This is a genomic window from Nocardioides panzhihuensis, from assembly GCF_013408335.1.
Classification (GTDB): Bacteria; Actinomycetota; Actinomycetes; order Propionibacteriales; family Nocardioidaceae; genus Nocardioides; species Nocardioides panzhihuensis.
Genome location: NZ_JACBZR010000001.1, coordinates 2,657,480 through 2,712,502, shown reverse-complemented (window position 1 = coordinate 2,712,502; position 55,023 = coordinate 2,657,480). Strand labels below are relative to the sequence as shown.

Below are 55,023 nucleotides of genomic sequence, written 5' to 3'. Positions count from 1 at the left end.
GCAAGGACCTGGTGATCGAGGCGCCCGAGAACAGCACCGAGAACATCTACGTCCAGGGCGTCACCATCGACGGCAAGAAGTGGGACAAGACGTACGTCTCCCACCAGGAGCTCGCCGACGGCGGCACCATCGAGTTCGACATGGGGTCGACCCCGTCGCGATGGGGCACCTCGCCGAGCTCGGCGCCGCCGTCGCTGACCACCGGCTCGGCGCCGGCCACACCGATCGCCGACAAGTCGGGCGCGGGCAAGGGCGCGGTCTCGGCCAGCGGGAACGGCGGCGAGACGCTGGTCGACAACGACTCCGGGACACAGACGACCGTCGCCGGTGACGGCTGGGTGGAGTACCGGTTCTCCGGGACCAAGGTGCCGGTCTCCTTCTACACCCTCACCAACGGCGCCGACGGCCGCTCGCCCAGCGGCTGGGTCGTCAAGGGATCCAACGACGGCATCGACTGGAAGGTCCTCGACCGGCGCTCGGGTGAGAAGTTCGCGTGGCAGCAGGCCACCCGTCCGTTCAAGCTCGAGTCGGAGTCGAGGTTCAACCGGATCCGGATCGAGTTCACCGGCCCGGCCGCGGAGCAGATCACGCTCTCGGAGGTGGAGCTGCTCGGCTGAGCCTGATGGAGACGACGATGCCCGGCCGGCCTCGGCCGGGCACCGTCCGTTCCCGGGAGCGCCGAGACTGTCCGTGGTCGCCACTAGGGTTGGAGCGTGCCCGATCCGCAGAGCTATCGCCCCAAAGCTGGAGACATCCCCACCCAGCCAGGGGTCTACCGGTTCCGCGACCCCAAGGGGCGGGTGATCTACGTCGGCAAGGCGATCAACCTGCGCCAGCGGCTCGCGAACTACTTCCAGCCGATCCCCAGCCTCCACCCACGCACGGCGACGATGGTCACCACCGCGGCCAGCGTCGAGTGGACGACGGTCAACAACGACATCGAGGCGCTCCAGCTCGAATACACCTGGATCAAGGAGTTCGACCCGCGGTTCAACGTCAAGTACCGCGACGACAAGTCCTACCCGTGGCTCGCGGTGACCGTCTCCGAGGACTTCCCAAGGGTCATGGTCGGCCGCGGTGCCAAGCGCAAGGGCACCCGATACTTCGGCCCGTACGGTCATGCCTGGGCGATCCGGGAGACCGTCGACATCCTGCTGCGGGTCTTCCCGATGCGCTCGTGCAGCAACGGCGTCTTCAAGCGCTCCCAGCAGATCGGCCGGCCGTGCCTGCTCGGCTACATCGACAAGTGCACCGCCCCCTGCGTCGGCAACGTCTCCGCCGAGGAGCACCGCGAGATCGTCGATGACTTCTGCGACTTCATGGCGGGCCACACCACGAGCTTCACGAAGCGGATCGAGAAGGAGATGTACGCCGCGTCCGAAGCCCTCGACTTCGAGAAGGCCGCGCGGTTGCGCGACGACCTGGCGGCGATGCAGCGCGCCCTGGAGAAGCAGGCCGTGGTGCTCGGCGACGGTGCCGACGCCGACGTCATCGCCCTGGCGGAGGACCCGCTCGAGGTCGGCGTGCAGATCTTCTACGTACGCGGTGGCCGCATCAAGGGTCAGCGCGGCTGGGTCGCGGACCGGATGGACGACGCCGACACGGCCGGTCTGGTCGAGCACTTCCTGCTCCAGCTCTACGTCGGCGAAGATGCGGAGGCGATCCCGCGCGAGATCCTCGTCCCGGCGCTGCCGCCCGACCACGACACGCTCGAGGAGCTGCTCTCGGACGTGCGCAAGGCGAAGGTCAGGATCCGGGTCCCCCAGCGTGGGGACAAGAAGACGCTCCAGGAGACGGTCGCCAAGAACGCCAAGCAGGCCCTCGCGCTCCACAAGACCAGGCGCGCGAGCGACCTGACCACCCGCAACCGGGCGCTGGAGGAGATCCAGGAGGCGCTCGAGCTCGACGAGGTGCCGCTGCGGATCGAGTGCTACGACATCTCCCACCTGCAGGGCACCGAGATCGTCGCCAGCATGGTGGTCTTCGAGGACGGGCTGGCCCGCAAGTCCGAATACCGCCGGTTCATCATCAAGGGCCAGGACGGCTCCGACGACGTCAAGGCGATGCACGAGGTCATCACCCGGCGGTTCAAGCGGCTCCTCGACGAGCAGTCGACCTCGGTCGTGTCTACTGAGGTCGAGGGGCCCAGCGGCCCGATGCTGGTCGACCCGGAGACCGGCCGGCCGAGGAAGTTCGCGTACGCCCCCGGCCTGGTGGTCGTCGACGGCGGCGCGCCCCAGGTGGCCGCTGCGCAGCGCGCCCTCGCGGAGCTCGGCGTCAACGACATCCCGGTGGTCGGCCTGGCCAAGCGCCTGGAGGAGGTCTGGGTTCCCCAGGAGGAGGACCCGGTCATCCTTCCGCGCAGCTCCGAAGGGCTCTACCTGCTGCAGCGGATCCGCGACGAGGCGCACCGGTTCGCGATCGGCCACCACCGTGGCCGGCGCTCGAAGTCCATGGTGGAGAGCCTGCTCGACGACGTTCCCGGCCTCGGCGAGGTGCGCCGAAAGACGCTGATGAAGCACTTCGGCTCGTTGAAGAAGCTCCGGACGGCGACCGTCGAGGAGATCGCCCAGGTGCCCGGCATCGGTCCCGGCACCGCGACCGCGATCAAGACCGCTGTGGATCAGTCGTCGAAGAATGGCAAGGTTGGCGCCATCAACGTCACCACCGGCGAGATCATCGAGGAGTAGGTCATGCACAAGGGGGAGGTCGTCGTCATCACCGGCATGACCGGTGCCGGGCGAAGCACTGCGGCCAAGGAGCTGGAGGATCTCGGCTACTACGTCGTCGACAACCTGCCGCCGAGCCTGCTCTCGCAGGTCGTCGAGCGGGTCGACGCGGCCCGGGGCCCGGAGCAGCCGGTGGCGGTCGTGACCGACGTACGTTCAGGGTCCTTCTTCGCCGAGCTCGAGGAGATCCTGGCGAAGAAGGCCACCGGGCGGCGTACGACCCTGGTGTTCCTCGACGCCGCCGACGACACGCTCGTCCGCCGTCAGGAGGCCGCGCGGCGGCCCCACCCGATGCAGCGGGGCAACGAGCGGCTGCTGGACGCGCTCGAGCGTGAGCGGGTGGTGCTGGCCAGTCTGCGCGGCGCCGCCGATCTGGTCATCGACACGACCCAGCTCAACGTGCACCAGCTCACCGCCAGGATCGCCGAGGCCTTCGGCACCCCGGAGCGGACGACCCTGAAGGTCTCCGTGGTGAGCTTCGGGTTCAAGTACGGGATCCCGGTCGACGCCGACTTCATGGCCGACATGCGCTTCCTGCCCAACCCCCACTGGGTTCCCGAGCTGAAGGGTGGCAACGGACGCGACAATCCCGACGTCGCCGACTACGTCTACACCCGTCCTGGCGCGGAGGAGTTCTTGAGCGGGTATGTTCCGGTGCTCGTCGGAGTGACCAAGGGCTATCTTCACGAAGGGAAGAGGTTCATGCGCGTGGCAATCGGGTGCACGGGTGGCAAGCACCGCAGCGTGGCGATGGCGGAGGAGATCTCCAGACGGCTGCGAGATGCCGGGCTGGACGCGAAGGCGATCCACCGAGACCTCGGGCGGGAGTGAGAGTGGCCAGGGCCGACCGACCCGGGGCAGATGCCCAGGCAGTCGTCGCCCTGGGGGGCGGGCACGGACTGCATGCGTCGCTGAGCGCGCTGCGGCTGCTGGTCGACGACCTGACCGTCGACCAGCTGACGGCGATCGTCACGGTCGCCGACAACGGCGGCTCGAGCGGGCGGCTCAGGCGGGAGTTCGGCGTGCTTCCGCCGGGCGACCTGCGGATGGCGCTGGCCGCGCTGTGCGGCGCGGACCGCTGGGACGACACCTGGGCGCAGGTTCTGCAGCACCGCTTCGCGGGCGAGGGCGAGATGCGCGGCCACAGTCTCGGCAACCTGCTCATCGTCGGGTTGTGGGAGCAGCTCGGCAACCACGTCGAGGCCCTCGACTGGGTCGGCCGCCTGCTGGGCGCCAAGGGCCGGGTCCTGCCGATGGCGCTGGTGCCGATGGACATCGTGGCCGAGGTGAGTGGGCTCGACGCCGACGACCCCGAGGCCCGGGTCGCGATCAGCGGCCAGGTCGAGGTCGCCACCACCGACGGCCGGATCGAGTCGATCCAGCTCGTCCCCGACAACCCACCGGCCGCGCCCGACGCCGTCAAGGCGATCCGTGAGGCCGAGTGGGTGTTCCTGGGGCCCGGCTCCTGGTTCACCTCGGTCCTGCCGCACCTGATGGTCCGTGCGCTGCGCGAGGCTCTGGTCGCCACCTCCGCGAAGATCGTCGTGGTGCTCAACCTCGGGGAGCAGCCGGGGGAGACGACCGGCTTCGGCCCGGCCGAGCACCTCGAGGTCCTCCTCGACCACGCCCCCGACCTGCGGATCGACACGGTTCTGGTCGACTCCTCCCTCGACGGCCTCGACGAGCTGTGGCGGGTGGCCGAGAAGTGCGGTGCGAGGGTCGAGGTCGCCGACGTCGCCGTCGCTGACGGTACCCCTCGCCACGACCCGGAGCGGTTGGCCGCTGCGTACGCGAGGGTGATCGGGGCGGGCTGAGGACGGCCGATCCTCCTCTGCCGGGCCTGCGCGGAGTGGCTCTGACGTGGAACCGATTCGAGGGTCGTTGACAACAATGAAAGACTCTCCGGCATGGCGATGACGGGACAGGTGAAGGCCGAGCTGGCCTCCACTCAGATCACCAAGACATGCTGCCGAAAGGCAGAGGTTGCCTCGACGTTGAGGTTCGCTGGGGGGATCCACATCGTGGCCGGCAGGATCGTGGTCGAGGCTGAGCTCGACACCGGTCTGGCTGCCAGAAGGCTGAAGCGAGATATCGCCGACGTCTTCGGTCACGAGGCAGAGGTGGCTCTCATCCAGGCGAGCGGGCTTCGTAAGGGCAGCCGCTACATCGTGCGCGTGGTCAAGGACGGTGAGGCGCTGGCGCGCCAGACCGGCCTTCTCGACCAGCGTGGCCGACCGGTGCGCGGCCTTCCGCCCGCCGTCGTCTCGGGTGGGGCCTGCGACGCCGTCGCCGCCTGGCGCGGAGCCTTCCTGGCCCACGGCTCGCTCACCGAGCCGGGCCGGTCCTCCTCGATGGAGGTGACCTGCCCGGGGTCGGAGTCGGCCCTGGCCCTCGTCGGCGTCGCTCGCCGTATCGGCATCTCGGCGAAGCCGAGGGAGGTACGCGGCGTGGACCGTGTCGTCATCCGTGACGGCGATGCGATCGGTCAGCTGCTGACCCGCCTGGGCGCTCACGAGTCGCTGATGGCCTGGGAGGAGCGCCGGATGCGTCGCGAGGTCCGCGCCACCGCCAACCGGCTGGCCAACTTCGACGACGCCAACCTGCGCCGCTCGGCCCGCGCGGCCGTCGCCGCCGGAGCCCGCGTCGAGCGGGCCCTGGAGATCCTCGGCGACGACATCCCCGACCATCTGCGCCAGGCCGGCAAGCTCCGTCTGGAGCACAAGCAGGCCTCCCTCGAGGAGCTCGGACAGCTCCACGACCCGGTGCTCACCAAGGACGCCATCGCCGGCCGCATCCGCCGTCTCCTGGCGATGGCCGACAAGCGCGCCGAGGACCTCGGCATCCCCGACACCGAGGCTTCGCTGACCGCGGAGATGCTCGCCGAAGACGCGTAGAACATTCGAAGACCGGCCCGAGGCCCTCGAGTGATCGAGGGCCTCGGGCCGTTTGCTACTCGTCCGTCTATTGGAACGATCCAACCCACCCTCCCGCAGTTCAGAGTGGCTGGGTAGTGTCGGCGTCAGCGGGTGATCCCGCGCACAATCTTTCGACGCGAACCAGGAGTCCACGTGACAGTTCGAGTAGGTATCAACGGGTTCGGCCGGATCGGCCGCAACTTCTTCCGGTCGGTGCGCGCCTCCGACCTCGACATCGAGATCGTCGGGGTCAACGACCTCAGCGACAACGCCACCCTCGCGACGCTGCTGAAGTACGACACGATCCTCGGCCCCCTCGACGCCGAGGTCTCCGCGACCGAGGACGCGATCGTCGTCGACGGCAAGGAGATCAAGGCGTACGCAGAGCGTGACCCGGCCAACCTCCGCTGGTCCGACCTCGGTGTCGACGTCGTGATCGAGTCCACCGGCTTCTTCACCGACGCGACCAAGGCCCGCGCCCACGTCGACTCCGGCGGCGCGAAGAAGGTGATCATCTCCGCTCCGGCGAAGAACGACGACGCCACCATCGTGATGGGTGTCAACGAGAAGGACTACGACCCCAACAACCACACGGTCGTCTCCAACGCCTCGTGCACGACCAACTGCCTGGCGCCGCTGGCCAAGGCGCTCAACGACGGCATCGGCATCAACAAGGGCCTGATGACGACCGTCCACGCCTACACCGCCGACCAGAACCTCCAGGACAACATCCACAAGGATCTGCGTCGCGCCCGCGCCGCCGCGCTCAACGTGGTGCCCACCTCGACCGGCGCCGCCAAGGCGATCGGTCTGGTGCTGCCGGAGCTGAAGGGCAAGCTCGACGGCTACGCGCTGCGCGTGCCGGTGCCGACCGGCTCGATCGTCGACCTCTCCTTCGAGGCCTCGCGCGAGACCTCGGTCGAGGAGATCAACGAGATCATGGAGAAGGCCGCCGACGGGAAGTACCTGGTCTACTCGACCGACCCGATCGTCTCCTCCGACATCGTCACCAACCCGGCGTCCTCGATCTTCGACGCTCCGCTGACCAAGGTGATCGGCAACCAGGTCAAGGTCGCGGCGTGGTATGACAACGAGTGGGGCTACTCCAACAGGCTCGGGGACCTGGTTGCGTACGTTGGCGCGAGCCTGTGACCCAGCGACGCTGGTCACAGGTTAGTCTCTAGCCCGTTATGTCTCTGAATCTCACGCAGCTCATCGAGCAGGGTGTCGAGGGCAAGCGAGTTCTCGTGCGCTCCGACCTCAACGTCCCGTTGGAAGGCACCACGATCACCGACGACGGTCGGATCCGTGCCTCGGTGCCTACGATCAAGGCCCTGGCCGACGCCGGTGCCAAGGTCGTGGTGGTCGCCCACCTCGGTCGCCCGAAGGGGGAGCCGGACCCGGCGTACTCGCTGGCGCCGGTGGCGACCCGCCTCGGTGAGCTGCTCGGTGCCGAGGTCGCCTTCGCGACCGACACCGTCGGCGACTCCGCCGGCTCGGTCGTCGGGGGCCTCGGCGACGGTCAGGTCGCTCTCCTGGAGAACGTACGTTTCAACGCCGGTGAGACCAGCGAGGACGACATCGAGCGGGCGACCTTCGCCACCCAGCTCGCGGCCCTGGCTGACGCGTTCGTCTCCGACGGCTTCGGCGTGGTCCACCGCAAGCAGGCCTCGGTCTACGACGTCGCCAAGCTGCTCCCGAGTGCGCAGGGCGACCTGGTCTCGACCGAGATCGACGTGCTCAAGCGGCTCACCGAGACCCCCGAGCGTCCCTACGTGGTCGTCCTCGGCGGCTCGAAGGTCTCCGACAAGCTCGGCGTGATCGACAACCTGCTCGGCAAGGCCGACAAGCTGCTGATCGGTGGCGGCATGGTCTTCACCTTCCTCAAGGCCCAGGGTCTCGAGGTCGGCGAGTCGCTGCTCGAGGAGGACCAGATCCTGACCGTCCTCGGCTATCTCGAGCGAGCCGAGGAGATCGGCGTCGAGATCCTGCTGCCGACCGACGTCGTGGTCGCCGACTCCTTCGGTGACGAGGCCTCCGCCCGTGTGGTCGCGGCCAACTCGATCCCAGCCGAGTCGCTCGGTCTCGACATCGGCCCCGAGGCGGCGCAGACCTACGCCGCGGCCCTTGAGGGCGCCAAGACCGTCTTCTGGAACGGGCCGATGGGGGTCTTCGAGCAGCCTGCGTTCGCCGAGGGCACTCGCGCGGTCGCCCAGGCGCTCACCACGATCGACGGCCTCTCGGTCGTCGGCGGTGGTGACTCCGCCGCGGCGATCCGTCAGCTCGGTTTCACCGATGACCAGTTCGGCCACATCTCCACCGGTGGCGGCGCCTCGCTCGAATACCTGGAGGGCAAGACCCTCCCGGGTGTGGCCGTGCTCGAGGAGTCGAACATCGTGGGAGGCCTGGGCTGATGGCAGCGAAGAAGCAGACCGGTGGGCGCACCCCGCTCATCGCCGGCAACTGGAAGATGAACCTCAACCACCAAGAAGCGGTGGTCCTGGTCCAGAAGCTCGCCTGGACGCTCTCCGACAAGCGCCACGACTTCGCCGCCGTCGAGGTGGCGATCTTCCCTCCGTTCACCGACATCCGTTCGGTGCAGACGCTGGTCGACGGCGACAAGATGCGGATCACCTACGGTGCTCAGAACGTCTCGACCGAGGAGTCCGGCGCCTACACCGGCGAGGTCTCGGCCTCCATGCTGGCCAAGCTCGGCTGCTCCTACGTGATCGTGGGCCACTCCGAGCGTCGCGAGCACTACGGCGAGACCGACCAGATCGTCGCGCAGAAGGCCAAGATCGCTCTCAAGCACGACATCACCCCGATCGTCTGCGTCGGCGAGGGCCTCGAGATCCGCCAGGCCGGCAACCACGTCGACCACTGCACCGGTCAGGCCGAGGCGTCGCTCGCCGGGCTCACCGATGCCGAGGTCGGCAAGGTCGTGATCGCCTACGAGCCCGTCTGGGCGATCGGCACGGGGGAGACCGCCACGGCGCAGGACGCTCAGGAGGTCTGCGCCGGCATCCGGGAGCGGCTGGAGAAGGTCTACGGGGCCGAGGTGGCCGGCGGCGTACGCATCCTCTACGGCGGCTCTGTGAAGCCCAACAACGTGGCCGCGCTGATGCAGGAGGCCGACGTCGACGGTGCGCTGGTGGGTGGTGCGAGCCTCTCGGCCGACGACTTCGCGGCGATCTCGCGCTACTACGACCTACCAGTGCTGTAGGGCAGTGCTCTACTCTTGGCGCTCTCCAGATAGGATTCAAACGTGGAACTTCTCTTCACCATCATCCTGGTCATCGCGAGCGCGCTGATGATCGTGCTCGTGCTGCTTCACAAGGGCCGCGGTGGCGGACTCTCCGACATGTTCGGCGGCGGCGTATCGAGCTCCCTGGGTGGATCCTCGGTCGTCGAGCGCAACCTCGACCGGCTCACCGTCGGCATCGGCGTGATCTGGTTCGCCTGTGTGATCGCGCTCGGCCTGCTGATGGCCTACTGATCCATTTCCCTTCGGAGCATGCGCGATAGCGTCTAAACTCATTCGACGCTGGACGGAGATTTTGCCGTCCAATTCCCCCAAAGTGGCCTCTCGGGGCTGCGAACTTAAGTTGAGAGAGGACACCGCAGCACCATGGCAGGTGGAGGGAACGCGATTCGGGGCTCCCGAGTCGGTGCTGGGCCGATGGGTGAGGCGGAGCGCGGCGAAGCTGCGCCGCGAAAGGCCGTCACCTACTTCTGCGCCAACGCACATCATTCGGTCATCACCTTCGCCGTCGAGGCGACGCCACCAGACTCGTGGGACTGCCCCAAGTGTGGGCTCCCAGCTGGACTGGACGAGGAGAACGCGCCCCCGGCGCCGAAGACCGAGCCTTACAAGACCCACCTCGCCTACGTGAAGGAGCGCCGCTCCGACGCCGAGGCCGAGGACATCCTGGAGGAGGCAATCGCTCTGCTCCGATCCCGCCGGAAGTCCGGCGAGATCATCTTCTGAGCTCATCAGCCGAGTCGGCGCATCTGTCCTGGACAGAGGCGCCGACTCGGTGCATTTGCGTTCGTCCGCAGCGGTCAGCAGGCCGCGCCGAAGACGGCGTCGGCGTACTCCGGGTGGTCGACGAACGGGTTGCGGTTGCGCTGGTAGGTCGAGTAGATCCGGTCGTTTCGCGAGCGTTCGGCTGCGGTGACGGGGTCGGCGCTGTGCCAGCCGAGCAGGACGCAGACCTTGCCGAGGTAGTTGGTCGAGCCGTTGATGGCGTTGTTGACCTCCAGGTCGGCGAACCCGTCGTCGCCGTTGTAGCGAACGGCCATGTAGAGGATGCCGCGGGCGAGGTCGCCCTTCACGCTGTCACGGGGCTCGAACGAGTCGGAGTCGGTCCAGCAGTCGCCGCACTCGGAGACGGCCGACCCGCCGAGGTCGAAGTCCTTGCTGCCGCGGGTGGAGTTGACGGTGACGTCCTCGGGCCGCAGGTGGTGCACGTCGGTTCCCGGTCCGTTGCTCGTGCCGAAGTCGCCGTGGCTCTGCGGCCAGGTGTGCTCACGGTTCCAGTTGTCGGCGCCGCCACCGTTGTTGGTCTTCGGTGTGGAGACGCCGGAGTAGAACTCGATCACGTTCGCGGAGTTGTTCGGGTCCTGGTCGAGCACTTTCAGCGTCTCCCACACCGCGCTGTAGGACAGCGTGGTGTGGCCGTCGATGATGTTGTGCAGCGCCGACTTCAGCTGCGCGCCCGAGAGCCCGGACGCCGAGTCGTAGTAGCCCGACGGAACGCCGGGCGCAGTCGTGGGCGGATCGGTCGGGTCGGTGGGCGGGGGAGTGGAGCCGGCGAACGCGAAGGCGGTCGCGTTCTTGTGGCCAGGATGAGAGAAGTACGCCGCCAGGGTGCCGGTGGCGTCGATCTGGCGGCCCTTGAGGCTCGGGTTGGACCGCAAGCCCCAGGCGGACCGGAACGCGGGCGGAATCTGCACGTAGAGCATCCGCGAGGTGTTGGTCTCCGTCGCCGAGTCCGCGATCGCGAGGGCGTAGTCGTTGGGGTAGCTGCTGGTGACGACGGTGTTGGTCGCCGTGGGTTGGCCGACGACGTAGCCACGTACGGTGGCCGTCGAGCCGTTCTGGGAGGCGATCGCCGTGGTGACGTTGATCGTGGCCGCCTGGGCCGGGGCGGTCGTGATCACGACCGCCATGAAGCTCGCCAGGGCGAGGGCAACGAGGCTGGCCAGGGTGAGGCGCAGCCGCCGAGAGGCGCTGATGGGCATGCTCGGATGGTGGCATGTCGAACAGGGTGCGGGACACCCGATGTGGGAAAGATTTACCTGGCGTTATCCCCCTGGGTAACTGAGTTCCCTGGGCGTTTGCGCCGAGTCGGCGTGGGTCAGAGTCCCGAGGCGGCGGCCCGGTCGAGGAACCAGGTGGTCTCGTGGGTGCCGATGACGCCGGCGGCCGGGATCTCGGAGATCGGGGCCCCGGCGTGGGCCTTCGCCACGGCGTCGGCCTTGCCTTCGCCGCTGACCAGGAACCAGACGGTCGTGGACCGGCGCAGGGCCTCGAAGGTGAAGGTGATGCGCTCGGGCGGTGGCTTGGGGGAGCCGGTGACGCCGACGGCGATCGCGTCCTTCGCCTCGAGCTGCGGGAAGCCGGGGAAGAGGGAGGCGATGTGGCCGTCGGGGCCGACGCCGAGCATGAGGATGTCGAAGCCGCCGCCGCCATGACTGCGTACGTCATCGGAGAACTGTGCCGCGGCCTCGTCGACGCTCAGGCCGGAGTCGGTGGCGGGCATCTCGTGGATGCGGTGGTCCGGCACGCCGACGGAGCTGAGGAACGCCGCGCGGGCCTGGCCGGCGTTGCGGTCGGGGGAGTCGGCGGCGACGTAGCGTTCGTCGCCGAAGTAGAAGTCGACCGCACCCCAGTCGACGCCCGACTCGGGCGAGAGCCGCGCGATCTCGCGGTGGATGGCCTCGGCGATGGTGCCGCCGGTGAGGCCGATGGTGGGTACGTCGCCGGCGGCCTGCAGGTCGGCGACGCGGCTGAGGAACTCTCCGGCGACCGCGGAGGCGAGCGCTTCCGCGGTGTCGTGGACCTCGATGAGTGACTCGGGGTGACCGTCGCTGGTCGTCACTGACGCTTCTCTCTGTAGTAGGCGATGAGGGACTGGGTGGAGGTGTCCTGCTGGCGGGCGGTGCTCGCGTCGCCGGAGACGGCGGGGCTGATCTGCTGAGCTAGCTGCTTGCCGAGCTCGACGCCCCACTGGTCGAAGGAGTCGATGCCCCACACCACGCCCTGGGTGAAGGTGATGTGCTCGTAGAGCGCGACGAGCTGGCCCAGGACGCCGGGTGTCAGGGCCGGCGCCATGATGGAGGTGGTCGGCCGGTTTCCGGAGAAGACCCGCGCGTTGACGATGTGCTCCGGGGTGTCCTCGGCACGCACCTGCTCGTCGGTCTTGCCGAAGGCCAGCGCCTGGGTCTGGGCGAAGAAGTTGGCCAGGAACAGCTCGTGGACGTCGACGTCCTGCCCGTCGTGGTTGTCCGCGAGCGGGTAGGCGGGGTTGGCAAAGGCGATGAAGTCGGCCGGGATCACCCGGGTGCCTTGGTGGATCAGCTGGTAGAACGCGTGCTGCCCGTTGGTGCCGGGCTCGCCCCAGAACACCTCGCCGGTGTCGGTTGTGACCGCGGTGCCGTCCCAGCGCACCGACTTGCCGTTGGACTCCATCGTCAGCTGCTGAAGGTACGCCGGGAACCGGTGCAGCAGCTGGGAGTAGGGCAGCACGGCGTGGGTCTGAGCGTCGAGGAAGTTGACGTACCAGACGTTCAGGAGACCCATCAGGGCCGGCACGTTCTGGGCCAGCGGAGTCTCGGCGAAGTGCTTGTCGATGGCGTGGAACCCGCCGAGGAACTCACCGAACCGCTCCGGCCCGATGGCGATCGCCAGGCTGGTGCCGATCGCGGAGTCGACCGAGTAGCGACCACCGACCCAGTCCCAGAACCCGAACGCGTTCTCCGGGTCGATCCCGAAGTCCGCGACCTTGTCCAGCGCGGTGGAGACCGCGACGAAGTGCTTTCGCACCGCGTCGGCCCGGTCCACGTCGCCGTTCTCGGCGAGCGCGTCGAGCAGCCAGGCCCGCGCGAGGCGGGCGTTGGTCAGCGTCTCCAGCGTCGAGAAGGTCTTCGAGGAGACGACGAACAGGGTCGTAGCAGGGTCGAGGCCCTTCAGCTTCTGGCCGGCGTCGGTCGGGTCGATGTTGGAGATGAACCGGCACTCGATCTCCGGGTGGCGGAACGGCTCCAGCGCTTCGTAGGCCATCACCGGACCGAGGTCGGAGCCGCCGATGCCGATGTTGACGACCGTCCGGATCCGCTCGCCGGTGACGCCCGTCCACTCACCTGAGCGGACCCGGTCGGCGAAGGCGTACATCTTCGCCAGGGTCTCGTGGACGGCGGGCACGACGTCGGTGCCGTCGACGACGAGGGACGCGTCGGCCGGCAGACGCAGCGCGGTGTGGAGCACCGCGCGGTCCTCGGTCACGTTGATGCGCTCACCGGCGAGCATCGCGTCGCGTCGAGCCTCCAGGCCGACCTGCTCGGCGAGCGCCAGCAGTCCGGCCAGGAGGTCGTCGGTGATGAGGTCCTTGGAGAGGTCGACGTGGAGGTCGGCCGCCTCGAAGGTGAAGCGTGAGGCCCGGCCGGGATCGTCGGCGAACCACGAGCGCAGGTCGGGCTCGAAGCCGGCCCGCAGCTCGGTGAGTGCCTTCCATGCGTCCGTCGTCGTCGCGTCGACCGGGCCTCGAGTCACTTCTTGACCGCCTCGATCTGGGCGACCACGGTGTCGACGAGCTCGGTCCAGGAGCCCTTGAACTTGTCCACGCCCTCGGTCTCCAGCGTCAGGAAGACGTCGTCGACGTCGATCCCGACCGAGCGCAGCGACTCGAAGACCGTCGCGGCCTCGGCGCCCTTGCCGCTGACGACGTCGCCCTTGACCTCACCGTGGTCGGCGAAGGCGTCCATCGTCTTCTCCGGCATCGTGTTGACCGTGTCGGCGACGACCAGGTCGGTGACGTAGAGGGTGTCGGGGTAGGCGGTGTTCTTGACCCCGGTCGAGGCCCACAGCGGCCGCTGGGCGTTGGCGCCCTCGCTGGCCAGCGCGGTCCAGCGCTCGCTCTTGTGGACCTCCTCGAACGCGGCGTAGGCAGCGATGGCGTTGGCGACCGCGGCCTTCCCGAGCAGCGCGTTGGCCTCGGGGCTGCCGATCACCTCGAGCCGCTTGTCGATCTCGGAGTCGACCCGGGAGACGAAGAACGAGGCGACGCTGCGGATGGTGGAGAGGTCCTTGCCGGCCGCCTTGGCCTGCTCCAGGCCGGTCAGGTAGGCGTCCATCACCTCGCGGTAGCGCTCGACCGAGAAGATCAGCGTCACGTTGACCGAGATGCCCTCCGCGATCGCGGCGGTGATCGCGGGCAGACCCTCCAGGGTCGCCGGGATCTTGATCAGCACGTTGGGACGGTCGACCGTGGCCCAGAGGGCCTTCGCCGAGGCGATGGTCGCGTCGGTGTCGTTGGCCAGGGTGGGCTCGACCTCGATCGAGACGCGGCCGTCGTCCTTGGTGGCCTCGGCGACGGGAGCGAGGATGTCGCAGGCGTTGCGTACGTCCTCGGTGGTGAGGGCGAAGATGATCTCGTCGACGGACTTGTCCTCGGCGACCAGCGAGCGCAGCTGCGCGTCGTAGCGTTCGCCGTCGGCGATCGCAGCGGCGAAGATGGTCGGGTTGGTGGTCACCCCGACGACGGACTTCTCCTTGACGAGATCGGAGAGGTTGCCGGTCTCGATCCGCTCCCGGGAGAGGTCGTCGAGCCAGATGGACACGCCGGCGTCGGCCAGCGCCTTGAGACGATCAGACATGTTCATGCTCCCTTGTTGATGGCGGCAAGGCTCTCCTTGGCGGCGGTGACGACCGCCTCAGGAGTGAAGCCGTACTCCTTGAACAGCAGCGCTCCGGACGCCGAGGCGCCGAAGTGCTCGAGCGATACGATCCGGCCGGCGTCGCCGACGTACTCCCGCCAGCCCTGCTTCACGCCGGCCTCGACGCTGACTCGGGCCTTGACGCTGGGCGGGATCACCGAGTCGCGGTAGTTCTGGTCCTGGGCCTCGAACCACTCCAGGCAGGGCAGCGAGACGACGCGGGCGCCGATGCCCTCCTTCGCGAGCTCCTCGCGGGCAGCGACCGCGTACTGCACCTCGGAGCCGGTGCCGAGCAGCACGACGTCGACGTTGTCGGTGGGGGAGTCGAGGAGCACGTAGCCACCGTTCGCCACGCCCTCGGTGGTCGCGTAGCCCTCCTTCCCTCGCGGGAAGGTCGGCAGCGCCTGGCGAGTCAGAACGAGCGCCGAAGGGCGGTCGTTGTGCTTGAGCACCTCGAGCCATGCGGCAGCGGTCTCGTTGGCGTCGGCGGGACGGATGACGTCGAGGCCCGGCATGGCCCGGACCGCGGCGAGGTGCTCGACCGGTTGGTGGGTCGGGCCGTCCTCGCCCAGGCCGATGGAGTCATGGGTCCAGACGTGGATCACGGGCAGCTCGGACAGTGCCCCGACGCGCACGGCGCCGCGCATGTAGTCGGAGAACTGGAAGAACGTGCCGCCGAAGACCCTGGTCGGGGAGTGGGCCACGATGCCGTTGAGGATCGCGCCCATGCCGTGCTCGCGGATGCCGAAGTGGAGCACGCGGCCGGCGTACGGGTCGGCCTTCCACTCACCGGTGGAGCGGTCCTCCGGGACGAAGCTGGGCGCGTCCGAGATGGTGGTGTTGTTGGAGCCGGCGAGGTCGGCCGAGCCGCCCCACAGCTCGGGCAGCACCGGCGCGAGGGCGTTGATCACCTTGCCGGAGGCGGCCCGGGTGGCGATGCCCTTGGCGTCGGCCTCGAAGACCGGGAGAGCGTCCTCGATGCCCTCGGGGAGCTCGCCTGCCTGGAGACGCGCCAGCAGCTTCGCGCCCTCCGGGTTGGCCTTGGCCCAGGCAGCCTCCTCGGCGCGCCAGGCCTCCTCGGCCTCTTCTCCGCGCTCGATGAGCTTGCGGGTGTGGGCGAGCACGTCGGGGTCGACGTCGAAGGTCTTGGCCGGGTCGAAGCCCATGAGCTTCTTGGTCGCGGCGACCTCTTCCTCGCCGAGAGCCGAGCCGTGGGAGGCTCCGGTGTTCTGGGCGTTGGGCGCGGGCCAGGCGATGACGGTGCGCAGCACGATCAGCGACGGCTTGTCGGTGACCTCGGAGGCCGCGTTGATCGCGGAGAACAGCTCCGGCACGTCCTCCTTGTAGTCGGTTCCGTCGTTGGTCCAGTCGACGACCTGCACGTGCCAGCCGTACGCCTCGTAGCGAGCGGCGACGTCCTCGGTGAACGCGACGTTGGTGTCGCCCTCGATCGAGATCCGGTTGGCGTCGTAGATCATCGTGAGGTTGCCGAGCTTCTGGGTGCCGGCGATCGAGCTCGCCTCGCTGCTGACGCCCTCCTGCAGGTCGCCGTCGCTGGCCAGGACGTAGGTCTTGTGGTCGAACGGGCTCGGCTGGTCGGCCGGGGTGTCCGGGTCGAGCAGGCCGCGCAGCCGGCGCTGGGCCATCGCGATGCCGACGGCGTTGGCGACGCCCTGGCCCAACGGGCCGGTGGTCACCTCGACGCCGCGGGTGTGGCCGCGCTCGGGGTGGCCCGGGGTGAGCGAGCCGAACGTGCGCAGGCTCTCCAGGTCGCCGAGCTCGAGACCGAAGCCACCGAGGTAGAGCTGGATGTAGAGGGTGATGCTGGAGTGGCCGACGGAGAGGACGAACCGGTCACGGCCGAGCCAGTCGGTGTCGGCGGGGTTGTGCTTCATCACCTTCTGGAAGAGCAGGTACGCCGCCGGGGCCAGGCTCATCGCGGTGCCAGGGTGGCCGTTGCCGACCTTCTGCACGGAGTCCATGGCCAGAACACGGACGGTGTCCACGGCCTTGCTGTCCAGATCGGTCCACTCGAGTACAGGTTTGGTGCTCACGAGGTGCCTTTTCAAAATCGTAGAGTCCACTGTGGGATGTTCTTGGGCTGGCCGTGGGGGCTGCCGAATCCGAGCCTACTCACGACCCGGGTTAGACTGCGAGCCGCATGCTGTGAACTGCCGCTGTGAGCCGCATGTGACGCCTCAACCCGATCGAGAAGGATCTTCTCAGTGACGCACGTCGAACAGCCGGTCCCCGACCTCGACCAGCGTAGCGACCGCGCGTCAATGCGCGATGTCATCTCGGCGTACGTCTCCTTGACGAAGCCGCGCGTGATCGAGCTGCTGCTGCTGACCACGGTGCCGGTGATGTTCTTCGCCGCCCAGGGTGTCCCGGGCGTCGGTCTGGTCGCTGCCACGGTCGTCGGTGGGATCTTCTCGGCCGGTTCGGCCTCGGTCTTCAACTGCGTCTACGACCGCGACATCGACGAGCAGATGAGGCGTACGCGGCGCCGGGCTCTGCCGCGGCACGTGGTCACTCCGCGCGCGGCCCTGATCTTCGGGTCGGTGCTCGCCGTCCTGTCGGTCGTCGTGCTCGGGTTCTTCGTCAACTGGCTCTCCGCGGGCCTGTCGCTGGCCGCGAACGCGTTCTACGTCTTCGTCTACACGATGCTCCTCAAGCGGCGCACCACCCAGAACATCGTCTGGGGCGGCATCGCGGGCTGCTTCCCGACCCTGATCGGCTGGACCGCGGTCACCAACCAGGTCTCCTGGGAACCGCTGATCCTGTTCATGGTCGTCTTCTTCTGGACCCCGCCGCACACCTGGGCGCTGGCGCTGCGCTACCGCGAGGACTACGCGCAGGTCGACGTGCCGATGCTGCCGGTGGTCAAGTCCGCCCGCCACGTGGGCGGTCAGATCGTGGCGTACTCCTGGGTCATGGTTGCGACCTCGCTGCTGATGTGGCCGCTGGCCTCCACGGGCTGGCTCTACCCGGTCGCGGCCATCGCACTCGGCGCCGTCTTCCTCGTCCAGGCCCACCAGCTGCACGCGCGTGCCAAGGGCACCGAGGACCTCACCAAGATCCGCCCGATGCAGCTCTTCCACTCGAGCAACCTCTACCTGAGCCTGCTCTTCGTCGCACTCGCGGTCGACCCGCTCATCCGCTGACCTCGAAAGAGCGCTGGTCCGTGTGGTCGCGGGCCGTCCGCCTCGCGGTGGCGGCGCTGGCGTGGTTCGCCGTCGCGGTGGGCCTGATCTGGTTGCTGCTGGCGTTGTCGCTGGGAAGCGAGGCAGCCGGCGGAGCGGGGTATCGCCCGTTTCCCGACGAGCTGCGCTACTGGGCGCCGGTGCTGGCAGCGACTTGTCTGCCGGGAGGGGTGCTCACACTGGTGCTGCTGGACACTCCGTCGGTGGCACGGGTCTGTGCCGGCCTCACCGGAGTGATGGTGGTGTCGGCGGGGTTCAGGATCGCTCTGGTTCCCGATGCAGCGGATCACGCTGTGCCCTATTACCAGTGGCTTCCGGTCACAGCGGGTGTCCTGCTCGTCCTGCTTGCGCTGGTCGGCTGGCGCTCCGCCGGTGAGCGACCTGCTGTGGAGCGCGGGCTGGAGTCGGTGCTGCTGGCGGTCCTCTTGTTCGGCTGCGCGTTGATGGTCGGCGCCTGGGTGTTGCTGCTGTCGGGCGACTGGATCGGGGCGTACGAGGATCAGGAGTCGACATGGGACGACGGTGGTCCCGAGGCGGTGCTCGTCTTCGTCGCGCTGGTTGCTGCCGGCCGACAAGCGCTTCGCCGCTGACCTGATCGTCAGGTGTGGGCGCGGGTGGAGACCACGACCCGGGCGATGCCGGCGGAGATGAGGGCCGCGCCGAGCATGTGGAAGCCGACCAGGACGACGGGGAGGTCGGTGAGGTACTGCACCCAGCCGATCAGGCCCTGGGCGAGCTCGATGACCAGCAGCACGATCGTGACCCGCCGGACGTACGCGTGCTTGCGGCCGAGCCAGAGGGTGACCAGGGTCGCGGCGACGAGCCCGTAGACGACGTAGGCGTGGATGTGGGACATCAGCGCCGGGTCGAGGCCGGTGCGGCGGGACTCGAGGTCGCCGGAGTGCGGGCCGGAGCCGGTCACTACTGTGCCGAGCCAGAGTGTGACCCAACCGAGGGCGAAGGTGACCAACGAGGCCACGCGCACGGCGCGCGGCGCCGCGTCACGCACGGGGGAGCGGAGCTCGTCGAGCAGCCAGACGCACAGTCCGACCATCGCCATCGACAGCAGCAGGTGGAGGGCGACGACGTACGGGTTGAGATCGGTGAGCACCGTGATCCCGCCGATGACCCCCTGGAACGGTACGCCGCAGGCGATGATGATCGCCAGGTTGCGGATCACCCCACGGCGGTTCCAGACGGCGAGGACGACCGTGATGGCGATCGCGGCCAGGACGTAGGTCAGCATCCGGTTGCCGAACTCGATCACGCCGTTGATTCCGAGCGCCTCGTGAGCCACGTAGGACTCCTCGGTGCACTTGGGCCAGGTGGGGCAGCCGAGGCCGGACCCGGTCAGCCGGACCACCGCACCGGTCACCACGATCCCGATGTTGGCCACCAGGTTGGCGATCGCGAGCCCGAACGCATGGGCACGGAGCCAGGCGACGACCTTGTCCTTGGCCGAGCGAGCCGGGCCTGTGGAGGGTTCGGTGGTGGTCATTCCCACTTGAAGGTCCTAGCTGTGAGGGTGGAACCGAGGAGGGCCCAGATCAGGAGCACGCCGAGGTCTCGCCAGGCGGGGACGCCGTCGAGGAAGGCGGTGCGTACCGCCTCACCCAGCGCGCCCGAGGGCAGCCAGCGGGCGACGTCGCCGAAGGCGCCGTAGGCGGTCAGCGGCAGCACCACGGCACCGCCGGCGAGGAGAAGCAGGTAGATGAGGTTGGCCGCCGCCAGGGTCGCCTCGGCACGCAGCACGCCGGCGACGAAGAGCCCGAGCGAGGCGAAGGCCAGCGTGCCCGTCGCGATGGCGAGGAAGAAGGCGAGGACCGTGCCGAACCCGGCGGCCGGAGTCCAGCCGAGGAGCTGGCCGACGGCGCCGATCACGAAGAGCTGCACGAGCTGTACGCAGCCGAGCGCGAGCACCTTGCCGGCGAGCAGGCCGATCCGGGGGAGCGGTGAGGCACCGAGCCGCTTGATCACGCCGTAGCGCCGCTCGAAGCCGGTCGCGATCGCGAGGCTGGTGAAGGAGGTCGACATGATCGCCAGGGCGAGGACGCCAGGGGTGAGGAGATCGACCAGCGACTGGTCGGTGCCGAGATCGAGGTCGATCGCGTTGCCGGCGGTGACGCCACCGATCAGCACCATCACCGGGATCACGACAGCGAGCAGGAGCTGCTCGCCGTTGCGGAGCATCAGCTTGGCCTCCATCAGCGCCTGGGCGACCACCTGACGGGTGATCGGGGCGGTGCCGGGCTTTGGGGTGAAGGTCCCCGTGGTCACCTCAGACATGCTCGACCCCGTCCGTGAGAGCGATCCCGCCGGTGAGGTCGAGGAAGACGTCCTCGAGGCTCCTGCGTCCCAGGGTCAGCGACTCCGGGAGGACGTCGTTCTCCTCGCACCAGCGGCTCACCTTGGCGAGCGTGGTCGGGTCGGCCCTACCGGTGACCCGCATCGAACGCTCGTCGAGCAGGGTGACCTCGGTGTCCTCGCCGAGCGCCTTGCGCAGGGACTCACGGGCACCGGGCGGGAACGGCTTGGTCACCACCAGCCGCACGGTCGCCGTCGCACTCATCCCATTTCCTGGGCCTCGGGTGAGCTCGAGAGGAGTCCCCGAGGCGATCATCCGCCCGCGGTCGATGATGTGCACCTGGTCGGCCAGCTCCTCGGCCTCCTCCAGGTAATGGGTGGTGAGCACGACGGTGACGCCGTCGGCGCGGAGCTCGCGGAGCAGCTCCCAGGTCGTACGCCGCCCCTGCGGGTCCATCCCCGCCGTCGGCTCGTCCACGAAGACCAGCTCCGGGCGGCCCACCAGGGCCATCGCGAGCCCGAGCCGCTGCTGCTGGCCACCGGAGAGCCGTCGGTAGGGGGTGCGGCCGCACTCGCCCAGCCCGAGGCGCTCGGCAAGGTAGTCGACGTCGAGCGGGTGCGCGTGGAGCCGTGCGATGTGCTTGAGCATCTCCATGGCGCGTACGCCGCTCCAGGCGCCCTGCCCCTGCAGCATCACCCCGATCCGGGGGAGCAGCCGCTTGCGGTCGGCGATCGGGTCGAGCCCGAGCACCCGCACCGTCCCCTGCTGGGGGCGCCGATAGCCCTCGCAGGTCTCCAGCGTCGTCGTCTTCCCGGCGCCGTTGGGCCCGAGGACTGCCGTGATCGAGCCGGACGCGACGCTCAACGAGAGCCCGTCGACGGCTGCCTTGTCGCCGTAGGTCATGCGCAGGTCGCGTACCTCGACAGCGGGCCTGGCGACGGAAGATTCCACGGCGGCAGTCTAAGAAGGCCCACGCCACCAGCCCAATCGCGTGCCTGTGCACTCGCGGATTCTTAGGTGTCTATAAGGACGTTGGCCGCCCAACTCCCACCGAAGGACGGCCAACGCGGGGATGAGACGCGATGCCCCTAGTCCTATGACGCGGTGTCTCAGAAACAATTTCTGCTCAGAAGGTCAACAAGCAAGGCGGTCAGGAATCGAGAAGCCCCCAAGCCCCGGGATTCCTAAGGTCGAGACATGTTCACACTTCGGACCATCACCCTCGACGCAGCAGACCCCACGGACGCCCGGGCGTTCTATGACAAGGCCTTCGGCCTCACCGACCAGATCTCCGTACGCCAGGGTCCGGGAACCGGCACCGGCCGGCCGTTCACGCTCTCCCTCGTCGTCGGCCAGCCCTCGACGGTCGACAGCCTCGTCGACTCGGCGCTCGCGGCCGGCGCCGTCTCCCTGAAGCCGGTCGAGAAGTCCTTCTGGGGCTACGGCGGCATCGTCCAGGCCCCCGACGGCTCGATCTGGAAGATCGCGACCTCGGCGAAGAAGGACCGCGGGGCCGCCACCCGGGAGATCGACGACATCGTCCTGCTCCTCGGTGTCGCCGACGTCAAGGCGAGCAAGAGGTTCTACGCCGAGCGGGGGCTCGGGGTGAAGCGGAGCTTCGGCGGCAAGTACGCCGAGTTCGAGGCCGCTCCTGGTGCGGTCCAGCTCGCGATCTATCCCCGGCACGCGCTGGAGAAGGAGACCGGCGTCGCGCTCGACCCGTCTGCGGCGTACGGCATCGCTCTCGGAGGTGGCGGCGAGGCCTTCATCGACCCGGACGGGTTCGCCTGGCAGGCTGTGGACCATGGCACGCACGATCGCGACGAACACGACCGTTGATCTCGAGGGGCTGCTGGAGTTCGTGCGCCCCCGGCACCAGATGGTCCTGGTGACCAGCCGGTCCGACGGATCCCCGCAGCTCTCCCCGGTTACCGGCGGCGTCGACGACGACGGCCGGATCGTGATCGCGACCTACCCGGAGCGGGCCAAGACCCGCAACGCCCGCAGTCGTCCGCAGGTCAGCGTCCTGGTCCTCTCCGAGGAGTGGAACGGCGCCTGGGTCCAGGTCGACGGCGAGGCCGAGGTGCTCGACGCAACGGCGGGGGAGGCGGTGCTCGACGCGTTCGTCACCTACTTCCGCAACATCTCCGGCGAGCACTCCGACTGGGACGAGTACCGCCAGGCGATGGTCGATCAGGATAAGTCGCTCCTCCGGATCACCCCGCAGCGCTGGGGCCCGGTCGCCACCGGCGGCTTCCCCGCACGCCTCACATAAACCAGTGGCACCAGACGTACGCCGCTGACTACCGTTTCTGCTTCAGCAACACGCGACGAGGAGATGAGCATGCGCAGGTCGGTCGAGATCCGCTCCGCCGCCGGGAACCCCCGCCTGGCGAGCGCTGCCTGCCTGCCGTCCGACCTCCGCTCGGACCGCATCGGCCAGGAGCCGCCGACGCGCTGAGCCACAGCGCACCCCGTCGAAGGGCCGCTCCCGCCGAACAGAACCCGGCCGGAGCGGCCCTTCCGCATCTCCGGCCACTACTCGAGGAGAGAAGATGACCAACGATTTCCCGATCGCCCTGGCCGGCGCCAAGGCCGAGACCCTGATGTGGGCCCGGCCGAATGAGGTCGAGCACGCTGCTCAGGACCAGCTGCGCAACATCTCCAAGCTGCCGTGGGTGCACGGCGTCCGGGTGATGCCCGACGTACATCTCGGCAAGGGCGCCACGGTCGGGTCCGTCGTCGCGATGAAGGACGCAGTCTCGCCGAGCGCGGTCGGCGTCGACATCGGCTGCGGGATGATGGCGGTCAAGACCTCCGTCATGACGAGCGACCTGCCCGACGACCTCGGCGCGCTGCGCTCGGCGATCGAGGAGGCGGTCCCGGTCGGGTTCCAGGCCAACGATGGCCAGGCCCGGGTGGTGCGCAGGGACCTGAAGCTGAAGGTCGCCTTCGACAAGCTCTTCGGCGGCTTCGAGGAGCTGCGGGCGCCGCGGCTCGAGGACCGGCACAAGCGTGCGATCGCGCAGTGCGGCTCGCTCGGCGGCGGCAACCATTTCATCGAGGTGACGTCGGACGACGACGGCATCGTGTGGCTGATGCTGCACAGCGGATCCCGCAACATCGGCAAGGAGATCGCCGAGCGGCACATCTACGCGGCCAAGGGGCTCGACCACAACCTCGGCCTGCCCGACCGCGACCTGGCGGTCTTCCTGGCCGGCACCGCGGAGATGGACGCCTACCTGCACGACCTCTACTGGGCTCAGGACTACGCCAAGCTCAACCGGCGGATCATGATGGCCACCGTCAAGGGCGTCTTCGCGCGTTTCTTCCCGTCGGTGGTGTGGGGCCGTGAGGTCAATGCCCACCACAACTACGTCGCCCGGGAGACGTACGACGGCGTCGACCTGGTGGTCACCCGCAAGGGCGCGATCTCGGCCAAGTCCGACGAGTTCGGCCTGATCCCGGGGTCGATGGGCACCGGTTCGTATGTGGTCCGCGGCCTCGGCAACGAGGCGTCCTACTGCTCCGCGTCCCACGGAGCAGGCCGGAAGATGTCGCGTACGAAGGCGAAGAAGACCTTCAGCGTCGACGACCTGGCTCGCCAGACCGAGGGCGTCGAGTGCCGCAAGGACGCCGGCGTCGTCGACGAGATCCCCGGGGCGTACAAGTCGCTGGAGAGCGTCATCGAGGCGCAGACCGACCTGGTCTCTGTCGAGGCGCGACTCCGCACCCTGCTCTGCGTGAAGGGCTGAGGTTGTGAAGCTGAGCGCGGCCTTTAGGTCACTCTCAGCTTCACAACCATCGGACGGCTCCTTCGGAAACCCGACCACCGGGTCGTGAGGGGCTCTAACGTAAATGCCCATGAAATCTCAGCAGGCGTTCCTGGCGACGGTCGTGGTGGTCAGCACGTTGCTCGTCGGTTGCGGCGAGACGGACGGGTCGGGTTCGGTGGCTGAGAAGTGGTCTCGATCAGGCGGTCCGGAGAGCGAGTTCCCGTCGGCGGGCTCCTGGACCGCAACCGATGACCTGTGGATCTACGCCAACATCGACTCCTCCCGGATCGAAGCCGTCCGTCTCGCCGACGGCAAGGAAGCCTGGCACCTGCCCCTCGAGGAGAACGTGTGCGAGATCTCGCCGGTGAACGACGCCGGGCTCGTCGCTGTGCGTGACCATCCCTCGGGCATGCACGGCTGTGACCGGGTCACGGTCGTCGACACCGCCGACGGAGACGCCTTGTGGTCGGCGACGTTCAAGTCGATCGGCGGACGATCCGAGGGTGGCGGCATGGTCGGGCTGACCGAGGAGACCGTGTCGGCCACGACCGAGTGCGCGGTCGAACGCTGGGACGCGACGACGGGCGACCCGCTGGAGCCGCTGCGGGCTCGTCAGGGCGCAGGCGAGCTGGGCGCGTTCGGATGTCGGGTGGCGACTACCGGTCCCACCGCTCTGGTTCCCGAATCGGACGGCATCAGCGGCTTCGACGTCGACACCGGCAAACGCCTGTGGACCGCCTCCGGCGACCGTCCGCACGTGGGTGCGGTCTATGCCGCCGATCCGATCGTCGCCGACGTCTGGATCGAGGGAGCCCAAGGCATTCGCACGGTCGACTCACGCACCGGTCAGATGGGGAAGGTCGTCGGCCGGTCCGTGGACGCTCCCGCCGCGACGCCGACCCTCGGGCTGGCCGAGGTCGTGGGAGACCGGATCGTCGGCGCCTACGACGATGAGCTGTCCGGATCAGACGCTGCCGCCGATGGCGCCGTTCGAGCGTGGGACCTGAGCTCGGGGACCGAAGAGTGGAGCCGGGCGAGCGAAGCCGGCGACACGTTCCTGGGAGCCGACGAGAAGGGCGTCTACGTCGGTCGTGACACCCGGTCCGGGGACGGCTATCGCCTGATCCGGCGTGATCTCGATGATGGCTCGGACGACGTCCTCGGCGCCATCGGGGTCGGTCCCGCGACGGTGACGAGGGTCGGTGACCTGCTACTGGTAGCCAGCGCCGACGCGGCGAGCGAGGACGGCGAGACGACGGCATACGTGCTGCCGTCGCCGGGGAGCTGAGGGGACTGGTGGGCGTAAACCGGTGACACCGGACGTACGCCGCTGGCCAAGAGACGCCGTTGTCCATCCACAGGCGTTGTTCGCGACGCGGTTTTCCACAGGTCCGAAGATCGCCGTTGCCCGGCCCTTGGCCGGTGCCGAGAGTGTCGTCCATGGGATATCAGACAGACTTCATCGGATACCTACAGGTGCTTCCTGCGCTCAACGAGAGCGAGCGGGCGCTGGTCGACAGGATCTCCGGCTCCATATTCCTGGATCGAAGCGTCACCGGATTGAGAAGTGTTGGTGACCAGGACGCGGCTCGGGCTGAGCTTCTCGGGATGGCCCCAAACGGCTGGTCGAACTGGACGTCGTGCCCGACCGGCTGCTGCCTCAGCTACGACGGAGGTGACAAGGCCAATCACATGATCCCGTGGTTGAAGTACGTCATGGCGACGTTCCTCGTGTCAGGGGCGAAGGCGGAGGGGCGAGCGGGATTCGAGGCCTTCACCTGCGATCACGTCCTCAACGGCATGGTCGTGGGATCGCGCCGCGACAACCGCGAGCTCTACGCGATCACGGTCCGCGACAACCAGGTCGAGGTAGAGATGCTCTGGCCGGGGGTGAAGGGCTGGAGCACTTACCCGCCGCTTGCCTACCAGAACGAGATCGACAGGTTCCGCGAGTGGGTCGTCGAGCAGCCGAGGCTTGACATCCCCGACGACCTCATGGGCTGGCGCGGGTGGTGAGGATCTCCGGCGGCGCCCGTGGTGGGCCCATTTCTTCGGCTCGGTGAACAAGGCATCATGGGTGGAGTTGATAGTGGGTACGCACGCGATGGAGGTGTCATGTCATCGGTCGAGTTCGAGCCGTCGACGGTCGGCATGCACCGGGAACGGATGTCGTACGCGGAATGGCAGGTGCTCCCCGAGGAGTTGCGGGCCGAGTGGGCCAACGGGTGGGCGGTGTGGCCGATGAGCCCGCCGACGTACGACCACGGCCGGGGCCAGGCGAAGCTGGCGGTGCTGTTCGACGTCGCGTTTCCCGACCTCTTTGTCGCCACGGAGTCGTTCCTGCAGCTTCCTGGAAGCCGCGTCCGATTGCCTGATGTGGCCCTGGTCGACCATGAGCCGGAGGGTGGCACCATCGTCGATCCTCCAGTGCTGGTGGCCGAGGTCATCTCGCCGAGCACACAGGGCCACGACTATGTGACCAAGTCGCACGAATATGCGACCGCCGGGATCGGGCAGTACTGGATCCTCGACCCACGGCAGCGTCGGCTGGAGGTCTTCGAACTGGTCGACGGTGAGTGGGTGTCGTTGCTCATGCTCGACGACGACACCCCTGGAGGCACCGTGACGGTAGGCGAATACGGATCGGTCGAGGTCGACGTACGGGCTCTGATGCGGCGAAAGACGGACGTCGCCGAGTGACATTTCGCGACCTCCGGCGTGTGTCGAGCGGCAAGTAAGGGTTGCCTTCGTTGAATCACGTCGGGGAATAACGTCACAATGGTGTTGTGAAATTCGACGAGAGCACTCTGCAGCCCGCAGAGACCAACGAGGAGAGCACCCGTCAGCGGGTCGCTCGCTCGCTGCTCGTCGACGGTCCGCAGACCGCTGCGGCGCTGGCGAAGCGGCTCGACCTGACGCCGGCCGCGGTCAGGCGCCACCTGGACGCCCTCGCCGAGGAGGACGCGGTGGAGCAGCGTGAGCAGCGCATCGCTTCCACGCGGGGGCGGGGCCGGCCGGCCAAGCTCTTCGCGCTCACCGACCAGGGTAGGGACGGCTTCGAGAAGAAGTACGACGACCTGGCGGTCGAGGCGCTGCGGTTCCTCTCCGAGGTGGCGGGCGAGGAGGCCGTGCGGGAATTCGCGGAGCGTCGCGCGGCGTTCATCAAGCAGGGACTGGATCGGATCGCCGCCAGCGAGACGGATCTCAGCCCCGCCGAGGTGCTCGCGAACGTGTTCACCGCCAACGGCTACGCCGCCTCCGTCAGGGAGCTGCCGCTGATCAACGGGCACGACGCCGGTGAGCAGCTGTGCCAGCAGCACTGTCCGGTGGCTCACGTCGCCCAGGAGTTCCCCGAGCTCTGCGAGGCGGAGACAGAGGCCATCGCGAAGCTGCTCGGCACCCACGTACAACGCTTGGCCACCATCGCCCACGGCGACGGTGTCTGCACGACGCACATCCCTCCTGGATCCTCCGGTCCCGGCGAAGTTTCGAAGAAGAAGGAGCAGGTCACGACATGACCTCCATCGAGGAGCTCAACCCTGAGCTGAAGGGCATTGGCAAGTACGAGTTCGGCTGGGCCGACTCGGACGTCGCCGGTGCTACGGCACAGCGCGGTCTCAACGACGCCATCGTCCGCGACATCTCCGGCAAGAAGTCCGAGCCGCAGTGGATGCTCGACATGCGCCTGAAGGGCCTCAAGCTCTTCGGCCGCAAGCCGATGCCCACGTGGGGCTCCGACCTCTCGGAGATCGACTTCGACAACATCAAGTACTTCGTGCGTTCGTCGGAGAAGCAGGCGACCTCGTGGGAGGACCTCCCCGAGGACATCAAGAACACCTACGACCGGCTCGGCATCCCCGAGGCGGAGAAGCAGCGCCTGGTCGCCGGTGTCGCCGCGCAGTACGAGTCCGAGGTCGTCTACCACTCGATCCGCGAGGACCTCGAGGAGAAGGGCGTGCTCTTCCTCGACACCGACACCGCGCTCAAGGAGCACCCGGAGCTCTTCCAGGAGTACTTCGGCACGGTGATCCCGGTCGGCGACAACAAGTTCTCCGCGCTGAACACCGCGGTGTGGTCGGGTGGCTCGTTCATCTACGTGCCCAAGGGCGTCCACGTCGACATCCCGCTGCAGGCCTACTTCCGGATCAACACCGAGAACATGGGCCAGTTCGAGCGCACCCTGATCATCGCCGACGAGGACTCCTACGTTCACTACGTCGAGGGCTGCACCGCGCCGATCTACCAGTCCGACTCGCTGCACTCCGCGGTCGTCGAGATCATCGTGAAGAAGAACGCCCGCGTTCGCTACACGACGATTCAGAACTGGTCGAACAACGTCTACAACCTCGTCACCAAGCGCGCCGTCTGCGACGAGGGCGCGACCATGGAGTGGGTCGACGGCAACATCGGCTCCAAGGTGACCATGAAGTACCCGGCCGTCTACCTGATGGGCGAGCACTCCAAGGGTGAGACGCTCTCCATCGCCTTCGCCGGCGAGGGTCAGCACCAGGACGCGGGCGCCAAGATGGTCCACGCCGCGCCGAACACCTCCTCCTCGATCCTGTCGAAGAGCGTTGCTCGCGGTGGCGGCCGGACCTCCTACCGGGGCCTGGTCCAGATCAACGAGGGCGCTCACGGCTCGAAGTCCAACGTCCTGTGCGACGCGCTCCTGGTCGACCAGATCTCCCGTTCGGACACCTACCCCTACGTCGACATCCGCGAGGACGACGTCTCGATGGGTCACGAGGCCTCGGTCTCGAAGGTCTCCGCCGACCAGCTGTTCTACCTGATGTCCCGCGGCATGGCCGAGGACGAGGCGATGGCGATGATCGTGCGCGGCTTCGTCGAGCCGATCGCCAAGGAGCTCCCGATGGAGTACGCCCTCGAGCTGAACCGCCTGATCGAACTGCAGATGGAAGGAGCGGTCGGCTGATGACCGCAGCTGTACAGGAGGCCCTGGAGCTCGGCAAGGTCGAGTCCCACCTCCACCCCGAAGGCTCTTTCGACGTCGACGCCCACGAGGTGCCGAAGGGTCGCGAGGAGATCTGGCGGTTCACCCCGCTCAAGCGCCTCAAGGGCATCCACGACTCGGCGCCCTTCGCTGACGGTGCGACGAAGGTCGACGTCGAGGCTGCCGCCGGAGTGAGCGTCGAGACCGTGGCGGCCGACGACGCCGTACGCGGCTCCTCGGGTCTGGTCCCGACCGACCGCGTCTCGGCGCGGGCCTGGGCGGCGTCGACCGGTGCCACCGTCGTGCGCATCCCGACCGACACCGTCATCGAGGGCGCGACCGTGATCCGTCACCACGGCACCGGCTCGGCGACCGCCGGCGCCGGTCACGCGGTGATCGTCGCGGAGAAGTTCGCCAAGGCGACCGTCGTGCTGGTCTTCGAGGGCTCTGCCGTCGTCGCCGACAACATCGAGATCGTCGTCGAGGACGGTGCCGACCTGACCGTCGTCTCCGTCCAGGACTGGGCGGACGACGCCGTCCACCTCTCCACCCAGCACGCCAAGGTCGGACGCGACGCCAACCTGAAGCACGTCTCGGTGAGCTTCGGTGGCGACGTCGTGCGCCACGACTTCACCGCCGAGTACGCCGGCCCCGGCGGCTCCGTGGAGGCGCTCGGCCTCTACTTTGCCGACGCCGGCCAGCACATCGAGCACCGTCTCTTCGTCGACCACACCGCCCCGAAGACCAAGTCCAACGTGGTCTACAAGGGCGCGCTGCAGGGCGAGAAGGCCCACGCGGTCTGGATCGGCAACGTGCTGATCCGCAAGGAGGCCGAAGGCATCGAGACGTACGAGGAGAACCGCAACCTCATCCTCACCGACGGTGCCTGGGCCGACTCCGTGCCCAACCTGGAGATCGAGACCGGCGAGATCGAGGGCGCGGGCCACGCGTCGGCGATCGGCCGGTTCGACGACGAGCAGCTTTTCTACCTGCAGAGCCGCGGCATCGCCGAGACCGAGGCCAAGCGCCTGGTCGTGCACGGCTTCTTCAACGACCTCATCCGCCAGATCGGCGTCCCCGAGCTCGAGGAGAAGCTGACGAGCACGGTCGAGGCCGAGCTCGCCAAGAACATCAACACTCTGATCACGAAGGACAACGTATGAGCACGCTTGAGATCAAGGACCTCACGGTCTCGGTGGAGACCGAGGACGGCCCGAAGGAGATCCTCAAGGGCGTCACGCTGACCATCAACTCCGGCGAGACCCACGCGATCATGGGCCCCAACGGCTCGGGCAAGTCCACCCTTGCCTACTCGATCGCCGGCCACCCGAAGTACACCGTCACCGGCGGCACCGTCACCCTCGACGGTGAGGACGTCCTGGAGATGTCTGTCGACGAGCGCGCCAAGGCGGGTCTCTTCCTGGCGATGCAGTACCCCGTCGAGGTCCCCGGCGTGAGCGTCGTCAACTTCCTGCGCACCGCGAAGACGGCGCTGGACGGCGAGGCTCCCAAGCTGCGTACGTGGGTCAAGGACGTCAACGGTGCGATGGACAAGATGCACCTGGACCCGACCTTCTCGCAGCGCTCCGTCAACGAGGGCTTCTCCGGTGGCGAGAAGAAGCGCCACGAGATCGCCCAGCTCGACATCCTCGACCCGGCCTTCGCGCTGCTCGACGAGATCGACTCCGGTCTCGACATCGACGCGCTCAAGGTGGTCTCCGACGGCATCAACGACTTCCGCGCCCGCGACGGCAAGTCGGTCCTGCTGATCACCCACTACACCCGCATCCTGCGCTACATCAAGCCTGACCACGTGCACGTCTTCGTGGCCGGCCGGATCGCGGAGTCGGGTGGGCCGGACCTCGCCGAGGAGCTCGAGGCCAGCGGCTACGAGCGGTTCACGAGCGCGGCGGTCTGACATGAAGGGTCTGCTGCCCGACCTGGATCTGGTCCGCAAGGACTTCCCGATCCTGGAGCGCACCTTCGACGGCGGCGAGACCCCGTTGGTCTACCTCGACAGCGCCAACACCTCGCAGAAGCCGCAGATCGTGATCGACACCATGGTCGACCACCTGGAGCGGCACAACGCCAACATCGCCCGGGCGATGCACCACCTGGGCGCTGAGGCGACCGAGGCGTTCGAGGGGGCGCGCGACACCGTCGCGCGCTTCCTCGGCGCGCCCGAGCGCGACGAGGTGATCTTCACCAAGAACGCCTCCGAGGGCCTCAACCTCGTCGCCAACACGGTGCCGCTGAGCCCCGGTGACGTGGTCGTGACCACCGAGATGGAGCACCACTCGAACATCGTTCCGTGGCAGCTCGCCACGCAGCGGTCCGGTGCGTCGTTGAAGTGGTTCGGGCTGACCGACTCCGGTGAGCTCGACCTGTCGAACATCGACGAGCTGATCACCCCGGCGACCAAGATCGTGGCGCTGACCTGGGTCTCCAACATGCTCGGCACCATCAACCCGGTCGCCGAGATCACCCGGAAGGCCCACGAGGTCGGTGCGCTGGTCGTCATCGACGCTGCCCAGGCCGCACCGGTGCTCCCGATCGACCTGGCGTCGATGGCGGAGGAGGAGCGTCCTGACTTCCTCGTCTTCACCGGCCACAAGGTCGTCGGCCCGACCGGCATCGGTGTCCTGTGGGGTCGGCGTGCCGCCCTCGAGGCGCTGCCGCCGTTCCTCGGCGGTGGCGAGATGATCGCGACCGTGACGATGGAGAAGGCGACCTACGCTCCGATCCCGCACAAGTTCGAGGCCGGCACCCCGCCGATCGCCGAGGCTATCGGTCTCGGTGCGGCGCTCGAATACCTGATGCACATCGGGATGGAGAACATCCACGCCCACGAGCAGGCGATCACGGCCTATGCGCTGGATCGTCTGGCGAGCGTGCCCGGTGTGAGCGTGCTCGGCCCGGACGACGCGGCCAAGCGCGGTGGCGCGATCTCCTTCGAGCTCGACGGAGTGCACCCGCACGACGTGGCTCAGGTCCTCGACTCCAAGGGCGTCGCCATCCGCGCCGGGCACCACTGCGCCAAGCCGGCCCACCAGCGGTTCGGCGTACAGGCCTCCAACCGGATGTCCTCCTACCTCTACACCACGCCCGCCGAGATCGACGCGCTGGTCGAGGGGTTGGAATACGTACGTAGCTTCTTCAAGTTGGACAAGTGATGACTGCCGCGAACCTCGAGAGCATGTACCAGGAGATCATCCTGGACCACTACAAGAACCCGCACGGAAAGGGTCTCCGCGACCCCTTCGAGGCGGAGGTTCACCACGTCAACCCGACCTGCGGTGACGAGATCACCCTGCGGGTGCACGTCGACGGCGGCAAGATCGAGGACATCTCGTACGACGCCCTCGGCTGCTCCATCTCGCAGGCCTCGGCCTCCGTGCTCAACGACCTCGTCGTCGGCAAGACGGTCGATGAGGCGCTGATCATCCACGAAGAGTTCCTGCGGCTGATGCAGGGCAAGGGCCAGGTGGAGCCCGACGAGGACATTCTGGAGGACGGCATCGCCTTCGCCGGCGTCGCCAAGTTCCCTGCCCGGATCAAGTGCGCGCTGCTGTCGTGGATGGCTTGGAAAGATGCCGCCGCCCAGGCAAACGAGCACGCGCTCGCTGAGGAGAAATGATGACTGAGACCGACCACAGCACACACGACCACGCCGGTCATGACCACGCCGGTCACGATCACTCCGAGCACGACCACTCGGGCCACGACCACTCAGGCCACGACCACTCGGGCCACGGGCACGGAGCCCCGGAGTGGCAGGGCATGCGTTCGTCCACGGTCGAGGGCGCGAGCCTGAAGATCGAGGACGTCGAAGAGGCGATGAAGGATGTCGTCGACCCCGAGCTCGGCATCAACGTCGTCGACCTCGGCCTGGTCTACGGGATCCACGTGGAGGAGCACTCCAACGTGGTCCTCGACATGACCCTGACCTCGGCGGCCTGCCCGCTGACCGACGTCATCCAGGACCAGACCTCGCAGGCCTTGGAGGGCATGGCCAGCGACGTGCACATCAACTGGGTCTGGATGCCGCCCTGGGGCCCCGACAAGATCACCCCCGACGGTCGCGAGATGCTGCGCGCCCTCGGGTTCAACGTCTGAAGGTCTCATCGGCGCTGACCTGCGGGATAAATTCGCAGGTCAGCGCCGATTCAGGTGCCAGTAACTTCTCGGCGCTCGGCCGAGCGTTTGAGGTTGTCTCGTGGCGACCTGAGTGGCCAATGGAGCCTTCAAACGGCCTGTGCGAGCAAGTGCGCGTTCTCCTGGTAGGCGGCGGTGAGTTTGACCTTGCTGAATCGCCAGCCGTGCTCGGTGCGAACTGCTTCATTGTCGTAGAACCCGACGACGAGCCAGCGGTTGAATCCGCCGCCGGAGACGTTGTCCCGGACCCAGTGTTCGGCGCGCACGTGCGCGTGAGCTCGCGCGCGGTCGCCGTCGATATCGATGACGTGTCCGGTGATGGCATGGTGGGTCGCGACGAACGGATCGAAGGATCCGCGGAGGATGTGGACGTATTCGTCGAGGGCTGTCTCTGTCGGCGGAATGCCTGCGACGGACTGGAAGTCGACGGTGAACGGGTCGGTGTGGACGAGGCGGGGTAGTTCGTCGAAGCTCTTCGTGTCTGCGATGTCGGCGTAGAGGCCAAAGAGTTCGACGATCTCGCTGCGGTCGGATTCCAGGGTCATGAGCGGTGTCTTCTCCTCAGTTGTCGGTGCCGGTCATGAATGTAGTCAGTGACAACAGTGTTGTCAATGACTACATCGGTCGCTATCGTGTCATCATGAACGTTCAGTCTGAGGAGCGGCGGTATCACCACGGGGATCTTCGGACCGCTCTGCTTGATGCGGCGGAGCGAAGCGTGCGCGACCACGGTGCTGCTCAGCTGTCGTTGCGAGACCTGGCTCGTGAGGTCGGAGTCAGCCATGCGGCTCCACGCAGGCACTTCGCCGATCGCCAAATGCTGCTCGACGCGTTGGCGGAGGCCGGCTTCGCCCGGTTGGGTGAGAGTATCCGGCGTTCCTTGGCGGAAGAGGGCGAAGAATTCGCTGCGCGCACGCGGAGCGCGGTGTCCGCGTTCGCCCATTTCGCGACCGAGAACTCGGCGTTGCTGGAGTTGATGAACTCGGCCAAGCACCAGGGCGCATCGAGCACCGCACGCGCTGGCCAGGCGGCGTTTGAGCCGATCGTCGAACTGATCCGTGAGGGCCAAGCCCAGAACGTCCTCGAAGCCGGCGAGCCGGAAGAACTCGGACTCATCCTGTACGCCACCGTCAACGGCATCACCATGCTTGTCAACACGGAGATGGTGCCCGCCGAGCGGCTAGACGAGCTCACCGACACCGCGGTTGCCCAGTTCCTTCGCGGGGCAGCTGGAGAGACGCGCGCCCTCGGGCTCAACGCCTGAGGTTGCGCCTGGCGTGGGAGTCCTGACGACTCCCACGCCGTCGTTTTCAGGCGACGCTCCTGGCGCGCTCGATCGCCTCCTGGCTACGCTTGTAGGGCTTGCGTCCGGGAATTCTGGGCTGGAGGCGGGGCTTTCCGCTCTCCAAGAGCACACCGCCCCAGACTCCCCACTCCCGCCGAGCGGTGCCGAGATCAAGACAGGTTTGACTCATCGGGCAGCCCGCGCAGACCTGCTGGGCCTCGGCGAGCTGGGTGAGGTCGTCGGGATGAAAGAGCTCCGGGTCTTCGCCCACGCAGGCCCACTCGTCGGTTCGGGGAGTCGGGTGCTTCAGCGTCAGCTCGTAGGTCTTGGAGCTGAAACCCTCTCCGAATAGCGTGATGATCTCCATCTCGTTCACCTCCTGGTGATGCTGCTGAACACGGAAAGGGCCGCTCCTCGTCGATCGGAGCGGCCCTGGTGGGTGCGGTGAGCACCTACGTCTGACGCGGCTCCATGCGCGCAAACTCCACGCCCCGGACCGGCTGGGTCGGGACGTCGTAGGTGTTGATGCACTTGCGCATGTCCTCAACGCTACTGACCGGATCCCTGCTCGGCCACCGGTTTGTTTGCCATAGTGAAGCCATGGACGTAGCTGCCCGCACCGCAGTCAACCGCCGTCTGCTCGCCGACTTCTTCGACAGCCTCGACGAGTCCCAGCTGGAGACCCAGAGCCTCTGCTCGGCCTGGACCGTGAGGGCGGTGCTGGGCCACAGCGCGATGCCGTTCTCGGTCGGGATCGGGCGCCTGCTGTGGCGTACGTTGCTGGCCGGCGGCTCGATCGACCGGGCCGCCGCCGCGATCGCGGAGGAGCAGGCGCGGCGGCCGGTCGCCGAGCTGACCGGGCTGCTGAGGACGTACGCCGAGAAGCGGGTGCCCGCACCCGGTGTCGGCCCGATGGGGCAGTTCACCGACCACTGCATCCACCTGCGTGACTGCGCCCGGCCGCTCGGTCTCGATGCGGACGTCCCGCTCGAGGACTGGCGGGCGGTGCTCGACTGGCTGCCGACCAAGCAGGCCTCGCTCGGGGTCGTCCCTGCCGGTCGGCTCGACGGGCTCGCGCTGCGTACGACCGACCAGGACTGGTCCTGGGGTGCCGGCGCGGAGGTGGCTGGCCCCAGCGAGGCCCTGGCGATGGCCCTCGCCGGTCGGCGGGCCGCGTTGGCGGACCTCGACGGACCAGGGGTGGCGAGGTTGCGAGAGCGGCTCGTCTGAGGAGGCCGACCGGCAGGTAGGCTCCGCGGACGTGGAGGCTCCCGGTCGGATCTGGTTCGGATACATCGCCGCGGTGGCGATTGCGCTGGTCGGGCTGGTGACGTTGGACCTGCTGGCGATCGGGCTCGCCGCGCTCGTGCTGGTCGCGACGGTGCTGGGGGAGTGGTATCGCGGTCGCCAGGCCGCCCTCGCCGTCGCGGCCCAGGACGCCGACCTTCCCGAGCTGGTCTCCCGGTGGGCCCGGGGCTGGGCCTACTCGCGGGGCTTCCCGCGTCCCGAGGCGGTCCCCGGAGGCGTACGCGTCGAGGTCAGCGAGCCGGGACGCCGGGTCGAGTGGGTGACGACCGACGCCCCGGACACCCTCGCCGGTCTGGTCGACACGGCCCGGGCCACGCCGGAGGCCTGGTTGTCGGTGGTGACCGACTCGCCCGGCGGCGTACGTCCGTGGTTCGCCGAGGGCGGGCTGCAGGTCGACGGGGAGGAGGCGCTGATGTCTATCGACCTCGCGGACCACGGTTCGCGGGAGCTCCCGGACGGCTACCGTGCCGAGGTGGAGCGCGAGGGCGGCATCATCGTGGTGACGGTGCGTTCCGGGGAGACGGCCGCGGCCACCGGACGGATCGCGGTCATCGGCACCGACGCCGTCGCCGACCGGATCCAGACCGATCCTGAACATCGTCGCCGTGGGCTCGGGGGCGCGGTGATGGGCCTGCTGGTCTCAGCGGCCCGAGAGGCGGGCGCAGTCCGCGGTCTCCTGGTCGCCAGCGAGACGGGCGAGCCCCTCTACGCCGGCCTCGGCTGGCACGCCGAGGCCCGTGTGGTGATGGCTCGATCGGCCGCGCCACCGACGTCAGTCGAGTCCCGCCACGGCTAGGTCGAACTGTGATTGAGTGTCGTCCATGAGTGACGACGCGGTTATGGTCCCCAACGATCCTGAACAAGAGGCAGAGATTGCCGCGTTCTGGGACGACGTCAAGCACCATGCCCACCTCAGCGCCGCGCCCGGCTACTTCGGTGCGTCCCCGTTGGAGGCGCTGCAGCCCCCGGCATGGGCGTTCGGGGGCACGCCTGAGGAGGCCGACGGACTGTTGGAGCTCGTGCTCGCGGGAGTGAAGACGGCGACGGCCACTGCCGAGTGGGACTTCGAGAGCGGTGACGAGCCGTTTCCCTCCGTGGGCGGCATGAGCATCATCCTCGACGGGTCCGGTCATCCGCGGGCGCTCATCGCCACCACGCAGGTCGACGTCGCCCCGTTCCGGGACGTCCCTGAGGAGTTCGCCCGGCTGGAGGGTGAGGGTGACCTGTCGCTCGACTACTGGCGCGAGGTGCACGAGCGGTTCTTCACCGAGTTCGCCGGTCCCGACCACGAGTTCAGCGAGGACATGCCGGTCGTGATGGAGCAGTTCGAGCTCGTCTGGCCGAAGCCTGAGTGACCGCTGCGTGGGGGAGCAGCGGCACGTCTGTGAGGCTCGTCCGCGAGGGCGGGTGATGGGCCTATGACACCGCAGCAGCTGACCGACCGGGTCCGGGAGATCTGTCTCCGGTTCCCGGAGGGTGCCGAGCGGATCACGCACGGTTCGCCGGGGTTCTTCGTGAGGAAGCAGTTCGTGATGCTGTGGCCGCACGGCCATCACGGGCGCGACGAGCCGCACCTGTGGGCGGCCGCGGCGGCGGGGGTGCAGGACGAGGTCGTCGGCGCGGACCCCGAGCGCTTCTTCGTACCTCCCTACGTCGGTGGCCGTGGCTGGGTCGGCATGCGGCTCGACGGCGAGGTCGACTGGGACGAGGTCGCCGAGATCTGCGAGGACGCCTATCGGCACATCGCGCCGCCGCGCCTGCTGCGCGACCTGGACCGGTAGCGTACGGACATGCCCAACGTCGCCGTCCCGGTCGCTCGGATCCAGCGATGGGTCGACAACTTCGCCGCGCGCCACGGCGAGACCCGGCTGGCGGTCGACTCCGGTGCGCTGACCGGTGCCGCGGCCGACGGGTCATCGTTCATCGCGGCGCTGCCGTTCGAGAAGACGTATGCCGGTCCGGCCGAGGTCGAGGCGTTCATCGCCGCCTCGGCGCCTCCGGCCCAGTGGGGCATCCTGCTGGTGCGCAAGGGCGGTTTCGCGATCGCCCGGATGGGCCGCGGCGGCATCGCCGAGCACAAGATCGGGCGGCGGCATGTCCAGGGGAAGACCAAGGCCGGTGGCTGGAGCCAGCAGCGCTTCGCTCGCCGCCGGGCCAACCAGGCCAGCGCTGCGTACGAGGCGGCGGCCGAGCATGCCGCCCGGATCCTCGACGGGCTGCGAGGCCCGCTCGTCACCGGCGGCGACCACGGGGGTGTCGACGACGTACTCGGGGACCGGCGGCTTCAAGCGCTCACGGTGACCGGACCGTGGCTGCCCGTTCAGGATCCCAACCGCGCAGTGCTCGATCAGGCCATCGAGGACGCCCAGAAGGTGCGGATCGAGGTTCTCAACGCCGACGGCTGACGCCTCGACGTCAGGGCAGCTGCCAGACTCCCGGCGAACCCTTGACCATCGAGCCGTCGGCCAGGAGCGTCTGGCGGGCACGCCGCGCCGCGTAGCGCCAGCGGAGCTCGCCTTCCGGCGTGGTCTCGAAGTCGCCCGGGAGGAGGCTGTCGGCCAACTGGCTCTCCAGCTCGTCGAGAACGTCGTCGGCGGACATCGAGCCACCGGCGGTCTCGAGGATCTCGAGGATGAGCGGCGCGAAGGCGGCAGGCGGGGTCCACTTGCGCGGAGCGGACTTGGTGACGACCTTCGGCGCGGCGGCCGAGGAGCTCGTCGTGGTCTTGCGCGTCCTGGTCACCGGCTTCTTCACCGGTGCGGGCGCGGGCGGGGCCGGGGGCCGCCCATGGATGCACTGTGACCTCGGCAGGTCGCACAGCTCGCAATAGTCAGTCTCGGACATCGGCACAACCATATCGGCCCCAGCCCCGGACTCAGCATCCGTCGTCGCGTCCCGGCGATGAATGCCCTTTCGACCTGCGAGGATGCGCTACTTTGGCAAGCATGTGGCAGCCCGATCCCGGGTGGCTAGTCCTTCCCGGAGGCACCGGACCCTCCACGTTGGGGGTCTGGCGAACCGCCGTGGGCGAGGAGCCCGTCGTGATCAAGCGGCTCGGGCAGCCGGGGACGTACGATCCGGGCGAGCTGAGCCGCCGTCGACACTTCGCCTACTGGCGCAGGGCTGCCGACGTCGCCACCTCGGGTCTCGTCGACGACACCCCCGGCATGATCGGCGCCCGCACGAGCGTCGCCGAGGACGACGAGGGGATCACGCTGACCACCGACTGGGTCGAGGACGCCGCCAACTCCGGGCTCTTCGCGGCGCTCTCGATGGGGCGCTTCGCCGGGGCGGACCTCGGCGAGGTCCGCTGGCTGGCGCGGGACCAGTTCCGCGACCGGATGGCGCGGGTGGAGTACAACGGCGGCTGGCCGACCATGATGCGTACGACGGCCTCGGACATCGCCCACGTCCTCTGGGAGCGTCGCGGGCACTTCATCGACCTCCTCGACCGGCTTCCCCAGGTCGCCCAGCACGGCGATCCCGCGCCGCAGAACCTCATCGGCCGCACCGAGGACGGCGAGCGGCTGATCGCGATCGACTGGTCGAGCCTCGGCCGTGGTCCCGTCGGCGGCGACCTCGGGCTCTATCTGCTGCACGCCAGGGAGTCGTTCGAGCCGCTGCTGGAGGCGTACGTCCTGGGGCTGCCCGCCGGCCTCGCGACTCGCGAGGAGGCGACCCTCGGTGCGCAGATCTGTGCCGCCTACACCGCCATGAGCCGGGCCGAGTGGGCGCTGAGCCGGATCACTCCCGGCGAGGGCCCGCTGCTCGCGAAGTTCCGCCATCCTGCGGTCGCGCCGCATCTGCGTACGCTGCAGAAGCAGGCTCCGCTGGTCGAGGCGCTGCTCGAGATGTGACGGTTCTCGCTGGTCGAGCCGCGAGCGCCAGCGAGCGTGTCGAGACCAACACAGTCGCGATGGGAATGTGTTGGTCTCGACACGGAGTCGCTCGTTCCTCACGACTCCGGCTCGACCAGCGAGGACTGCTAAGGGTTGTCCAGATCCCGCGCCCGGAACGTGTCGCAGCCGGCGATCGAGTCGGGATTGGTCATGCCCTTGCGGAACCAGGCGATCCGCTGCTCGGAGGAGCCGTGGGTGAACGAGGAGGTGTCGACGCGGCCGGTCGTCCTCGACTGGATGTGGTCGTCGCCGACGGTCTTGGCGGCGTCGATGCCCTCGGCGATGTCCTGGTCGGTGATGTCCTCGACGAAACCGTCGTTCTCGGCGGCCGCGGTCCACATACCGGCGTAGCAGTCGGCCTGCAGCTCCAGGCGAACCGCGTCGGAGTCGGGGCCCTGCTGGGTGCGCACCTGGCCCATGGTGCCGAGCAGGTTCTGGATGTGGTGGCCGTACTCGTGCGCGAGCACGTAGGCGCGTACGAAGGTGGTGTCCTGCCCGCCGAGCTGCTCGAAGATCGAGTCGAAGAACGTCGGGTCGAGGTAGATGGTCTGGTCGGCCGGGCAGTAGAAGGGCCCGACGGAGCTCGACGCGGAGCCGCAGCCGCCGGTCTGGACCTGGTCGGAGAAGATCACGACCGCCTGCTCGGGCTGGAACCGGCCGGTGAGGTCGCGGTGGGAGTCCCAGTAGCCGGTCATCGAGTTCTCCAGCGCCACCAGAGCGCAGTTCTCGTCGCTGTTGGCGTCCTCGCCGGTCCGGCACGACCCGAAGTCGCCGGTGTCACCTCCCTCGGCACCCTGCATGCCGCCGAAGGTGCCGGTGCCGATCGACGTCGAGCCGCTGCCCTCCCCGAGCACCTGTGGGCCGACGCCGGTGCACTGGGTGACGAGGAAGAAGACCAGCAGCACGATGACGGTGCCGATCCCGCCGCCGGCCCTGCCGCCAGGAATCGGGATCCGGGCGCCGCCGCCGCCACCGAAGCCTCCGCGGCCACCTCCACCGGACGTCCGGCTGGTGTCGAGTCTGGCTTTCGGGTTGAACCGCATCTTGTCCCCCTGGGGTGCTGATGTGTGGGACCGAGTGCCCCGCCCATACACTAGTGACGGAGATGATCACTGCCCATGACCTAGAAGTCCGCGTCGGCGCCAGACTTTTGATGGAGAACGTCACCTTCCGAGTCGGACCCGGCGACAAGGTCGGGCTCGTAGGCCGTAACGGCGCGGGTAAGACGACCCTGACGAAGGTGCTCGCCGGAGACCACCTACCCGCAGCCGGATCGGTGTCCAACACCGGTGAGATCGGCTATCTGCCCCAGGACCCGCGGGTCGGCGATCCCGAGGTGATCGCCAGGGACCGCATCCTGTCCGCGCGTGGGCTCGACGATGCCGTACGCCGCATGCGGATCGCCGAGGAGGAGATGGGGTCCGAGGACCCGAAGCTGCGCGAGAAGGCGATGAAGCGCTATCAGCGCGCCCACGACGAGCTCGACGCGGGCGGTGGCTACGCGGCCGAGACCGAGGCCCTGCAGATCGCCCAGTCGCTCGGCATCCCCGACCGGATCATGACCCAGCCGTTGAAGACGTTGTCGGGCGGCCAGAGGAGACGCGTCGAGCTGGCGCGCATCCTCTTCTCCTCGGCCGAGGTCCTGATCCTCGACGAGCCGACCAACCACCTCGACGCCGACTCGATCATCTGGCTGCGCGACTGGATGAAGTCCTACAAGGGCGGCTTCATCGTGATCTCCCACGACAACGACCTGCTCGCCCAGACGGTCAACAAGGTCTTCCACCTCGACGGCAACCGCGAGGTGATCGACATCTACAACATGCCGTGGAAGCAGTACCTGATCCAGCGCGAGACCGACGAGGCCCGCCGCAAGCGCGAGCTGATGAACGCGCAGAACAAGGCGAAGACGCTCACCGACCAGGCCAACAAGATGCGGGCCAAGGCCACCAAGGCGACCGCTGCGCAGAGCATGCTCAAGCGCGCCGAGAAGATCATGGCCGGCGTCGAAGGGGAGCGGCAGCAGGAGAAGGTCGCCGCGATCAAGTTCCCCTCACCGGCGCCCTCCGGCAAGACCCCGCTCACCGCCCACGACCTCTCGAAGTCCTACGGCGCCCTGGAGGTCTTCACCGCTGTCGACCTGGCCATCGACCGCGGGACCCGCGTGGTCATCCTCGGGCTCAACGGTGCCGGCAAGACCACCATGCTGCGCATCCTGGCCGGGGTCGACAAGCCCGACACCGGCGAGGTCGTGCCGGGACACGGGCTCAAGGTCGGCTACTACGCCCAGGAGCACGAGACGCTCGACACCAAACGGTCGGTGCTGCAGAACATGCAGTCCGCCGCGCCGCAGCTGACCGACACCGAGGCCCGCACCGTGCTGGGCGCGTTCCTCTTCAGCGGTGATGACGTGCACAAGCCCGCCGGGGTGCTCTCCGGTGGGGAGAAGACCCGGCTGGCGCTGGCCTCCCTGGTCGTCTCGGCGGCCAACGTGCTCCTGCTCGACGAGCCCACCAACAACCTCGACCCGGCCTCTCGCGAGGAGGTGCTCAACGCGATCCGCCGTTACGAGGGCGCGATCGTGCTGGTCACCCACGACGAGGGCGCCGTGCACGCGCTGGAGCCCGACAAGGTGCTCATCCTCCCCGACGGTGTCGAGGACCTGTGGAACGAGGAGTACGCCGACCTGGTCTCGCTCGCCTGATCCTCGTCCGCGCCCTCAGGAGAGGGTGCGGACGAACCTCACCGGCATCGAGGTCGGGTAGCGGTAGGAGAGCGAGTCGGTGTGGCGCTCGACCCGGTCGGCCGGCACCGCGAGGGAGACCTCGGGAAGCCGCTCCACGACGGTGCGTACGGCTGCCTGCACGATGATCGTGCCCGGTCGCTGCGCGGGACAGGAGTGCGGGCCGGCGCTCCACGACATGTGCGCCCGGTTGCCGATCTCGAGCCACGGGTCGTCGCCGGTCATCAACGGGTCGAGGTTGGCCGCCGCGATGCACGGCACCACGGCATCACCCTTGCGGATCAGCTGGCCGCCGAGCTCGACGTCGCGCAGCGCGAAGCGCGGGGTGATGTTGTAGCAGGGCGGGTCGCGCCACATGACCTCCTCGATCGCCTGGTCGACATCGAGACGCCCACCGCGCAGCCGGCCCGCGAAACGATCGTCGGAGAGCATCAGCAGCAGGGTCTGGGTGATGGTCGCGATGGTCAGCTCGTTGCCGGCGATGATCATCACGATCATCGCCTCCATGACCTCGTTGTCGTCCCACAGGCCGGGATCGTCGATCAGGTGGGAGGTGAGGTCTTCTCGAGGATCCCGGCGCCGCCTGGCGATGTGGTCGACGATCTCCACGGCGAGCTCGATGACCCCCTCCTGGGCGAGCTGGCCGCCACCGAGGACCTTGTGGGCCGCCTTGCGCATCGAGTCCCCGACCTCGGGACCCATGCCGAACATCGCGGCGACCGAGAGGAGCGGGATCAGCACGGCGTAGTCCTGGACCAGGTCGGCCTCGCCACGCTCGAGCATGTCGTCGACGAGGTCGTTGCAGATGCCGCGTACCTGCGCGGCGTAGCCGTGCTCGTCGACCCGCGAGAGGGCCCGGTCGATCGGTGAACGCAGCCGCTGCCGGAGCTCGCCGTCGTTGTGGAAGGAGTTCTGCCGGGTGGTCACGAACGGGTAGATCGGCATGTCCGGCTGGATCCTGCCCTCCTGCACGGCGCTCCAGTTGTCGCCGTTGCGGGAGAAGACCTCCTCGTTGCGGATCACCTCGCTGAACTCGGCATAGCCCATCGCGAACCAGCAGCGTACGTCGGGGGAGAGCTCGCCCGGGGCGACCGGACCCCACTCGGCCCGGAGCCGTTGGTGCACCTCTCGCGCGCGAGGGCCGACTGTCTCGTGCGCCTGGGTGAGGTCGGTGAGGTCGGCGAGACGTACGGTGCGGGTGGGAGTCATCGCGATGGTGCCTGTTCGGTCGTGGGTCGGGGTCAGCGCGTCTTCAGGGCGTGGCGCACGAGCGCGGCGAGCGCTCGGGCGCAGGCGTTGCGGTTCTTGGCGTTGCACACCACGATCGGCGTCTCGTCATCGAGGTCGAGCGCCTTGCGGATCTGGTCGGGCTCGTAGTTCGGCGCGTCGGGGAATTGGTTGATCGCGACCACGAACGGCAGGGACGTACGCGTCTCGAGCTGGTCCAGCACCTCGAAGGAGTCTGCCAGGCGGCGGGTGTCGACCAGGACAAGCGCGCCGGCGGCGCCCTCGGCGAGGCCGGACCACAGGTCCCAGAAGCGCCGCTGCCCGGGAGTGCCGAACAGGTAGAGCGCGATCTCGTCGGTCAGCGTGATCCGGCCGAAGTCCATCGCGACCGTGGTCGTCGTCTTCTCCGGGGTGGCCTCGACCTCGTCGATCCCCTCGCTGGCCTGCGTGATCGTCTCCTCGGTGCGGAGTGGGTCGATCTCGCTGACCGATCCGATCAGCGTGGTCTTGCCGACTCCGAAGGAGCCGACCACCAGGATCTTGACCGACTCGACGACCGTCGGTGCCAGATAGTGCTGATCGCCTCGGGCTCCGCTTCGGCCGTGGCCATCAGAGGTGGTTGAGAGCATGCAGGACCTTCTGGAGGGTTTCGCGGGAGGGGCCGGCGGCGGTGTCGCTGTCGGGCCGGATGCCGATGAGACCGGCGTCGATCATGTCCGAGACGATCACCGCGAGGACGCTGACCGGCTGGCCGAGGTGGACGGCGATCTCGGCCATCGAGATCACACCCATGCACTGGGAGAGGACCTCGCGCTCCTGCCGGCCGACCGACGTGGCCGTCGGGCTGATGTGGCCGATCAGGAGCGTCGCCGGCGTCAACCGATGGGTCGGGCGCACCCGACCGCCCGTCCGGACATAGGACCGGATCGGGTGGTCGACGTAGTCGTCGTCGGGGGCGTCGGGCATCGGCTCGGTTGGCTCAGACCGAGCGTCTCGGGGTGCTCATCGCGCGCTCGCCGATCATCAGGACGGTCGCCTGCATCTGCTGGGCGACCAGCGCCGGATCGATGCTCATCTCGGTGATCACCGCGAGCCGGGAGCCGTCACCGGCGCCACGGATGAACAGGAAGCCGCCGTTGAACTCGACCATCACCTGGCGGGGGTGGGAGTCGGCGCCGAACTGGCGGCTGATCCCGTGGCCGAGGGAGGTCAGGCCGGCGCACGCCGCGGCGAGCTTGTCGGCCTCCTCGCGCGGCGTGTGGCTCGTGCGGACCCGGACGAGGCCGTCGGCGGAGAGGACCACGACATGACGTACGCCGCGTACTCCCGCGACCAGCTCCAGCATCCAGCTGTTCTCGTCGGTCATGGTCTCCTCCATTGGCTCTCGGGTGCGGGATCGGTCTCAGCGGCGGTGCTGAGGAAGCTGCTCATCCAGGCGCCCGCCTGCTCCGCGGTCGGCTCCGATCGAGGAGCCACGACCTGGCTTCCCGCCGCTCGGGGCTGTCCGGTCGCAGGGCGCTCGCCGCGTTTCGACCGGCGCTGTGGCAGGCCGTCGGACGTGAACGACGACGGCTGGTGCTGCTCTTGCGGGGGGAGGGCGGTCGGGGCCGGGGTAGGTGGCGCGACCTGCTCGGGGATGTCCGCGCTCATCGGGGCGATCATCGCCTCGGGGACGAGAACGGCTACCCGCAGGCCGCCGTGGACGGACTCGGTCAGGTCGACCCGAAACCCGTGACGGCGTACGTAGGTGCCGACCACCGCGAGGCCGGTCTGCGGGATCTCGCCGAGATTGTGCAGGCGTACCTGCCGGGTGCCGGAGGCGATCTCCCGCATCCAGGCCAGGTTGGTCTCGTCCATCCCGACGCCCGCGTCGTCGATCTCGAGGGCCGCGCCGCGGCGTACGGAACGGATCGTGACCAGCACCTCGGTCGCCGGTGGCGAGGACTGGGTCGCGTTGGCCAGCAGCTCGGCGACCAGGTGGATCAGCGGCTCGACGTAGGCGCCTTGGACCGCGACCGGCGGGTCGCCCTCGACGCGGACCCGTCGATAGGCGGTGATCCGGCCGGCTGCCCCGCGAACGACATCCGCGATGGGGAGCGGGTCACGCCAGTGCTGCCCGGGCTGCTCGCCGCACAGCGTGGCGATGCTCTGCGCCAGCCGCGCCTGCTGCGCCGCCGCGTGGTCGACCCGCATCCCGGCCTCGAGCACGTCCGGCTCCGCAGGGAACCTCGCCACCATCCGCGTCGACTCCTCCTGGATCCGGTGCGCGGAGGCCTGCACCTTGCGGGACAGCGACAGCACCGCCACCCGCATCCCAGCCTCCCCACCCCGCCCTGCCGAGACGTCAGGTACGTCGGCCGAGACGTCAGGCAGGTCGGCCGAGACGTCAGGCAGGTCGGCCGAGACGTCAGGCAGGTCGGCCGAGACGTCACTTACGTCGGCCGAGATGTCATCCGATGCCGACTCGGCCGACGTAAGTGACGCTTCGGCCGGCGGGGCTGACGCTTCGGTCGACGCGGGTGACGCTTCGGCGGGAGTCCGCTTGGGCTCGGAGTCGTACGCCATCGCGGTCAGCCACAGGGTGAGGGCGACGACGGGTACGCCGGCGAGGATCCAGCGCCAGAGCCACTCGTCATCGCTGGCGGTGACGAAGATGACGGGGGAGAGCGCGACGAAGAGGAGGATCGCGGTACTGCAGAACCATGGACCGGCTCGGCGGAGTCGGTCCAGTGTCGGTCGGGTCATGTCAGGCACCTGGTGTGGGGGTGAGCAGTCAGGGCATGAGACCGCGGGTTCGGGGCTGTCTGGATGTCCTGAACCAACCCCCGGAGCCGGCGCACACACGCGCACCACTTCTTACCACCAACTGAGCGCTTGGTCACCTATCTGAGGTGATTTTGACCATAATTCGCCGATGCCTCCTCGGCGCGGCCGGACGGCCGCGGGCGACTAAGGTGACGGGGTGTCACAAATGGGTCCAGGTTTCGGTGCGTCCGGTGGAGCGATGGGCGGCGGCGGGATCATGCGCAACCTGCGTGCCGACCGGACGGTTCTCGAGCGCGGCCTGCCGAAGGGCACCCTGAAGCGGGTCGTCTCCTACGCCCGGCCCCACCGAGCTCTGCTCGGCGCGTTCTTGCTGTTCACGATCTTCGACGCCGCGCTGGTGGTGGTCACCCCGCTGCTGACCCAGCGGATCATCGACGACGGTGTGCTCCAGAAGAACGTCACGCTGGTCATCTGGCTTGCCGCTGCGATGGCGCTGGTGGCCGTGGTCGACATGATCTTCGGGGTCATCTCGGGCTGGCTCTCGACGCGGATCGGCGAAGGACTCATCTTCGACCTGCGTACTCAGGTCTTCGGGCACGTCCAACGGCAGTCGCTGGCCTTCTTCACCCGCGCGCAGACCGGTGCTCTGGTGAGCCGGCTCAACACCGACGTGCTCGGCGCGCAGCGGGCATTCACCTCGACCCTGTCGAACAGCGTCTCCAACCTGATCTCGGTGGTCGTGGTGGGCGCGGCGATGATGGTGCTGTCGTGGCAGGTGACGCTGATGTGCGTCGCGCTGTTCCCGATCCTGTTCCTGACCTCTCGCTGGGTCGGTCGCCAGCTGGCGGGTCTGACCCGCGAGCAGATGGACGGCAACGCGGCGCTGGCGACCACGATGACCGAGCGGTTCAATGTGGGCGGGGCGCTGCTGCTCAAGCTCTTCGGCCGCCGCGAGGATGAGGACGCCGCCTTTGCGCAGCGTGCCGACGTCGTACGTCGTCTGGGGATCCGGATCGCGCTGCTGACCCGTATGTTCGGGGCGACCATGCAGCTGGTCCCGGCGCTGGCGACGGCCCTGGTCTACGGCTTCGGTGGGTGGATGGTGATTCAGGGCGAGGTCACCCTCGGCACGCTCACCGCGCTCGGTCTCCTGCTGGTGAGGCTGCTGGGGCCGCTGCAGGCGCTCTCCAACGTACGCATCGACGTGATGACCGCGCTGGTCTCGTTCGATCGCGTCTTCGAGGTTCTCGACCTGCCCTCGCTGATCCAGGAGAAGCCGGACGCGGCCGAGGTGCCCCGGGACGCCGCCTCGGTGCGGTTCCGCCATGTCGCCTTCACCTACCCGCGCGCCGACGAGGTCTCGCTCGCCTCTCTGGAGGCGATCGCGCGGCCCGAGAGCCGCGAGGTGCGCGAGGTGCTGACCGACATCGACTTCGCTGCCGAGCCGGGCGAGATGGTCGCCCTGGTCGGTCCCTCTGGGGCCGGGAAGTCGACGATCACCCATCTGATCGCGCGGCTCTACGACGTACGCTCCGGGTCGGTCGAGGTCGGTGGCCAGGATGTCCGGGAGGTGACGCTGGAGTCGCTCGAGGCCGCCGTCGGCTACGTGACCCAGGACGCGCACATGTTCCACGACACCGTGCGTGGCAATCTGCTCTACGCCCGGCCGGGTGCGTCCGACGAGGAGGTCTGGGCAGCCCTCGAGGCCGCCCAGATCGCGGCCGTCATCGAGGCGCTCCCGGACGGTCTGGACACCGTCGTCGGCGACCGCGGCTACCGGCTCTCCGGCGGCGAGCGTCAGCGCCTCGCGATCGCCCGGCTGCTGCTGAAGGCGCCCCACATCGTGGTGCTCGACGAGGCCACCGCCCACCTCGACTCCGAGTCCGAGGCCGCGGTGCAGACCGCTCTGGATGCCGCCCTGGCGGGACGCACCTCCATCGTCATCGCCCACCGGCTCTCCACCATCCGCGCCGCCGACCGCATCCTCGTCATCGAGGCCGGACGGGTCGTCGAGTCCGGCACCCACGAGTCGCTGCTCGCCGATGGCGGGCTCTACTCGGAGCTCTACGAGACGCAGTTCCGCCGCTGACCCTCCGGGCCGACGGGTCAGGACTGTTTCGTCTTCTCCTTCTCGTACGCCGCCTGGTAGGCCGCCTTCACGGCCTGCTTCTGCGCTAGCTTGGCAGCCTTCTTCCGGGAGCGCTCGTCGGGCGCCTCGTCGCCGGCCGGGCCGTCGGCGGCCGGCGTGGCCGGCTCGTCCTGGCGCTGCGTACGCCGCTCGTCGTACATCAGATAGAAGAACCCGGCGATGGCGAGCACGCCGAAGAACCACCACTGCAGGCCGTAGAAGAAGTGGGGGCCGTTGTCGAGCTCGGGGAGGTCGGCTTTGCGGAGCTCGGTGGCGGGCGAGGGGGACTCGGTGTCGAGGTGCAGCCAGCCGGTCAGCAGCTCTTCGTCGACCACCTTGGCGACCTGGGTCGAGGAGAGCGCGCGGGTGGCGTGGTAGCCGTCGACCTGGGCGATGTCGGTGGAGTCGCCGGTGCCGTCGGCGCGCACCCAGCCGGTGATCGTGACCTCGCCCGACGGCGGCGCGGGGAGGTCCTCGAACTCGTCCTGCGAGGCGGTCTGGAGCCAGCCGCGGTCGACCAGCACGGCGGTGCCGTCGGCGAGCACCAGCGGGACGACGATGTCGACGCCCTTGGCCTTGTCGGGGGTGCGGTAGCGCCAGATGATCGTGTCGTCGACCGCGTACGTCCCGGTCGCGGTCACCCGCCGCCACTCGTCCTTCTCGGCGACCTCCTCGCCGGGGGCGAGCACGTCTGAGACCGGCACGGGTTCGGCGTGCTCGTTGGTGCTGACGATCTGGTTGCTGGCCTTGCGGTCCTCGAGACGATCGAACTGCCACTGGCCGAGCCACCAGGTCCCGTAGGCCAGGATCAGCACGAACACCGCGAAACCGGCCCAGCGTCGGCTGAGCAGGAAACGGAACGAACTCACCGTACGAGATTAACTGGAATGCGGTCGTGGCTCACGATCCGGGTGGCGCCTGCCTAGACTGGTGTGATGACGACCTCTCCGACAGATCAGGCCCAGCCGCGGCTAGTCGACCGGTTCGGCCGGGTCGCTACCGATCTGCGGGTCTCGCTGACCGACCGCTGCAACCTGCGGTGCACCTACTGCATGCCCGCGGAGGGGCTCGACTGGATGCCCGGGGACCAGGGACTCACCGATGACGAGGTGGTGCGGCTGATCGGCGTCGCCACCGGACACCTCGGGGTCAAGGAGGTGCGGTTCACCGGTGGTGAGCCGCTGGTGCGGCGAGGGCTGGTCTCCATCGTCGCCCGCACCCGCGAGGTCGCTCCCGATGCGGAGCTCTCGATCACGACGAACGCGCTCGGTCTCGCCCGGATGGCCGTGGCGCTCGCGGAGGCCGGGCTCGACCGGGTCAACGTGTCGCTCGACTCGGTTCGGCGCGAGACGTTCGCGGACATCACCCGCCGCGACCGGCTGGACGACGTTGTCGCAGGTCTGGAGGCCGCCGCCGACGCCGGTCTGGGGCCGATCAAGATCAACGCGGTCCTGCTTCGCGGGGTCAACGACGACCAGGCCGCCGAGCTGCTCGGCTGGTCTGTCGAGCGGGGCTATGAGCTCAGGTTCATCGAGCAGATGCCCCTCGACGCCCAGCACGGATGGTCGCGCGACAACATGGTCACCGCCGACGAGACCCTCGCGGCGCTGTCGGCGGCGTTCGAGCTGACCCCGGCCGAGGAGCCGCGCGGCAGCGCCCCCGCCGAGCTCTTCCACGTCGACGGCGGCCCGGCCAAGGTCGGCATCATCGCCTCCGTCACCCGGCCGTTCTGCGGTGACTGCGACCGGGTCCGCCTCACCGCCGACGGGCAGGTGCGTGACTGTCTGTTCGCGCGCTCCGAGTCGGACCTGCGTACACCACTGCGTGCCGGCGCCTCCGACGACGACCTCGCTGCCCGGTGGGTCACCGCCATGGCCGGCAAGCGCGCCGGCCACGGCATCGATGACCTCGGCTTCCTCCAGCCCGACCGCCCCATGTCCGCCATCGGCGGCTGATCCACCCGCCGAGACGTCGCTCGCGTCGGCCGAGACGTCACTCCCGTCGGCCGAGACGGCATCCAGGTGACGCTTCGACCGACGTACCTGACGCCTCGCCGAGTCAGGACCCGACTCGGTCGATGGCGTCGAGGACCAGGTCCCAGTAGGCCTCGACGTCGAGGGTGAGGGCGACCTGGGCGTTGGGCGGCTCGTCGAGACGGCCGTGGAGGTCGACGACGGTGGCGCCACGGGTCCAGCGGCCCTCGGTCTCGACGGCTAGGAACGACTTCTGCCACGTGATCAGCGCCGGGTCGACGAGAGCGGCGATGGTGCACGGGTCGTGCACCGGGGGAGCGGCGAAGTCGAAGACGTCGGAGTAGGTGTCACCGAAGAAGCCCATCAGGTCGGCGCACGCTCTGCCGACCGGGTGGTCCATGGCCCGCATCCGGGCGACGACCCCGGGCGTGGCCAGAGCCTGGTGGGTCAGGTTGAGCCCGACCATCCGGATCGGCAGGCCGCTGGTGAGAACGATGTCGAGCGCCTCGGGGTCGGCGTAGGCGTTGAACTCGGCAGCCGGCGTCGCGTTGCCGCGGTCGGTCGAGCCGCCCATGAAGACGACCTCGGCGATCTTCGGGCCGACCTCGGGATGGCTGCGCAGCAGGCGGGCGATGTTGGTGATCGGCCCGGTGGCGACGACGGTGACGGGAGCCCGGGCGGCCAGGAGCGAGGTGCGCAGGAACTCGACGGCCCCGAGCGAGATCGGCGGTGCGAGCGGCTCGGGAAGGTCGGGGCCGTCGATCCCGGTGGCGCCGTGGATGTAGTCGCCGATGTGGGCTTCGCCGGCCAGCGGTCCGGCGGCTCCGGTGGCGATGGGGATGTCCGGGCGCTCCGCCAGAGCCAGGATGCGCTGCGTGTTGTAGGTCGCCTTCTCCACCGAGCAGTTGCCGAAGGTGGTGGTGATGCCGATCAGGTCGATGCGTGCGCTGCCCAGGGCCAACAGGAGCGCGATGGCGTCGTCGTGGCCGGGGTCGCAGTCGAGGAGCACGGGCATCGGGTTCATCGCAACGACCTCTCGGAGGCAACGGCTAGTGAGGCACGACGTCCTTGAGGAACCCTCGCGCTCCCAGGAAGTCGCTCAGCGACTGCTTGTGCGCCGCGCACGCGAGCCAGATCTTACGCCGCTCGGGCGTGTGGATCTTGGGATTGTTCCACTGCAGCTCCCAGGATCCGGAGTCCTGACAGCCCTTCGCCGAGCACAGGTCGGAGTCGAGCGCGCCCATCAGAGCTCGCCCTTCTCATGGAGCTGCTGCTCGCGGCCGCTGGTGAGCTGCGGCCGACCGTACGGCGAGTCCATGAGGTCCATCTGGTCGCTCTTGTTGTTGGTCGCGTTGGCCATGACGACCGCGATGTAGGGCAGGATCAGGGCCGCCGCGATCAGGATCGGCCACAGCCAGCCGATGCCGGCCAGACCGGCGATGACGGCGCCGATGAAGCACAGCGAGCGGATCGACATCGAGATGGCATAGCGCTTCTGACGGACCGCGATGTCCTCGGCGCGGCTGCGGCCGGCTGTCGTGATCCTGATCGGTTGCGCCTTGGACATACCGCCAGTCTAGGTCGTGGCCGATGGCGCGCCTCCGTTGGTGTGGTCCCAACAGGGGCACTCCGAGGGACGTTGGAGGATTCTCACAAGCAAATCGATGGCATTGGTCGTACGCCGAAGTAATCGCTACCGTCGCGCCTGTGACTGACAGTGAAAACCCCACAACGCAGAGTCCATCGCCTGCGCCCCGCTCGGTGCTGGTGACCGGTGGCAGCCGTGGCATCGGCCGGGCGATCGCCGAAGCCTTCCTGGCCAACGGCGACCACGTGGCCGTGACCTCCCGCAAGGGCGGGGCTCCGGAGGGGGCTCTGGACCTGGTCTGCGACATCACCGACCCCGCGGCCGTCGAGGAGGCGTACGCCGCGGCAGAGGCCGCTCACGGCCCCGTCGAGGTCCTCGTCGCCAATGCCGGGATCACGAAGGACACCCTCGTGCTCCGGATGTCGGAGGAGGACTTCACCTCGGTGATCGACACCAACCTGACCGCGTCCTTCCGGCTCGCCAAGCGCGCCTCGAAGGGGATGCTCCGGCTGCGCCGCGGGCGGATCATCTTCATCTCCTCGGTCGTCGGGCTGATGGGCAACCCGGGTCAGGTCAACTACGCGGCCTCGAAGGCCGGGCTGGTCGGCATGGCCCGCTCGCTCGCCCGCGAGCTCGGCTCGCGAGGGATCACCGCGAACGTGGTCGCACCGGGCTTCGTGGACACTGAGATGACCGCTGTCCTCACCGAGGAGCAGCAGAAGGCGATCACGGACCGGGTGCCGTTGGGGCGCTACGCCTCACCGGACGAGGTGGCCTCGGCCGTGACGTGGTTGGCAGATGCGGGTTATGTGACCGGGGCCGTGATCCCGGTCGACGGCGGACTTGGAATGGGGCACTGATCATGGGTTTGTTGGACGGCAAGACTGTTCTCGTCGCGGGAGTCACGATGGACTCCTCGATCGGCTTCGCGGTGGCCCGGGTGGCCCAGGAGCAGGGCGCCCGCGTCCTGATCTCCAACTTCGGACGCGCGCTGTCGATCACCAAGCGGATCGCGAAGCGGCTTCCCGAGGAGCCGCCGGTCCTCGACCTCGACGTGACCAACCAGGAGCACCTCGACGGCCTGGCCGACGTGCTCAGGTCCCACGGTGTCGAGCGGCTGGACGGGGTCGTGCACTCGATCGCGTACGGCAATCCCGAGACGCTCCTCGGCGGCAAGTTCCTCGACGGCCCGTGGGAGGACGTCTCCCAGGCGGTCCAGGTCAGCGCCTACTCGCTGAAGTCGCTGGCGATGGCCTGCCGGCCGCTGATGTCGGAGGGCTCGTCGGTCGTCGGGCTGACCTTCGACGCGACGGTCGCCTGGCCGGCGTACGACTGGATGGGTGTCGCCAAGGCCGCGCTCGAGTCGACCTCGCGCTACCTCGCTCGTGACCTCGGACCCGACGGGATCCGCTGCAACCTCGTCTCCGCCGGGCCGCTCAAGACGCTCGCCGCCAAGGCGATCCCGGGCTTCGAGGAGCTCGACGCGGGCTGGGGCAGCCGGGCGCCGCTGGGCTGGGACAACACCGACCAAGGCCCGACCGCGAAGGCCGTCTGCGCGCTGATCTCGGACTTCTTCCCGGCCACCACCGGCGAGATCATCCACGTCGACGGGGGCTATCACTCGCTGGGCGCCTGAGGCCATAGGCTTGCCGCATGCGGACCCTTGTCATCATGCGGCACGCCAAGGCCGAGGCGTCGGCACCGACCGACTACGAGCGTCAGCTGACCGAACGCGGCCATGCCGATGCGGTCGCAGCCGGGGAGTGGCTGGCCGAGCAGGGCGTGGTCCCGGACTACGTGCTGGTCTCGGCGGCCGACCGCACCACCCAGACCTGGGAGGACGTCGCGATCGGGGCCTCGTGGGACCTGACGCTTGCGGAGTACGACCAGGGTCTGTACGCTGCCGGCCCCTCCACCGCGCTCGACCTGATCCGGGCGGTCGAAGACGGTCATTCGACGGTCGTGGTGATCGGTCACAACCCCACCATGTTCTCGCTGGTGCAGCTCCTGGACAGCGGCGAAGGCGACGACGACGCCGGCAACGAGCTGGCCCTCGGCTTCCCCACCGCGTCGGTCGCCGTACTCACCTACGACGGTGATTGGTCCGAGCTCGACGAGGCCGAGGCCGCCGTCACCGCCTTCCACGTAGCCCGGGCCTGACCGCCGAGGCGTCACTCCCGTCGGCCGAGAGGTCGCTTACGTCGGCCGAGGCGTCGCTTACGTCGGCCGAGACGTCACTCGCTGCCATCTCGGCCGACGCGAGTGACGCTTCGGCCGACGCGAGTGACGCTTCGCCCGACGTGAGTGACGCTTCGCCCGACGTAAGTGACGCCTCGGCAGGGCTCAGATCAGCGGAGGGGCGGGGGTGACGATGCCTGCCTCGGCGTCGGCGGCCTCGATCTCCTCGCGGGAGATCCCGAGGAGGTACATGATCGTGTCGAGGTAGGGGACGTTGATGGCCGTCCCGGCGGCCGAGCGCACGGCGGGCTTGGCGTTGTAGGCGATCCCGAGGCCGGCGGCGGCGAGCATGTCGAGGTCGTTGGCGCCGTCGCCGATGGCGACGGTGGCGGCCTCGGGGATGCCGATCTCGGCGGCGAACTCGCGGAGCGCGCGGGCCTTGCCGGCCCGGTCGACGACCTCGCCGACGACCTCGCCGGTGAGTACGCCGTCGACGATCTCGAGCTCGTTGGCGCGGGCGTAGTGGATGCCGAGGTCGGCCGCCAACCGGTCGGTGATCTGCGAGAACCCACCGGAGACGATGGCGAAGCGGTAGCCGAGGCGGCGCAGGGTCCGGACCATCGTCCGCGCGCCGGGATTCAGCTGCAGCCCGGCATAGACCTCGTCCAACGCGGTCGCGGGGACACCCTTGAGATACTTGACGCGCGCACGGAGCGACTCCTCGAAGTCGAGCTCGCCGCGCATCGCCGCCTCGGTGACGGAGGCGACCTCCTTCTCGTAGCCCGCGTGGGCGGCGATCATCTCGATTACCTCGCCGTCGATCAGGGTCGAGTCGACGTCCATGACGATCAGGCGCATGCCGCGGCGGACCAGGTTGGCGGGCTGCACCGCGATGTCGACGCCCTGGGCGGCGGCCTCTGCCGCCAGGGTCACCCGGAGCTCGTCGGGTGCGGCGCC

General features: G+C 68.6%; 60 protein-coding genes (2 of these 60 only partly in view). 38 read left to right on the top strand and 22 right to left on the bottom strand.

The genetic code is table 11. The features are described from left to right. The 10 genes from BJ988_RS12915 to BJ988_RS12870 all read left to right on the top strand — a co-directional run. Positions 1-617 carry the 3' end of a GH92 family glycosyl hydrolase gene (locus BJ988_RS12915; RefSeq protein ID WP_179658363.1) on the top strand. The gene continues 3,370 nt to the left of window position 1, outside the view, so only the last 617 of its 3,987 coding nucleotides appear in the window; its start codon lies beyond the left edge, outside the window; it ends in the stop codon at positions 615-617. Between the two features lie 96 nt (positions 618-713). Next, a complete protein-coding gene (gene uvrC / locus BJ988_RS12910; protein WP_179658362.1) occupies positions 714-2,690 on the top strand; it encodes an excinuclease ABC subunit UvrC in 1,977 nt (658 codons plus the stop codon). Positions 2,691-2,693: 3 nt separating this feature from the next. Then, positions 2,694-3,560, top strand: coding sequence for an RNase adapter RapZ (rapZ, locus tag BJ988_RS12905; protein ID WP_179658361.1), 867 nt, complete (start codon positions 2,694-2,696; stop codon positions 3,558-3,560). Between the two features lie 2 nt (positions 3,561-3,562). Beyond that, entirely contained in the window at positions 3,563-4,543 is a 981-nt protein-coding gene (locus tag BJ988_RS12900) for a uridine diphosphate-N-acetylglucosamine-binding protein YvcK (RefSeq protein WP_179658360.1), read from the top strand. A gap of 93 nt (positions 4,544-4,636) precedes the next feature. After that, positions 4,637-5,623 (top strand): DNA-binding protein WhiA, encoded by a 987-nt coding sequence (gene whiA / locus BJ988_RS12895; protein WP_179658359.1) that lies wholly within the window; start codon positions 4,637-4,639, stop codon positions 5,621-5,623. A 174-nt stretch (positions 5,624-5,797) separates the two neighbouring features. Beyond that, positions 5,798-6,796, top strand: a complete 999-nt coding sequence (gene gap / locus BJ988_RS12890; protein ID WP_179658358.1) for a type I glyceraldehyde-3-phosphate dehydrogenase — start codon at positions 5,798-5,800, stop codon at positions 6,794-6,796. Between the two features lie 38 nt (positions 6,797-6,834). Further along, positions 6,835-8,058 carry a phosphoglycerate kinase gene (locus BJ988_RS12885; protein WP_179658357.1) on the top strand — a complete coding sequence of 408 codons (1,224 nt, stop codon included), beginning with the start codon at positions 6,835-6,837 and terminating at the stop codon, positions 8,056-8,058. Further along, positions 8,058-8,867 carry a triose-phosphate isomerase gene (gene tpiA / locus BJ988_RS12880; protein ID WP_179658356.1) on the top strand — a complete coding sequence of 270 codons (810 nt, stop codon included), beginning with the start codon at positions 8,058-8,060 and terminating at the stop codon, positions 8,865-8,867. The genes BJ988_RS12885 and tpiA overlap by 1 nt, the downstream gene beginning before the upstream one ends. A 42-nt stretch (positions 8,868-8,909) precedes the next feature. Beyond that, the gene (secG, locus tag BJ988_RS12875; RefSeq protein WP_179658355.1) at positions 8,910-9,140 is read left to right on the top strand and encodes a preprotein translocase subunit SecG; all 231 of its coding nucleotides are present in this window, start codon (positions 8,910-8,912) and stop codon (positions 9,138-9,140) included. A 132-nt stretch (positions 9,141-9,272) separates the two neighbouring features. Continuing rightward, positions 9,273-9,632, top strand: coding sequence for an RNA polymerase-binding protein RbpA (locus BJ988_RS12870; RefSeq protein ID WP_179658354.1), 360 nt, complete (start codon positions 9,273-9,275; stop codon positions 9,630-9,632). 74 nt (positions 9,633-9,706) lie between these two features. On the opposite strand, the gene BJ988_RS12865 is transcribed toward BJ988_RS12870, so the two are convergent. From BJ988_RS12865 to tkt, 5 genes are all read right to left on the bottom strand, one after another. Then, on the bottom strand, positions 9,707-10,888 hold the full coding sequence (locus BJ988_RS12865; protein ID WP_179658353.1) for an endonuclease: 1,182 nt from the start codon (positions 10,886-10,888) through the stop codon (positions 9,707-9,709). A gap of 116 nt (positions 10,889-11,004) precedes the next feature. After that, on the bottom strand, positions 11,005-11,748 hold the full coding sequence (pgl, locus tag BJ988_RS12860; protein WP_179658352.1) for a 6-phosphogluconolactonase: 744 nt from the start codon (positions 11,746-11,748) through the stop codon (positions 11,005-11,007). Next, positions 11,745-13,418 carry a glucose-6-phosphate isomerase gene (pgi, locus tag BJ988_RS12855; RefSeq protein ID WP_179658351.1) on the bottom strand — a complete coding sequence of 558 codons (1,674 nt, stop codon included), beginning with the start codon at positions 13,416-13,418 and terminating at the stop codon, positions 11,745-11,747. The genes pgl and pgi overlap by 4 nt, the downstream gene beginning before the upstream one ends. Beyond that, on the bottom strand, positions 13,415-14,521 hold the full coding sequence (tal, locus tag BJ988_RS12850) for a transaldolase (RefSeq protein WP_179658350.1): 1,107 nt from the start codon (positions 14,519-14,521) through the stop codon (positions 13,415-13,417). The genes pgi and tal overlap by 4 nt, the downstream gene beginning before the upstream one ends. 2 nt (positions 14,522-14,523) lie before the next feature. Continuing rightward, entirely contained in the window at positions 14,524-16,635 is a 2,112-nt protein-coding gene (gene tkt, locus BJ988_RS12845) for a transketolase (RefSeq protein WP_343051594.1), read from the bottom strand. Positions 16,636-16,806: 171 nt separating this feature from the next. Between tkt and BJ988_RS12840 the strand changes: the two genes are divergently transcribed. Then, positions 16,807-17,745, top strand: coding sequence for a heme o synthase (locus tag BJ988_RS12840; RefSeq protein ID WP_179658348.1), 939 nt, complete (start codon positions 16,807-16,809; stop codon positions 17,743-17,745). A gap of 20 nt (positions 17,746-17,765) precedes the next feature. Continuing rightward, positions 17,766-18,374: a hypothetical protein gene (locus BJ988_RS12835; protein ID WP_179658347.1), complete on the top strand. Its 609-nt coding sequence runs from the start codon at positions 17,766-17,768 to the stop codon at positions 18,372-18,374. 8 nt (positions 18,375-18,382) lie between these two features. Here the strand turns inward: BJ988_RS12835 and BJ988_RS12830 are convergent, their stop codons facing one another. From BJ988_RS12830 to BJ988_RS12820, 3 genes are read right to left on the bottom strand one after another with little or no spacing between them, the layout of a single operon-like run. Next, complete coding sequence (locus tag BJ988_RS12830; protein ID WP_218860830.1) at positions 18,383-19,282, bottom strand: COX15/CtaA family protein; 900 nt, start codon at positions 19,280-19,282, stop codon at positions 18,383-18,385. Beyond that, positions 19,279-20,070, bottom strand: coding sequence for an ABC transporter permease (locus tag BJ988_RS12825; protein WP_179658345.1), 792 nt, complete (start codon positions 20,068-20,070; stop codon positions 19,279-19,281). The genes BJ988_RS12830 and BJ988_RS12825 overlap by 4 nt, the downstream gene beginning before the upstream one ends. After that, positions 20,063-21,040 (bottom strand): ABC transporter ATP-binding protein, encoded by a 978-nt coding sequence (locus BJ988_RS12820; RefSeq protein ID WP_425490844.1) that lies wholly within the window; start codon positions 21,038-21,040, stop codon positions 20,063-20,065. Before BJ988_RS12820 ends, BJ988_RS12825 begins: the two co-directional genes overlap by 8 nt. 246 nt (positions 21,041-21,286) lie before the next feature. Here BJ988_RS12820 and BJ988_RS12815 point away from each other — a divergent pair, with 246 nt between their 5' ends. From BJ988_RS12815 to BJ988_RS12755, 13 genes are all read left to right on the top strand, one after another. Beyond that, entirely contained in the window at positions 21,287-21,928 is a 642-nt protein-coding gene (locus tag BJ988_RS12815; protein WP_179658344.1) for a VOC family protein, read from the top strand. After that, the gene (locus BJ988_RS12810) at positions 21,894-22,364 is read left to right on the top strand and encodes a PPOX class F420-dependent oxidoreductase (RefSeq protein WP_179658343.1); all 471 of its coding nucleotides are present in this window, start codon (positions 21,894-21,896) and stop codon (positions 22,362-22,364) included. Before BJ988_RS12815 ends, BJ988_RS12810 begins: the two co-directional genes overlap by 35 nt. Positions 22,365-22,644: 280 nt before the next feature. Then, complete coding sequence (locus tag BJ988_RS12805; protein ID WP_179658342.1) at positions 22,645-23,844, top strand: RtcB family protein; 1,200 nt, start codon at positions 22,645-22,647, stop codon at positions 23,842-23,844. Between the two features lie 109 nt (positions 23,845-23,953). After that, positions 23,954-25,153 (top strand): outer membrane protein assembly factor BamB family protein, encoded by a 1,200-nt coding sequence (locus BJ988_RS12800; RefSeq protein WP_179658341.1) that lies wholly within the window; start codon positions 23,954-23,956, stop codon positions 25,151-25,153. Positions 25,154-25,305: 152 nt separating this feature from the next. Beyond that, the gene (locus tag BJ988_RS12795; protein ID WP_179658340.1) at positions 25,306-25,881 is read left to right on the top strand and encodes a hypothetical protein; all 576 of its coding nucleotides are present in this window, start codon (positions 25,306-25,308) and stop codon (positions 25,879-25,881) included. Positions 25,882-25,980: 99 nt separating this feature from the next. Next, the gene (locus tag BJ988_RS12790; protein WP_179658339.1) at positions 25,981-26,565 is read left to right on the top strand and encodes a Uma2 family endonuclease; all 585 of its coding nucleotides are present in this window, start codon (positions 25,981-25,983) and stop codon (positions 26,563-26,565) included. Between the two features lie 86 nt (positions 26,566-26,651). After that, positions 26,652-27,383, top strand: coding sequence for a helix-turn-helix domain-containing protein (locus BJ988_RS12785; RefSeq protein WP_179658338.1), 732 nt, complete (start codon positions 26,652-26,654; stop codon positions 27,381-27,383). Further along, positions 27,380-28,798, top strand: a complete 1,419-nt coding sequence (gene sufB, locus BJ988_RS12780; protein WP_179658337.1) for a Fe-S cluster assembly protein SufB — start codon at positions 27,380-27,382, stop codon at positions 28,796-28,798. Before BJ988_RS12785 ends, sufB begins: the two co-directional genes overlap by 4 nt. Then, positions 28,798-29,979, top strand: coding sequence for a Fe-S cluster assembly protein SufD (gene sufD / locus BJ988_RS12775; RefSeq protein WP_179658336.1), 1,182 nt, complete (start codon positions 28,798-28,800; stop codon positions 29,977-29,979). Before sufB ends, sufD begins: the two co-directional genes overlap by 1 nt. Further along, entirely contained in the window at positions 29,976-30,734 is a 759-nt protein-coding gene (gene sufC, locus BJ988_RS12770) for a Fe-S cluster assembly ATPase SufC (RefSeq protein WP_179658335.1), read from the top strand. Before sufD ends, sufC begins: the two co-directional genes overlap by 4 nt. Before the next feature lies 1 nt (position 30,735). Beyond that, positions 30,736-31,989: an aminotransferase class V-fold PLP-dependent enzyme gene (locus tag BJ988_RS12765; protein WP_179658334.1), complete on the top strand. Its 1,254-nt coding sequence runs from the start codon at positions 30,736-30,738 to the stop codon at positions 31,987-31,989. After that, positions 31,989-32,453, top strand: coding sequence for a Fe-S cluster assembly sulfur transfer protein SufU (sufU, locus tag BJ988_RS12760; RefSeq protein ID WP_179658333.1), 465 nt, complete (start codon positions 31,989-31,991; stop codon positions 32,451-32,453). The genes BJ988_RS12765 and sufU overlap by 1 nt, the downstream gene beginning before the upstream one ends. A 143-nt stretch (positions 32,454-32,596) precedes the next feature. Further along, positions 32,597-32,932: a metal-sulfur cluster assembly factor gene (locus BJ988_RS12755; protein WP_179661478.1), complete on the top strand. Its 336-nt coding sequence runs from the start codon at positions 32,597-32,599 to the stop codon at positions 32,930-32,932. Between the two features lie 128 nt (positions 32,933-33,060). Here BJ988_RS12755 and BJ988_RS12750 read toward each other — a convergent pair whose 3' ends face one another. Further along, entirely contained in the window at positions 33,061-33,516 is a 456-nt protein-coding gene (locus tag BJ988_RS12750; protein ID WP_179658332.1) for a nuclear transport factor 2 family protein, read from the bottom strand. 5 nt (positions 33,517-33,521) lie between these two features. Here BJ988_RS12750 and BJ988_RS12745 point away from each other — a divergent pair, with 5 nt between their 5' ends. Further along, on the top strand, positions 33,522-34,235 hold the full coding sequence (locus BJ988_RS12745; protein WP_218860827.1) for a TetR family transcriptional regulator: 714 nt from the start codon (positions 33,522-33,524) through the stop codon (positions 34,233-34,235). 46 nt (positions 34,236-34,281) lie between these two features. Here the strand turns inward: BJ988_RS12745 and BJ988_RS12740 are convergent, their stop codons facing one another. After that, positions 34,282-34,623, bottom strand: coding sequence for a WhiB family transcriptional regulator (locus BJ988_RS12740; RefSeq protein ID WP_179658331.1), 342 nt, complete (start codon positions 34,621-34,623; stop codon positions 34,282-34,284). Between the two features lie 233 nt (positions 34,624-34,856). Here BJ988_RS12740 and BJ988_RS12735 point away from each other — a divergent pair, with 233 nt between their 5' ends. From BJ988_RS12735 to BJ988_RS12715, 5 genes are all read left to right on the top strand, one after another. After that, complete coding sequence (locus tag BJ988_RS12735) at positions 34,857-35,486, top strand: maleylpyruvate isomerase family mycothiol-dependent enzyme (protein ID WP_179658330.1); 630 nt, start codon at positions 34,857-34,859, stop codon at positions 35,484-35,486. 31 nt (positions 35,487-35,517) lie between these two features. Continuing rightward, positions 35,518-36,360, top strand: coding sequence for a GNAT family N-acetyltransferase (locus BJ988_RS31340; RefSeq protein WP_179658329.1), 843 nt, complete (start codon positions 35,518-35,520; stop codon positions 36,358-36,360). 25 nt (positions 36,361-36,385) lie between these two features. Next, complete coding sequence (locus BJ988_RS12725; protein WP_218860825.1) at positions 36,386-36,919, top strand: ASCH domain-containing protein; 534 nt, start codon at positions 36,386-36,388, stop codon at positions 36,917-36,919. A gap of 63 nt (positions 36,920-36,982) precedes the next feature. After that, a complete protein-coding gene (locus tag BJ988_RS12720) occupies positions 36,983-37,345 on the top strand; it encodes an MmcQ/YjbR family DNA-binding protein (protein WP_179658328.1) in 363 nt (120 codons plus the stop codon). A 9-nt stretch (positions 37,346-37,354) separates the two neighbouring features. Then, positions 37,355-37,969, top strand: a complete 615-nt coding sequence (locus tag BJ988_RS12715) for an acVLRF1 family peptidyl-tRNA hydrolase (RefSeq protein WP_179658327.1) — start codon at positions 37,355-37,357, stop codon at positions 37,967-37,969. 10 nt (positions 37,970-37,979) lie between these two features. Here the strand turns inward: BJ988_RS12715 and BJ988_RS12710 are convergent, their stop codons facing one another. Next, entirely contained in the window at positions 37,980-38,408 is a 429-nt protein-coding gene (locus BJ988_RS12710; RefSeq protein ID WP_179658326.1) for a hypothetical protein, read from the bottom strand. Positions 38,409-38,605: 197 nt separating this feature from the next. Here BJ988_RS12710 and BJ988_RS12705 point away from each other — a divergent pair, with 197 nt between their 5' ends. After that, on the top strand, positions 38,606-39,421 hold the full coding sequence (locus tag BJ988_RS12705; protein ID WP_343051593.1) for a phosphotransferase: 816 nt from the start codon (positions 38,606-38,608) through the stop codon (positions 39,419-39,421). 128 nt (positions 39,422-39,549) lie between these two features. On the opposite strand, the gene ypfJ is transcribed toward BJ988_RS12705, so the two are convergent. Continuing rightward, on the bottom strand, positions 39,550-40,506 hold the full coding sequence (gene ypfJ, locus BJ988_RS12700) for a KPN_02809 family neutral zinc metallopeptidase (protein WP_179658324.1): 957 nt from the start codon (positions 40,504-40,506) through the stop codon (positions 39,550-39,552). Positions 40,507-40,568: 62 nt separating this feature from the next. Here ypfJ and BJ988_RS12695 point away from each other — a divergent pair, with 62 nt between their 5' ends. Beyond that, the gene (locus tag BJ988_RS12695) at positions 40,569-42,167 is read left to right on the top strand and encodes an ABC-F family ATP-binding cassette domain-containing protein (protein ID WP_179658323.1); all 1,599 of its coding nucleotides are present in this window, start codon (positions 40,569-40,571) and stop codon (positions 42,165-42,167) included. A gap of 15 nt (positions 42,168-42,182) precedes the next feature. Here BJ988_RS12695 and BJ988_RS12690 read toward each other — a convergent pair whose 3' ends face one another. From BJ988_RS12690 to BJ988_RS12670, 5 genes are read right to left on the bottom strand one after another with little or no spacing between them, the layout of a single operon-like run. Next, the gene (locus BJ988_RS12690) at positions 42,183-43,415 is read right to left on the bottom strand and encodes a cytochrome P450 (protein ID WP_179658322.1); all 1,233 of its coding nucleotides are present in this window, start codon (positions 43,413-43,415) and stop codon (positions 42,183-42,185) included. Between the two features lie 32 nt (positions 43,416-43,447). Next, entirely contained in the window at positions 43,448-44,062 is a 615-nt protein-coding gene (locus BJ988_RS12685; RefSeq protein ID WP_179658321.1) for a GTP-binding protein, read from the bottom strand. Beyond that, positions 44,043-44,399: a DUF742 domain-containing protein gene (locus BJ988_RS12680; RefSeq protein ID WP_179658320.1), complete on the bottom strand. Its 357-nt coding sequence runs from the start codon at positions 44,397-44,399 to the stop codon at positions 44,043-44,045. Before BJ988_RS12680 ends, BJ988_RS12685 begins: the two co-directional genes overlap by 20 nt. A 13-nt stretch (positions 44,400-44,412) precedes the next feature. Then, positions 44,413-44,799, bottom strand: coding sequence for a roadblock/LC7 domain-containing protein (locus tag BJ988_RS12675; RefSeq protein ID WP_179658319.1), 387 nt, complete (start codon positions 44,797-44,799; stop codon positions 44,413-44,415). Then, positions 44,796-46,178, bottom strand: coding sequence for an ATP-binding protein (locus BJ988_RS12670; protein WP_218860823.1), 1,383 nt, complete (start codon positions 46,176-46,178; stop codon positions 44,796-44,798). Before BJ988_RS12670 ends, BJ988_RS12675 begins: the two co-directional genes overlap by 4 nt. Before the next feature lie 226 nt (positions 46,179-46,404). On the opposite strand from BJ988_RS12670, the gene BJ988_RS12665 reads away from it, so the two are divergent. Then, a complete protein-coding gene (locus tag BJ988_RS12665; RefSeq protein WP_218860822.1) occupies positions 46,405-48,288 on the top strand; it encodes an ABC transporter ATP-binding protein in 1,884 nt (627 codons plus the stop codon). A 17-nt stretch (positions 48,289-48,305) separates the two neighbouring features. Here the strand turns inward: BJ988_RS12665 and BJ988_RS12660 are convergent, their stop codons facing one another. Then, positions 48,306-49,196, bottom strand: a complete 891-nt coding sequence (locus BJ988_RS12660; RefSeq protein WP_179658318.1) for an SURF1 family cytochrome oxidase biogenesis protein — start codon at positions 49,194-49,196, stop codon at positions 48,306-48,308. A gap of 66 nt (positions 49,197-49,262) precedes the next feature. On the opposite strand from BJ988_RS12660, the gene moaA reads away from it, so the two are divergent. Beyond that, a complete protein-coding gene (gene moaA, locus BJ988_RS12655) occupies positions 49,263-50,282 on the top strand; it encodes a GTP 3',8-cyclase MoaA (protein WP_179658317.1) in 1,020 nt (339 codons plus the stop codon). Positions 50,283-50,385: 103 nt separating this feature from the next. Here the strand turns inward: moaA and BJ988_RS12650 are convergent, their stop codons facing one another. The 3 genes from BJ988_RS12650 to BJ988_RS12640 are packed head-to-tail and all read right to left on the bottom strand — an operon-like array spanning position 50,386 to position 51,867. Further along, positions 50,386-51,324 carry a nucleoside hydrolase gene (locus tag BJ988_RS12650; protein ID WP_179658316.1) on the bottom strand — a complete coding sequence of 313 codons (939 nt, stop codon included), beginning with the start codon at positions 51,322-51,324 and terminating at the stop codon, positions 50,386-50,388. 25 nt (positions 51,325-51,349) lie between these two features. Further along, positions 51,350-51,544 carry an acetone carboxylase gene (locus BJ988_RS12645; protein ID WP_179658315.1) on the bottom strand — a complete coding sequence of 65 codons (195 nt, stop codon included), beginning with the start codon at positions 51,542-51,544 and terminating at the stop codon, positions 51,350-51,352. Beyond that, on the bottom strand, positions 51,544-51,867 hold the full coding sequence (locus BJ988_RS12640) for a DUF3099 domain-containing protein (protein WP_179658314.1): 324 nt from the start codon (positions 51,865-51,867) through the stop codon (positions 51,544-51,546). Before BJ988_RS12640 ends, BJ988_RS12645 begins: the two co-directional genes overlap by 1 nt. Before the next feature lie 140 nt (positions 51,868-52,007). Here BJ988_RS12640 and fabG point away from each other — a divergent pair, with 140 nt between their 5' ends. Genes fabG through BJ988_RS12625 form a run of 3 tightly spaced genes read left to right on the top strand, consistent with a single transcriptional unit; the run spans position 52,008 to position 54,048 of the window. Further along, positions 52,008-52,748 (top strand): 3-oxoacyl-ACP reductase FabG, encoded by a 741-nt coding sequence (gene fabG / locus BJ988_RS12635; RefSeq protein WP_179658313.1) that lies wholly within the window; start codon positions 52,008-52,010, stop codon positions 52,746-52,748. Positions 52,749-52,750: 2 nt separating this feature from the next. Then, entirely contained in the window at positions 52,751-53,524 is a 774-nt protein-coding gene (gene fabI, locus BJ988_RS12630; protein WP_179658312.1) for an enoyl-ACP reductase FabI, read from the top strand. Between the two features lie 17 nt (positions 53,525-53,541). Next, complete coding sequence (locus BJ988_RS12625; protein ID WP_179658311.1) at positions 53,542-54,048, top strand: SixA phosphatase family protein; 507 nt, start codon at positions 53,542-53,544, stop codon at positions 54,046-54,048. Between the two features lie 183 nt (positions 54,049-54,231). On the opposite strand, the gene serB is transcribed toward BJ988_RS12625, so the two are convergent. Further along, positions 54,232-55,023, bottom strand: partial view of a phosphoserine phosphatase SerB gene (gene serB, locus BJ988_RS12620; RefSeq protein ID WP_179658310.1) — the 3' portion only. It continues 453 nt past the right edge of the window; the window shows 792 of its 1,245 coding nt (coding positions 454-1,245); its start codon lies off the right edge, out of view; the stop codon is at positions 54,232-54,234.

Bases quoted from the DNA above. Each gene is read 5' to 3' on its own strand.
- rapZ (WP_179658361.1), top strand. From the start codon at position 2,694: ATGCACAAGGGGGAGGTCGTCGTCATCACCGGCATGACCGGTGCCGGG.
- whiA (WP_179658359.1), top strand. From the start codon at position 4,637: ATGGCGATGACGGGACAGGTGAAGGCCGAGCTGGCCTCCACTCAGATC.
- BJ988_RS12885 (WP_179658357.1), top strand. From the start codon at position 6,835: ATGTCTCTGAATCTCACGCAGCTCATCGAGCAGGGTGTCGAGGGCAAG.
- tpiA (WP_179658356.1), top strand. From the start codon at position 8,058: ATGGCAGCGAAGAAGCAGACCGGTGGGCGCACCCCGCTCATCGCCGGC.
- BJ988_RS12870 (WP_179658354.1), top strand. From the start codon at position 9,273: ATGGCAGGTGGAGGGAACGCGATTCGGGGCTCCCGAGTCGGTGCTGGG.
- BJ988_RS12865 (WP_179658353.1), bottom strand. From the start codon at position 10,888: ATGCCCATCAGCGCCTCTCGGCGGCTGCGCCTCACCCTGGCCAGCCTC.
- tal (WP_179658350.1), bottom strand. From the start codon at position 14,521: ATGTCTGATCGTCTCAAGGCGCTGGCCGACGCCGGCGTGTCCATCTGG.
- BJ988_RS12830 (WP_218860830.1), bottom strand. From the start codon at position 19,282: ATGACCACCACCGAACCCTCCACAGGCCCGGCTCGCTCGGCCAAGGAC.
- BJ988_RS12825 (WP_179658345.1), bottom strand. From the start codon at position 20,070: ATGTCTGAGGTGACCACGGGGACCTTCACCCCAAAGCCCGGCACCGCC.
- BJ988_RS12815 (WP_179658344.1), top strand. From the start codon at position 21,287: ATGTTCACACTTCGGACCATCACCCTCGACGCAGCAGACCCCACGGAC.
- BJ988_RS12810 (WP_179658343.1), top strand. From the start codon at position 21,894: ATGGCACGCACGATCGCGACGAACACGACCGTTGATCTCGAGGGGCTG.
- BJ988_RS12805 (WP_179658342.1), top strand. From the start codon at position 22,645: ATGACCAACGATTTCCCGATCGCCCTGGCCGGCGCCAAGGCCGAGACC.
- BJ988_RS12800 (WP_179658341.1), top strand. From the start codon at position 23,954: ATGAAATCTCAGCAGGCGTTCCTGGCGACGGTCGTGGTGGTCAGCACG.
- BJ988_RS12795 (WP_179658340.1), top strand. From the start codon at position 25,306: ATGGGATATCAGACAGACTTCATCGGATACCTACAGGTGCTTCCTGCG.
- BJ988_RS12790 (WP_179658339.1), top strand. From the start codon at position 25,981: ATGTCATCGGTCGAGTTCGAGCCGTCGACGGTCGGCATGCACCGGGAA.
- sufB (WP_179658337.1), top strand. From the start codon at position 27,380: ATGACCTCCATCGAGGAGCTCAACCCTGAGCTGAAGGGCATTGGCAAG.
- sufD (WP_179658336.1), top strand. From the start codon at position 28,798: ATGACCGCAGCTGTACAGGAGGCCCTGGAGCTCGGCAAGGTCGAGTCC.
- sufC (WP_179658335.1), top strand. From the start codon at position 29,976: ATGAGCACGCTTGAGATCAAGGACCTCACGGTCTCGGTGGAGACCGAG.
- BJ988_RS12765 (WP_179658334.1), top strand. From the start codon at position 30,736: ATGAAGGGTCTGCTGCCCGACCTGGATCTGGTCCGCAAGGACTTCCCG.
- sufU (WP_179658333.1), top strand. From the start codon at position 31,989: ATGACTGCCGCGAACCTCGAGAGCATGTACCAGGAGATCATCCTGGAC.
- BJ988_RS12755 (WP_179661478.1), top strand. From the start codon at position 32,597: ATGCGTTCGTCCACGGTCGAGGGCGCGAGCCTGAAGATCGAGGACGTC.
- BJ988_RS12750 (WP_179658332.1), bottom strand. From the start codon at position 33,516: ATGACCCTGGAATCCGACCGCAGCGAGATCGTCGAACTCTTTGGCCTC.
- BJ988_RS12740 (WP_179658331.1), bottom strand. From the start codon at position 34,623: ATGGAGATCATCACGCTATTCGGAGAGGGTTTCAGCTCCAAGACCTAC.
- BJ988_RS12735 (WP_179658330.1), top strand. From the start codon at position 34,857: ATGGACGTAGCTGCCCGCACCGCAGTCAACCGCCGTCTGCTCGCCGAC.
- BJ988_RS12725 (WP_218860825.1), top strand. From the start codon at position 36,386: ATGAGTGACGACGCGGTTATGGTCCCCAACGATCCTGAACAAGAGGCA.
- BJ988_RS12720 (WP_179658328.1), top strand. From the start codon at position 36,983: ATGACACCGCAGCAGCTGACCGACCGGGTCCGGGAGATCTGTCTCCGG.
- BJ988_RS12715 (WP_179658327.1), top strand. From the start codon at position 37,355: ATGCCCAACGTCGCCGTCCCGGTCGCTCGGATCCAGCGATGGGTCGAC.
- BJ988_RS12710 (WP_179658326.1), bottom strand. From the start codon at position 38,408: ATGTCCGAGACTGACTATTGCGAGCTGTGCGACCTGCCGAGGTCACAG.
- ypfJ (WP_179658324.1), bottom strand. From the start codon at position 40,506: ATGCGGTTCAACCCGAAAGCCAGACTCGACACCAGCCGGACGTCCGGT.
- BJ988_RS12695 (WP_179658323.1), top strand. From the start codon at position 40,569: ATGATCACTGCCCATGACCTAGAAGTCCGCGTCGGCGCCAGACTTTTG.
- BJ988_RS12690 (WP_179658322.1), bottom strand. From the start codon at position 43,415: ATGACTCCCACCCGCACCGTACGTCTCGCCGACCTCACCGACCTCACC.
- BJ988_RS12685 (WP_179658321.1), bottom strand. From the start codon at position 44,062: ATGCTCTCAACCACCTCTGATGGCCACGGCCGAAGCGGAGCCCGAGGC.
- BJ988_RS12680 (WP_179658320.1), bottom strand. From the start codon at position 44,399: ATGCCCGACGCCCCCGACGACGACTACGTCGACCACCCGATCCGGTCC.
- BJ988_RS12675 (WP_179658319.1), bottom strand. From the start codon at position 44,799: ATGACCGACGAGAACAGCTGGATGCTGGAGCTGGTCGCGGGAGTACGC.
- BJ988_RS12670 (WP_218860823.1), bottom strand. From the start codon at position 46,178: ATGACCCGACCGACACTGGACCGACTCCGCCGAGCCGGTCCATGGTTC.
- BJ988_RS12665 (WP_218860822.1), top strand. From the start codon at position 46,405: ATGGGTCCAGGTTTCGGTGCGTCCGGTGGAGCGATGGGCGGCGGCGGG.
- moaA (WP_179658317.1), top strand. From the start codon at position 49,263: ATGACGACCTCTCCGACAGATCAGGCCCAGCCGCGGCTAGTCGACCGG.
- BJ988_RS12650 (WP_179658316.1), bottom strand. From the start codon at position 51,324: ATGAACCCGATGCCCGTGCTCCTCGACTGCGACCCCGGCCACGACGAC.
- BJ988_RS12645 (WP_179658315.1), bottom strand. From the start codon at position 51,544: ATGGGCGCGCTCGACTCCGACCTGTGCTCGGCGAAGGGCTGTCAGGAC.
- BJ988_RS12640 (WP_179658314.1), bottom strand. From the start codon at position 51,867: ATGTCCAAGGCGCAACCGATCAGGATCACGACAGCCGGCCGCAGCCGC.
- fabI (WP_179658312.1), top strand. From the start codon at position 52,751: ATGGGTTTGTTGGACGGCAAGACTGTTCTCGTCGCGGGAGTCACGATG.
- BJ988_RS12625 (WP_179658311.1), top strand. From the start codon at position 53,542: ATGCGGACCCTTGTCATCATGCGGCACGCCAAGGCCGAGGCGTCGGCA.